The 42608-nt window shown below is 70.5% G+C and carries 40 protein-coding genes and 2 tRNA genes (1 of these 42 only partly in view); 25 read left to right on the top strand and 17 right to left on the bottom strand.

What is annotated here, in order from left to right; translation table 11 throughout:
- Window positions 1-103 precede the first annotated feature (103 nt).
- Window positions 104-1000, bottom strand: a complete 897-nt coding sequence (locus tag ABZ806_RS05210) for a rhomboid family intramembrane serine protease (RefSeq protein WP_500215496.1) — start codon at window positions 998-1000, stop codon at window positions 104-106.
- 60 nt (window positions 1001-1060) lie between these two features.
- The gene (locus tag ABZ806_RS05205; protein WP_500215494.1) at window positions 1061-1603 is read right to left on the bottom strand and encodes a peptidylprolyl isomerase; all 543 of its coding nucleotides are present in this window, start codon (window positions 1601-1603) and stop codon (window positions 1061-1063) included.
- Between the two features lie 155 nt (window positions 1604-1758).
- Here ABZ806_RS05205 and ABZ806_RS05200 point away from each other — a divergent pair, with 155 nt between their 5' ends.
- Window positions 1759-2232 (top strand): hypothetical protein, encoded by a 474-nt coding sequence (locus tag ABZ806_RS05200; RefSeq protein WP_500215492.1) that lies wholly within the window; start codon window positions 1759-1761, stop codon window positions 2230-2232.
- A gap of 81 nt (window positions 2233-2313) precedes the next feature.
- Window positions 2314-3126: an acyltransferase gene (locus ABZ806_RS05195; protein WP_500215491.1), complete on the top strand. Its 813-nt coding sequence runs from the start codon at window positions 2314-2316 to the stop codon at window positions 3124-3126.
- A 52-nt stretch (window positions 3127-3178) separates the two neighbouring features.
- On the opposite strand, the gene ABZ806_RS05190 is transcribed toward ABZ806_RS05195, so the two are convergent.
- Both ABZ806_RS05190 and ABZ806_RS05185 read right to left on the bottom strand, forming a co-directional pair.
- A complete protein-coding gene (locus tag ABZ806_RS05190; RefSeq protein ID WP_500215489.1) occupies window positions 3179-4633 on the bottom strand; it encodes a DEAD/DEAH box helicase in 1455 nt (484 codons plus the stop codon).
- Window positions 4634-4833: 200 nt separating this feature from the next.
- Entirely contained in the window at window positions 4834-5211 is a 378-nt protein-coding gene (locus ABZ806_RS05185; RefSeq protein ID WP_500215487.1) for a rhodanese-like domain-containing protein, read from the bottom strand.
- Window positions 5212-5530: 319 nt separating this feature from the next.
- Between ABZ806_RS05185 and ABZ806_RS05180 the strand changes: the two genes are divergently transcribed.
- Window positions 5531-6514, top strand: a complete 984-nt coding sequence (locus ABZ806_RS05180; RefSeq protein WP_500215485.1) for a helix-turn-helix domain-containing protein — start codon at window positions 5531-5533, stop codon at window positions 6512-6514.
- A gap of 64 nt (window positions 6515-6578) precedes the next feature.
- Here ABZ806_RS05180 and ABZ806_RS05175 read toward each other — a convergent pair whose 3' ends face one another.
- Window positions 6579-6842 carry a hypothetical protein gene (locus ABZ806_RS05175; RefSeq protein ID WP_500215483.1) on the bottom strand — a complete coding sequence of 88 codons (264 nt, stop codon included), beginning with the start codon at window positions 6840-6842 and terminating at the stop codon, window positions 6579-6581.
- 672 nt (window positions 6843-7514) lie between these two features.
- Here ABZ806_RS05175 and ABZ806_RS05170 point away from each other — a divergent pair.
- The 9 genes from ABZ806_RS05170 (at window position 7515) to ABZ806_RS05130 (ending at window position 18263) form a co-directional block, all read left to right on the top strand.
- Window positions 7515-8762: an iron-containing redox enzyme family protein gene (locus ABZ806_RS05170; protein WP_500215482.1), complete on the top strand. Its 1248-nt coding sequence runs from the start codon at window positions 7515-7517 to the stop codon at window positions 8760-8762.
- Window positions 8763-8890: 128 nt separating this feature from the next.
- The gene (locus ABZ806_RS05165) at window positions 8891-9343 is read left to right on the top strand and encodes a Rieske 2Fe-2S domain-containing protein (protein ID WP_500215481.1); all 453 of its coding nucleotides are present in this window, start codon (window positions 8891-8893) and stop codon (window positions 9341-9343) included.
- Window positions 9344-9372: 29 nt separating this feature from the next.
- Entirely contained in the window at window positions 9373-10512 is a 1140-nt protein-coding gene (locus ABZ806_RS05160; protein WP_500215479.1) for a 50S ribosomal protein L11 methyltransferase, read from the top strand.
- Window positions 10509-11933 (top strand): iron-containing redox enzyme family protein, encoded by a 1425-nt coding sequence (locus ABZ806_RS05155; RefSeq protein ID WP_500215477.1) that lies wholly within the window; start codon window positions 10509-10511, stop codon window positions 11931-11933. Before ABZ806_RS05160 ends, ABZ806_RS05155 begins: the two co-directional genes overlap by 4 nt.
- Complete coding sequence (locus ABZ806_RS05150) at window positions 11926-13053, top strand: hypothetical protein (protein ID WP_500215476.1); 1128 nt, start codon at window positions 11926-11928, stop codon at window positions 13051-13053. The genes ABZ806_RS05155 and ABZ806_RS05150 overlap by 8 nt, the downstream gene beginning before the upstream one ends.
- Window positions 13054-13073: 20 nt before the next feature.
- A complete protein-coding gene (locus tag ABZ806_RS05145) occupies window positions 13074-14342 on the top strand; it encodes an ATP-grasp domain-containing protein (protein ID WP_500215474.1) in 1269 nt (422 codons plus the stop codon).
- Complete coding sequence (locus ABZ806_RS05140; RefSeq protein ID WP_500215472.1) at window positions 14339-15697, top strand: MFS transporter; 1359 nt, start codon at window positions 14339-14341, stop codon at window positions 15695-15697. The genes ABZ806_RS05145 and ABZ806_RS05140 overlap by 4 nt, the downstream gene beginning before the upstream one ends.
- Before the next feature lie 14 nt (window positions 15698-15711).
- A complete protein-coding gene (locus ABZ806_RS05135) occupies window positions 15712-16980 on the top strand; it encodes an ATP-grasp domain-containing protein (protein WP_500215470.1) in 1269 nt (422 codons plus the stop codon).
- Window positions 16980-18263: a hypothetical protein gene (locus ABZ806_RS05130; RefSeq protein ID WP_500215468.1), complete on the top strand. Its 1284-nt coding sequence runs from the start codon at window positions 16980-16982 to the stop codon at window positions 18261-18263. Before ABZ806_RS05135 ends, ABZ806_RS05130 begins: the two co-directional genes overlap by 1 nt.
- 45 nt (window positions 18264-18308) lie before the next feature.
- Here the strand turns inward: ABZ806_RS05130 and ABZ806_RS05125 are convergent, their stop codons facing one another.
- A complete protein-coding gene (locus ABZ806_RS05125) occupies window positions 18309-18800 on the bottom strand; it encodes a hypothetical protein (protein ID WP_500215467.1) in 492 nt (163 codons plus the stop codon).
- Window positions 18801-18940: 140 nt separating this feature from the next.
- On the opposite strand from ABZ806_RS05125, the gene ABZ806_RS05120 reads away from it, so the two are divergent.
- The 6 genes from ABZ806_RS05120 (at window position 18941) to ABZ806_RS05095 (ending at window position 26408) form a co-directional block, all read left to right on the top strand.
- Complete coding sequence (locus ABZ806_RS05120; RefSeq protein ID WP_500215465.1) at window positions 18941-20359, top strand: cytochrome ubiquinol oxidase subunit I; 1419 nt, start codon at window positions 18941-18943, stop codon at window positions 20357-20359.
- A gap of 11 nt (window positions 20360-20370) precedes the next feature.
- Window positions 20371-21387: a cytochrome d ubiquinol oxidase subunit II gene (cydB, locus tag ABZ806_RS05115; protein WP_500215463.1), complete on the top strand. Its 1017-nt coding sequence runs from the start codon at window positions 20371-20373 to the stop codon at window positions 21385-21387.
- Window positions 21384-23033, top strand: a complete 1650-nt coding sequence (cydD, locus tag ABZ806_RS05110; RefSeq protein WP_500215462.1) for a thiol reductant ABC exporter subunit CydD — start codon at window positions 21384-21386, stop codon at window positions 23031-23033. Before cydB ends, cydD begins: the two co-directional genes overlap by 4 nt.
- A gap of 140 nt (window positions 23034-23173) precedes the next feature.
- The gene (cydC, locus tag ABZ806_RS05105) at window positions 23174-24937 is read left to right on the top strand and encodes a thiol reductant ABC exporter subunit CydC (protein ID WP_500215460.1); all 1764 of its coding nucleotides are present in this window, start codon (window positions 23174-23176) and stop codon (window positions 24935-24937) included.
- A 277-nt stretch (window positions 24938-25214) separates the two neighbouring features.
- Window positions 25215-25550 carry a hypothetical protein gene (locus ABZ806_RS05100; RefSeq protein WP_500215458.1) on the top strand — a complete coding sequence of 112 codons (336 nt, stop codon included), beginning with the start codon at window positions 25215-25217 and terminating at the stop codon, window positions 25548-25550.
- Window positions 25551-25598: 48 nt separating this feature from the next.
- Window positions 25599-26408, top strand: a complete 810-nt coding sequence (locus ABZ806_RS05095; RefSeq protein ID WP_500215457.1) for a glycoside hydrolase family 16 protein — start codon at window positions 25599-25601, stop codon at window positions 26406-26408.
- A 28-nt stretch (window positions 26409-26436) separates the two neighbouring features.
- Here the strand turns inward: ABZ806_RS05095 and ABZ806_RS05090 are convergent, their stop codons facing one another.
- The 4 genes from ABZ806_RS05090 to ABZ806_RS05075 all read right to left on the bottom strand — a co-directional run bounded on the left by ABZ806_RS05090 (window position 26437) and on the right by ABZ806_RS05075 (window position 29293).
- Window positions 26437-27018, bottom strand: a complete 582-nt coding sequence (locus tag ABZ806_RS05090; RefSeq protein WP_500215455.1) for a DUF8175 domain-containg protein — start codon at window positions 27016-27018, stop codon at window positions 26437-26439.
- A 1345-nt stretch (window positions 27019-28363) separates the two neighbouring features.
- Window positions 28364-28436: transfer RNA gene (locus tag ABZ806_RS05085), tRNA-Ala, on the bottom strand.
- A gap of 19 nt (window positions 28437-28455) precedes the next feature.
- Window positions 28456-29151 (bottom strand): HAD family hydrolase, encoded by a 696-nt coding sequence (locus tag ABZ806_RS05080; RefSeq protein WP_500215453.1) that lies wholly within the window; start codon window positions 29149-29151, stop codon window positions 28456-28458.
- Between the two features lie 22 nt (window positions 29152-29173).
- The gene (locus ABZ806_RS05075) at window positions 29174-29293 is read right to left on the bottom strand and encodes a DLW-39 family protein (RefSeq protein WP_217711122.1); all 120 of its coding nucleotides are present in this window, start codon (window positions 29291-29293) and stop codon (window positions 29174-29176) included.
- Window positions 29294-29501: 208 nt separating this feature from the next.
- Between ABZ806_RS05075 and ABZ806_RS05070 the strand changes: the two genes are divergently transcribed.
- The 3 genes from ABZ806_RS05070 to ABZ806_RS05060 all read left to right on the top strand — a co-directional run bounded on the left by ABZ806_RS05070 (window position 29502) and on the right by ABZ806_RS05060 (window position 32597).
- Window positions 29502-29711 carry a hypothetical protein gene (locus ABZ806_RS05070; RefSeq protein WP_500215452.1) on the top strand — a complete coding sequence of 70 codons (210 nt, stop codon included), beginning with the start codon at window positions 29502-29504 and terminating at the stop codon, window positions 29709-29711.
- A gap of 17 nt (window positions 29712-29728) precedes the next feature.
- Window positions 29729-30520, top strand: coding sequence for an SDR family NAD(P)-dependent oxidoreductase (locus tag ABZ806_RS05065; RefSeq protein ID WP_500215450.1), 792 nt, complete (start codon window positions 29729-29731; stop codon window positions 30518-30520).
- Between the two features lie 283 nt (window positions 30521-30803).
- The gene (locus ABZ806_RS05060) at window positions 30804-32597 is read left to right on the top strand and encodes a M64 family metallopeptidase (protein WP_500215448.1); all 1794 of its coding nucleotides are present in this window, start codon (window positions 30804-30806) and stop codon (window positions 32595-32597) included.
- 78 nt (window positions 32598-32675) lie between these two features.
- Here ABZ806_RS05060 and ABZ806_RS05055 read toward each other — a convergent pair whose 3' ends face one another.
- From ABZ806_RS05055 to ABZ806_RS05040, 4 genes are all read right to left on the bottom strand, one after another.
- Window positions 32676-33602 (bottom strand): DMT family transporter, encoded by a 927-nt coding sequence (locus ABZ806_RS05055; RefSeq protein ID WP_500215446.1) that lies wholly within the window; start codon window positions 33600-33602, stop codon window positions 32676-32678.
- A gap of 181 nt (window positions 33603-33783) precedes the next feature.
- The gene (locus tag ABZ806_RS05050) at window positions 33784-34647 is read right to left on the bottom strand and encodes a helix-turn-helix transcriptional regulator (protein WP_500215444.1); all 864 of its coding nucleotides are present in this window, start codon (window positions 34645-34647) and stop codon (window positions 33784-33786) included.
- Window positions 34648-34813: 166 nt separating this feature from the next.
- Complete coding sequence (locus tag ABZ806_RS05045) at window positions 34814-35047, bottom strand: hypothetical protein (RefSeq protein WP_346040997.1); 234 nt, start codon at window positions 35045-35047, stop codon at window positions 34814-34816.
- 977 nt (window positions 35048-36024) lie between these two features.
- Window positions 36025-36735 carry a bleomycin resistance protein gene (locus tag ABZ806_RS05040; protein ID WP_500215443.1) on the bottom strand — a complete coding sequence of 237 codons (711 nt, stop codon included), beginning with the start codon at window positions 36733-36735 and terminating at the stop codon, window positions 36025-36027.
- 256 nt (window positions 36736-36991) lie between these two features.
- On the opposite strand from ABZ806_RS05040, the gene ABZ806_RS05035 reads away from it, so the two are divergent.
- The 4 genes from ABZ806_RS05035 (at window position 36992) to ABZ806_RS05020 (ending at window position 41463) form a co-directional block, all read left to right on the top strand.
- A complete protein-coding gene (locus tag ABZ806_RS05035) occupies window positions 36992-37852 on the top strand; it encodes a dioxygenase family protein (protein ID WP_500215442.1) in 861 nt (286 codons plus the stop codon).
- 316 nt (window positions 37853-38168) lie between these two features.
- A complete protein-coding gene (locus tag ABZ806_RS05030; RefSeq protein WP_500215440.1) occupies window positions 38169-38834 on the top strand; it encodes a hypothetical protein in 666 nt (221 codons plus the stop codon).
- Window positions 38835-39188: 354 nt separating this feature from the next.
- A complete protein-coding gene (locus ABZ806_RS05025; RefSeq protein ID WP_500215438.1) occupies window positions 39189-40661 on the top strand; it encodes a tyrosine-type recombinase/integrase in 1473 nt (490 codons plus the stop codon).
- A gap of 154 nt (window positions 40662-40815) precedes the next feature.
- Window positions 40816-41463 carry an NYN domain-containing protein gene (locus tag ABZ806_RS05020; RefSeq protein WP_500215437.1) on the top strand — a complete coding sequence of 216 codons (648 nt, stop codon included), beginning with the start codon at window positions 40816-40818 and terminating at the stop codon, window positions 41461-41463.
- Window positions 41464-41500: 37 nt separating this feature from the next.
- Here ABZ806_RS05020 and ABZ806_RS05015 read toward each other — a convergent pair whose 3' ends face one another.
- The 3 genes from ABZ806_RS05015 to ABZ806_RS05005 all read right to left on the bottom strand — a co-directional run.
- The gene (locus tag ABZ806_RS05015; protein WP_500215436.1) at window positions 41501-41833 is read right to left on the bottom strand and encodes a hypothetical protein; all 333 of its coding nucleotides are present in this window, start codon (window positions 41831-41833) and stop codon (window positions 41501-41503) included.
- Window positions 41834-42286: 453 nt separating this feature from the next.
- A tRNA-Ile gene (locus ABZ806_RS05010) sits at window positions 42287-42360 on the bottom strand.
- A gap of 92 nt (window positions 42361-42452) precedes the next feature.
- On the bottom strand, window positions 42453-42608 hold the final stretch of the coding sequence (locus ABZ806_RS05005; protein ID WP_500215435.1) for a DUF3566 domain-containing protein. The gene runs 948 nt beyond the window's last position; the window shows 156 of its 1104 coding nt (coding positions 949-1104); the start codon falls outside the window, past its right edge; it ends in the stop codon at window positions 42453-42455.

Raw genomic sequence — 42608 nt, 5'->3', positions numbered from 1 at the left:
GGCGCAACACCCCCCCCGGCTTGCCCCTGTTTTACCACCGCCTTTTCCCCCCGGCTCCCGCGGTGGGTTGCGCCCGCGGTGGGGGGTGGCGGGCGCCCGCACGCTACATGGACGGGTTCAGTTCGGCCGTTCTGAGCACCACCAGCGCCGCGAGCAGCGCCAGCGTGAGCACGGGCGCCCCGATGTGGAACAGCCGCCGCCGCGCGGCGGGAGCGTAGGCGTAGGCGGCGGCCAGCACCGCGCCGACCGCGAGCCCGCCGACGTGCCCCTGCCAGGAGATCCCCGGCACCGAGAACGTGATCACCAGGTTGATCACCAGCAGCACGACGATGGGCCCGACCGGCCCGCCGAGCCTGCGGCCGATCACGAAGTACGCCCCGAAGAGCCCGAAGATGGCGCCCGACGCGCCGACCGCCGAGCTGTTCGCGTCGCCGACCAGGTACAGCAGCACCGACCCGCCCAGCCCGGACAGCACGTAGAGCGCCAGGAAGCGCCAGCGTCCGAGCACCTGCTCCAGCGCGGGGCCGACCGCCCACAGCGCCCACATGTTGAACAGGATGTGGGTGATGCCGAACGTCCCGCCGCGCTGGTGCAGGAACATCGTGCTGAACAGCCGGTACCACTGGCCCTCGGCGACCCCGCCGACGCTGCCGTCCGGCAGCACGGCGCGGCCGAGCATCATGAACTCCCAGACGACCCGCCAGGACGCCAGCTCGGCGAGGTACACCGCGATGCACGCGCCGATGAGCGAGTACGTGACGATCGGCCCCCCGGACGAGGGCGCCCGCCCGCCGACCGGCGTCCGCGCGACCGCCCGGCGAGCGCCGCGGTTGCCCTCGGCGACGCACTCCACGCACTGGTGCCCGACCGCCGCGTCCCGCATGCACTCCGGGCAGATGTAGCGGTCGCACCTGGTGCAGCGCACATACGTCTCCCGCCCCGGGTGCCGGTAGCAGGTCGGTACCGAGGTCTCGGGAGCGGGGCTGGGTTCAGTGCTCATCTCTGGCTCCGTGGGGCCGGTGCGGGCGTCACCCGTCGCGGGGTCTCATGTGGGAAACGACTAACGCCGCTCGATCGTCACCGATTCCACGACGACGTCCTGCTTCGGACGGTCGTTGCGGCCGGTCTCGACCTTGCCGATGCGGTCGACCACGTCCGTGCCCTCGATGACCTTGCCGAAGATGGTGTGCCGGCCGGTCAGGTGCTGGGTGTGGCCCACGTCGAGCGTGATGAAGAACTGGGAGCCGTTGGTGCCGGGCCCGGCGTTCGCCATCGCCAGCAGGTACGGGCGGTTGAACTTCAGGTCCGGGTGGAACTCGTCCTTGAACTGGTAGCCGGGCCCGCCGGTGCCGGTGCCGAGCGGGTCGCCGCCCTGCAGCATGAACTGGTCGATGACCCGGTGGAAGATCGTCCCGTTGTAGAGCGGCGCCTCGGACTTCTGCCCGGTGCGCGGGTCGGTCCACGTCCGGGTGCCCTCCGCCAGTTCGACGAAGTTCGCCACCGTCTCGGGCGCCTGCTCGGGGTACAGCTGGAGCACGATCTTGCCGAGCGACGTGTTGAGCGTCGCGAAGATCTCGTTGGCCACGCTGGCCGCCTCCCTCATGTGGTGGATGTCTGAACTCTGCACGTTACGGTCTCGGTCATGCGCGAATCGACTACCCGGCGTGCGCGTGCGGTCACTCGCACGGGGTTTACCTCCCGATCGCTGGGAAGGCTGCATGACAGGACCTCGCAAACAGGGAGGTTAGCGTGTCCCTAATGATCAATATCCGCCGGAAGCCGCAGGACGAAGTTCTCACCCGGTTCGGCCGCGTCCAGGATGTGGCCCGGCAGAGTGCCGAGACGTGCCGGCAGAGCGCTTCGCACGCGGCGGAGCGGATCGCTCCCGTCGCGGAGGAGCGGCTCATGGTCGTCCGCGGCTGGAGCGCACCGAGGCTCCGGAAGGCGGCCCGGTATGTGGAAGCCGGGCTCGCCCCTCGGGTGAGCACGTTCCTGAGCGATGTCGCCGGACGGGTCGAGCCGCCGAGGCGGTCCGGGTTCGGACGCGGCGCGCTCATGGCGATGATGGGCGCGGTCACCGCGGTCGGCGTGGCCGGTGTCGTGGCGACACGGCGCGGCGTCATCCGCGACATGACCAAGGGTTCCGGTGAGCACGTGGACGACGCCACCTCGGCCGACTCCATGACGGTCACCGGTGCCGATGTCGACGGTCAGGTGCACACACCGCACTAGCGCGATCCCGGAGGGCCCGGCCGGTGACGGCCGGGCCCTCCGGCGTGTCCAAGGGCGGCTACTACCCGGTACCGTAACGCCATGTCGCCGAAGCGCTCCCTCCGGCAGGTGCTGGCGGCCCGCGTCCAGGACCGGGCCCGCCAGGGCGTCCACACGGCCGTGCACCGCACCTGGGAATGGGTCCAGCGGCGCGGTGAGATCACCCCGCACACCCCGGGCAGGCGCAGGTTCGCCTACCTCGGCGAGGGTGCCTGCATCGGCTTCCCGGTCGGCTCCATCTACGGCGAGCCGTGGATCTCGATCGGCGACCACACGCTGGTCGGCACGCACGTCACGATCTCCGCCGGTTTCGTCCCCGGCCTGGACCTCGGCCCGGACGTCATCGTCCGCATCGGCGCGAGCTGCTCGCTCGGCCGCGGCACCCACATCGTCGGCCACCAGTCCATCGACATCGGCGACGACGTCTTCACCGGCCCGAACGTCTACATCACCGACCAGAACCACACCTACGGCGACCTGCACACGCCGATCGGCCGCCAGTGGCCGGAGAACAACCCGGTCGTGATCGGCGACGGCTGCTGGATCGGCACGGGCGCGATCATCCTCCCCGGCACCCGCCTGGGCCGCAACGTCGCCGTCGCCGGCGGGGCCGTCGTCCGCGGCGAGTTCCCCGACCATGCGGTCATCGGCGGCGTCCCCGCGAAGGTCCTGCGCAGCCACGACAAGGAGACCGGCTGGCAGCCGCCGCTCCGCAACGACCCGCTGATGTCCCTGGACGAGCTGGCCGCCCTCTCCGTCAACGGCCTGGAGGGCCTCCAGATCCTCCAGGACAAGCTCCGCGAGGAGACCGCGGCCCGCACCGACCCCGAAGCCCTCCAAGAAGAGGCCGGCTGACCCTGGACATGAAAAAAGCCCCGCCCGGGTGGGCGGGGCTCTTTTCGTCGGGTCAGTTGTAGCGGGCCGGGCGGGCGTCGTTGTTGTCGCGGCGGTTGCCGTTGAAAGAACCGTTGCGGCGGTTGCCGTGGGACGCGGCACCGGTGCGCGGGCCGCCGCCCCGGCGGTCGCCGCCGGAGTAGGAGCGGTGCTCGCCCCGGCCGCCGCCCTCACCGCGGTCGAACGTGCGCGGGCCGCGGCGGCGTCCGCCGCCGCCCTGGCGGCCCCGGCCGCCCTCGCGGCGCGGGCGCTCGGGGATGAGCGGCTCCTCGATCGGGATGCCGGACGGCGGCCGGGCCCCGGTCAGCTTCACCAGCTCGGTGTCGCCGGCGGTCACCCGGACGCGCGGCGCGTTGATGCCGGCCCGGCGCGTCATCGCGGACGTGGAGCGCACCTGGTGCGGCAGGACGAGCGTGACGACCGTGCCGCGCTCCCCGGCGCGGGCGGTGCGTCCCGCGCGGTGCATGTAGTCCTTGCTGTCGGCGGGCGGGTCGACGTGCATGACCAAGGTCACGTCGTCCACGTGGATGCCGCGGGCCGCGACGTCGGTGGCGACGAGCACGCTGATGGTGCCCTCGCGGAACTCGGCGAGGGTGCGGGTGCGCAGCCCCTGGCTCTTGCCGCCGTGCAGGCCCGCCGCGCGGACGCCCACCTGGACGAGCTGCTTGGCGAGCCGGTCGACGCCGTGCTTGGTGCGGGCGAACAGGATCGTCCGGCCCTCGCGGTTGGCGATCTCGGCGGTGATGGCGCTCTTCTCCTTGGGCGCCACGAGCAGGAGGTGGTGGTCCATCGTGTCGACGGACTCGTCCACGGGGCCGATCGCGTGCGTCACCGGGTCGTTCAGGTACCGCCGGACGAGGACGTCGACGTCCTTGTCGAGGGTCGCGGAGAACAGCAGGCGCTGGCCGCCGGGCTTGACGGCGTCCAGGATGTCGGTGACGTCGGGCAGGAAGCCCATGTCGGCCATGTGGTCGGCCTCGTCCAGCACGGTGATCTCGATGTCGGACAGGTCGCAGGCGCCCTGCCGCATCAGGTCCTTCAGCCGGCCCGGGGTGGCGACGAGGACCTCGACGCCGCGGCGCAGCGCGTCGATCTGCTTGAACATCGAGGTCTGGCCGATGACGGTCTTGAAGCGCAGTCCGAGGCCGCGGCCGAGCGGCTCCAGGTTGGTCTGCACCTGCTGGGCGAGCTCGCGGGTCGGCACGAGGATCAGCGCCAGCGGGCGCTTCGCGGCGGCCTTGCGGCCGGACAGGCGGGTGAGGAGCGGCAGGCCGAAGGCCAGGGTCTTGCCGGAGCCGGTCTTACCGCGCCCGAGGACGTCCCGTCCCGCCATCACGTCCGGGATGGCGGCGGCCTGGATCGGGAAGGGAGCCTCGATGCCCTGGCGCTCCAGGGCGTTCACCAGCACCGGCGGCATGCCGAGCTCGGCGAAGGTGGGAACCTGCTCCTCGTCCGCGGTCGCGGGCATGGAGGGGTTCTGTGCAGCGGCAGCTGTGGTCACGCATTACCTTCCGAGAGGGGGGCACGTCTCGGGAGGCACCACGATGCACGCGGCCTGCAAGGACGAGCCTGGCGCCATGGGGGCGCCGAAGAGTGATTCCTAGAGTCTAACGTCGCCGGGGTACCTCGTTATGCCCCGTCCCCGCACGAACATGCGACCTGGGCGCCTCAGCAGGCGCACGCGATGCCCGTGCTCGGAGCCGTCAGCGGGTCGGGGGAGCGGTGCGCGACGGCGCCGTCGCCGGTCTCGACGGGGAACCCCTCGCGCGCCCAGTACTCGAACCCGCCGATCATCTCCTTGACCGGACGGCCGAGCTTCGCGAACTCCAGCGCCGCCTTCTGCGCGCCGTTGCAGCCGGGCCCCCAGCAGTAGACGACGACGGTCGCGTCCCGGGGGATCAGGGCGTCGGCGCGTCCCGCGATCTCGGCGGTAGGCAGATGGACGGCGCCCCGGACGTGGCCCTGCGCCCAGCTCTCGGCGCTGCGGGTGTCGACGACGACGACACCGGACGCCCCGGACGCCAGGTCGGCGGCGACATCGGACACATCGGTCTCAACGGCCAGCCGCGCGGCAAAATGCCGCCGCGCCACATCCGCAGCCGCCGCTGGAACCGCATTCACAACCGACCCGATGGCGGGCCCGGTCGCCCCAGGCACAGTCGGCGCGGGAACAGTCGGCGCGGGCTCGGCCATCGCGGGCTTGGTCGGCGCGGGCTCGGCCATTGCGGGCTCGGTCATTGCGGGCTTGGTCATTTCGGGCTTGGTCATTTCGGGCTCCCTGTCGGTTGTGGGTGGGATCGATCGTCGTCCGGGCGGGCGCTGGTCCGGAAGTGGCGTGAACGACCGGCATCGTTAAGATCTCGCCATGTTCGTCACTCCCCCGGCGCGCCGGCACACCGTTTCGGTGCTGGCGTTCGACGGCATGGCGCCGTTCGAGCTCGGTTCGGTCGTCGAGGTGTTCGGGCTGGCCCGGCCCGAGCTGGGCGTCCCCTGGTACGACCTGCGGGTGTGCTCGCTGGAGCGCGGCCCGATGCGCGCGGTCGGCGGCTTCACCATGACCGCCGGGTTCGGGCTGGACGCGTTCGCGGCCGCGGACACCGTGATGGTCGTCGCCGTCCCGGACGTCCGGCGGGATCCGGCGCCCGAGGTCGTCGCCGCGCTGCGGGAGGCGCACGCGCGCGGCGCCCGGGTCGTGTCCGTCTGCTCGGGCGCCTTCGCCCTCGCCGCCGCCGGCCTGCTGGACGGTCGGGAGGCCACCACCCACTGGCAGTACGCCGACCTGCTGCGCCGCCGCCACCCGGCCGTCCGCGTGACCCCGGACGTCCTCTACGTGGACGGCGACGACGTCCTCACCGGCGCGGGCAGCGCGGCCGGGCTGGACATGTGCCTGCACCTGGTCCGCAAGGACCACGGCGCCCGGATCGCCAACATGGTCGCGCGGCGGCTGGTCGTACCGCCGCACCGGGAGGGCGGGCAGGCGCAGTTCGTGGAGGCCGCCGTGCGCCTGCCCGAGGAGGACGACCCGGTCGCGCGCAGCATGGCCTGGGCGCTGGCCCACCTCGCCGAGCCGATCACGGTCGCGCGGATGGCGCGCGAGGCGTGCCTCTCGCCCCGCACGTTCATCAGGCGCTTCCACCGGCAGACGGGGACCAGCCCGCTCCGCTGGGTCATCGGCCAGCGGGTCCTGGCCGCGCTGCCGCTGCTGGAGGAGGGCACCGCACCGGTCGAGGAGATCGGAGCGGCCGTCGGCTTCGCGAGCCCGGCGACGTTCCGGCACCATTTCGTCCGGGCGATGAGGACGTCGCCGTCCCGCTACAGGCGCACCTTCCGCGCTGTCGCGCCTGCCTGAGGCCGCCGTCCTCGGAGAGGCCGTCGAGCCCGGTCGGCAGCCGCGCGACCGCCCGGAGGGCTGGTTACCGGGCGGGGACCGGGGCCTGGCGGTCGATCTCGCGGCCCAGGACGACGACCATCTGGTCGAAGGCGGCGGCGCCGTAGCGCGCGTGGAGGGCCGGGTAGACGTTCTTGCGCGCGGCCTCCCTGAGCATCCAGCTCAGGTCGGTGTGGGCGACCCGCTCGCCGCGGGCCAGGCGGTCGTGGGCGTCCCGGGTGACCCGGAGCAGGTCCGGGTGCCCTGCCGACTCGGAGAGGATCATGCGCGCCGCGTCCCTGAGTTCCATGCCGCGCAGTCTATGGGGACGCGCCGGTGGGCGGCCGGATACGGACACCGAACCGGGGAGTCCGTCCGGATAACGTTGACTCGCTGACTTGACCGTTAGTCAGACTGAAGGGGATTCTGTTGCCCCCGGTTCCGGCGCGTGCGCCGGCCGGCCGCCACGGCCCGCGAAGAGCCAGTCCAGAGGGTGGACGCGGGCGGTGGTCCGGCGGCGGAGCGGCCGGACGGCGGCCACCCGTGCTCCCAGGTTTCGGACATGACCGAAATTCACCGTCGCGCCGCCGTGCTGATCAGCGGACGCACAAACTCGTTTTCGATCATTGATCATCCCAGTGGCCTTTGTTAACGTGCCCACCGCGCACGGCAACTGCGGCTCTCACTTACCGTGAGAACGCGTTCTCACTGCGTTGACCACCCACCCCGCCAACCGCCCGCCAACGAACTACCCACCGTTCTTCATGTTTCGGGCCGACACAATCGGCCCGGCACGCCCTTCTACACCCGACCCATGAAGTAGTCAGGTGAACGGTCTAACTAAATGACAGTCCAGCCTCAGGCAGATTCTGCCGAAAAACGTGTCGACGGCACTCTGGGGGAACGGATCCGCGCGTTCGCGGGCGGTCCGCTCTTCCGTGGCGACGCCGAAGTCCTGCATGGCCCGAACCCCTACCGCCGGATGCTCTTTCCCACCGCGCTGGCCGAGGCCGACTTCGGCCGGCCGCTGCGCGCCGATGAGTGGCCGGCGCACCGCTCCCTCGCCGCGCACCGGCTGCTCGGCACCTGGTACGAGGCCGAGACGGTGCTGCTCCCCGAGCAGGGCCTGGCCGGCCTGCACGACGACTTTGACCTCTTCTACGGTCGTGACCTGCGCGAACTTCGGGAGGGCGCGGTCTCGGAGCTGGAACGCTTCGCGTTCGCCTGCCTGGACGACGCGGTGGACGTCAGCGGCGCCGCCACCCCCGAGGTGCTGGACGCCTACTTCCAGCACGTCGTGGCCGAGGCCGCGGCCGGGCCGTCGCCGGCCCTGGCCGCGATCGCGGCCGCCCGGGACCGGGAGAGCGCCGCGGACCTGTACCTCGTGCAGCTCGCGCTCGACGGGCTCACCGAGGCGTCCGCGATGTCGCGGAACCTGGCCGGCGCCTACGGCCCGGAGCAGTCCGCCCTGTTCAAGATCTTCATCGATGAATTCGGGTACGGCGTCTACGACGCCAAGCACACCACGATCTTCGCCAAAATGCTGCGCAGCCGGTCGATGGCCACGCATGTGCACGCGTACTGGAATTTCTACCTGACCGGTCCGCTGGCGACGAACAACTACTATTACTACCTGTCCCGCGACCACGCCAAGTTCTTCCGCTACGCGGGCGCGGTCACCTATGCGGAGGCCGTGTTCGCGCCCGCGTTCGTGGAGATGGTGAAGGTCTTCCGCGACATATTCGGTGACACCGTCGACCTGCATTACTGCGACGAGCACGCGCATATCGACGAGCACCACGGCCGCATCACCCGGGAGCAGGTGCTGCTCGCCCTGGCCACACGGCACGGCCCGCGCGTCGTCCCCGAGCTGATGCGTGGCGTCGCCGAGGCGCGGCTGATCGGCGGCTGGTTCGAGGACGACACCGCGGCGCAGATCCGGTGGGCCGACGACCTCCCCCGGCACCGCGACCTCGCGGGCGCCGCCCAGGTCACCGGGACGCGACGGGTCGCCCTGACGCCCGAAACCCCGTTCGGGACGCGCTGCCACGACGGCGACACCGTCCTGGAGATCGAGCGCGGCGAAGCCGACCTGGTCACGACGCCGACCGGCCCGCCCGAGCGGCTGGAACGCGGCAACACCGTGCTGATCCCCGCCGGCCGCCTCTACGGCGTGCGGGCGGTCGCGGACGGGACCGTCTGCCTGCTGCACGCCGCCGCTCCCGGCTGACCCGTCCCTCCCGCACGACGGCGAGGCCGCCCGCCGCCTCGCCATGCTCCCCTGCCCGCCGACCCGCGCATGCCCGCAACGCCGCGGCGCCTCCCGCCTCGCCGCCGGCCGACCGACACGAGGAGCCCATGGGCCGCGTCATCGTCATGGATCTGAGCCGACACAACACCCTGATGGTCGGCCACGACCGCTATTTCGTCCTCCGGTCGGAGGGCCGGTCACTGCTCGTCCACGATCACTGCCCGCACCGGGGCGGGCCGCTCAGCCTGGCCCGCCGCACCCCCGACGAGCGGCGGCTGGTCTGTCCCTGGCACGGCACGAGGGTCGGGATGGCCGCCGTGCGGCGCACCTGCCTGCCGATGGTGCGCAGCGGGGACGAGGCCGTCGTCGTGCTCCCGGACGACATGGTCCCGGACGGCGGCGGAGCACCGGTCTCGGTCATCCGCCGGGAGATCCTCGCGAACCTCCCCCCGGACGCGACCCCCGACGCGACCCCCGACGCGACCCCGGACACGCCCGCCGGTGCGGCCGCGCCGTGCACCGCGAACGCCGTCCGGCCCGAGGGGGCCGCCGGCCGATGAAGATCCATGCGAACCGAGGAGGCACCGTCGTGACCAGCCCGCACGACCACGACCCGGCCGATCCCGGCCCGGAGGCCCGCACCGGCCCGGACGGCGCCGCACTGGAGCTCGGCGCGTTCCTCGACTGGGGCCGCGACCTGCACCACCAGGGACGCTACGAGGACGCCGTCAAGGCGTTCGAGTTGATCCTCGGTGTGGACCGCGGCAACGAGGAGGCGCTGATCGGCCGTAACCGGGCCGTGCGCCGCGCCGTCCCCCGCTGGCACTGGGAGATGCTGCACGACGAGGAGCGCGCGGAGCTGTACGACCGGGCGATCCGGCAGGCGGTCGCGGCCGACCCGGACGCGCTGGTGCTGGACATCGGCGCCGGGTCCGGGCTGCTGGCGATGATGGCGGCGCGGGCCGGGGCGCGGCGGGTCGTGGCGTGCGAGGGGCAGCCGTCGGTCGCCGAGACCGCGGCGCGGGTGGTCCGCGCGGCCGGCTACGACGACGCGGTCACCGTCGTCCCGAAGATGTCGACCCGGATGGCGGTGCCGGCCGACCTGCCGCGGCGCGCCGGCCTGCTCGTCACCGAGATCGTCGACTGCGGGCTGCTCGGCGAGGGCATCCTCGGCACGATCGCGCACGCCCGCGAGCACCTGCTCACCCCGGACGCGACGATCATGCCGTCGCGGGGCCGGATCGTCGCGCAGCTGGTCGAGAGCGACGCGCTGCACCGCAAGAACCATGTGGGCAAGCTGTACGGCTTCGACCTCGCGCCGTTCAACCGGCTGGCGACGCTGGAGTACTTCGACTCGCGGCTGCACCGGCACGAGCACCGCGTCCTGTCCGAGCCGGTGACGGTGTTCGACTTCGACTTCCGCACCGCCGACGCCCGCCCGCAGCGCACCGAGCTGCGGATCCGCCCGACGGCGCCGGGCAGGCTGCACGCGGTCGTGTTCTGGTTCGAGATGGAGCTGCTGCCGGGGATCACGGTGGGCAATCCACCCGGCCGCGACTCGCACTGGAAGCAGGCGATCCAGTGCCTGCCCGCCGCCCAGCGCGTCCAGCCGGGCGAGCCCGTGGTGCTGGACGCGATGCACGACGGCGAGTGCGTGCGGTTCAAGGTCGCCACCGGCGAGCCCGCCGGGGAACCGATCGACGACCCGGTCTTCGAGGTGGTGTCGTGACCATCGCCGCCGTCCCCACGACGCAGGACGCCCTCGCGGCGTACTGCGCGCACCGCATCTTCCAGCCCGGGCCGGACGTCTACATCGACGGCAACCCGTTCCGGCGCCCGGTGGGCCCGCCGGACGCCGCCCGCCACGACTTCTCCGTCCCCGCGACCGAGGCCGGGTTCCTCGGCCGCGGCCAGCTCATCGCCGGGCGCGTGCTCTGCAACGCCTACGAGAGCGACATGATCCTGCTGCCCGCCGCCGGGCTGGCCACGGCCAAGGACGACTTCGACCTCTTCTACGGCGACGAGGTGCGGCGGCTGCGCGACCACGTCCGCCCGGACCTGGAGCGGTACGCCTTCTCGTTTCTGGACGACGCCGTGCCCGTCCCGCCTGTCCGGACCCTCGACGAGCTGCAGGAGTACTTCCTCACCCAGGTCGGGGTGGCCGGCGCGCCCGCCGACCCGTCCGGGGTGAACCCGGCGGTGGACGGGTCCGCGCCGGTGGCCGGCACCATGCGGGCCATCACCGAGTGCCGGCGTCCCGAGGACGCGGCGGCGCTGCACCTGATCCAGCTCGCGCTGGACGCGCTGACCGAGGCGTCCGCGATGGCGCGCAACCTCGGCGGGTCCTACGGCGTCGAGCAGTCCGAGCTGTTCAAGATCTTCAACGACGAGTTCGGGTACGGCGTCTACGGCGCGAAGCACAGCACGATCTTCAAGGAGATGCTGGCCAGCGTCGGGCTGCGCACCGACGTGCACGCCTACTGGAACTTCTACCTGACCAGTTCCCTGGTCGGCGTCAACTACTTCAACTGGCTCACCGAGGACCACCGCGGCATGTTCCGCTACATGGCCGCGGTGACGTACCTGGAGTGGCTGTTCGCGCAGGGGTTCGCCGACACGGGCGCCATGCTCCGCGCCGTCTACGGCGACCGGGTGGACGCCAAGTACTGCGACGAGCACGCGCACATCGACGTCCACCACGGGCGGATGACGTACGAGAACCTGCTGCTCGGGCTGGCCCGCGCGCACGGCGAGCTGGTGATCCCCGAGCTGGTGCGCGGCATCGAGGACACCAAGCTCCTGCTGCGGCTCGGCGACGCCGACTTCCGCGCCCAGATCGCCTGGGCCGACACCCTCGACGAGCACACCGAGGCCGGCGCGTCGCTGGCGTCCGCCGCCGCGGACGACGCCGTGACCACCACGCTGCGCCCGGACAGCCCGTTCTGCACCGACGTGCACGAGTCCGACCGCCTCGTCGAGGTCACGGGCGGCGACGTGGACGTGTACGCGTGGGCGACCGGCCGCCCGCACCGGCTCGGGACGGGCGACGTCCTGCTGGTGCCGCGCAGCCGGCTGCACGGCCTGAAGGCCGCCTCCCCCGAGGCGCGCGTGACCGTACGGACCATCGAAAGGACGTCCCGCGATGACTGACAGCCCCGCGACCTCCGCGAGCCCGGTCGCGAACCCGGTCGGCTCGTACAACGAGTGGGACCCGCTCGAAGAGGTGATCGTCGGCGTCATCGACGGCGCCGCCGTCCCGCCGTGGCATCCGGCGATCGAGGCGACCGTGCCGCCCGAGGCGTGGGACTTCTACCGGCGCAACGGCGGCGGCGGGTTCCCCCAGGAACAGGTCGAGGCGGCCCACGAGGAGCTCGAAGGGTTCGTGTCGATCCTGGAGGGCGAGGGGGTGACGGTCCGGCGGCCCGACCCGGTCGACCAGTCGCGGTCGTTCGGCACCGCCGACTGGTCGTCGACCGGCGGGTCGTCGCACACCTTCCCCCGCGACATCGCGCTCGTCGCCGGCGACCGGATCATCGAGGCGACGATGGGCTGGCGGTCGTACTACTTCGCCACCCACCCGTTCCGGACGATCTTCAAGGACTACTTCCGGCGCGGCGCCGGCTGGGTCGCGGCCCCGAAGCCGCAGCTCACCGACGCGTCCTACAACCCCGGCTACGCGGCGGCGAAGCCGGACACCCCGTCGGCGGACGACCCGTTCCCGGACGCGACGTCCGTCATCACCGAGTTCGAGCCGATCCTGGACGCGGGCGACTTCATGCGGTTCGGCCGCGACATCCTCGTCCAGCGCAGCCACGTCACGAACCGGTTCGGGATCGAGTGGACGCGGCGGCTGCTCGGCGACGAGTTCCGGGTGCACGAGGTCGCGTTCATCGACGACCACCCGATGCACCTCAACGCCACGTTCGTGCCGCTGCGCCCCGGCCGGGTGATGATCAACCCCGAGCGGGTGCGGGAGCTGCCGGAGATGTTCGCCGGCTGGGACACGGTGGTCTGCCCCGAGCCCGCCATCCCCGCCGACCAGACCATGTACTTCTGCAGCCGCTGGATCACGATGAACACGCTGATGCTCGACCCCGAGCGGATCTTCGTCGAGGCGCAGGAGACCGAGCTGCTGCGGCTGCTGGAGAAGGAGGGCTTCACGCCCATCCCCGTCCCGTTCCGGACGGTGAACACGTTCGGCGGCGGCTTCCACTGCGCCACCCTCGACGTCCGCCGCCGCGGCGGGCTCGACGACTACTTCGGCTCCTGAAGCCCCGGATCGAGGTCCGCATGTCGCATCACCCGCAGGCGGGCGACGACCGCCCGCTCCTCCTGCTCATCGCCAGCAGCTACTGGGTCTACCGCAGGTACATCCTGGAGTCGGTGTCGGCGCGGTACCGGCTCTGGCTGCTGAACCCCACCCCCGCCACCTGGGAGGACCCCTACATCGCCGGCCACACCGTCGTCGACTGCCTCGACCTGGAGAAGCTGACGGCGGCGGCGCGCGACGTCGCCCGCGACCACGACGTCGCCGGGGTCTTCTGCTACGACGAGGTCTACATCGAGACGTCCGCGCACCTGTCGGCCGCGCTCGGGTTCCCCGTCCTCGACCCGGACGCGGTGGCGCGGTGCCGCGACAAGTCCGCGACGCGCACGGCGCTGGCGGACGCCGATTTCCCGCAGCCCGCGTCGCGCGCCGTGTCGTCGCTGACGGAGGCCCGCGCGTTCGCCGCCGACGTCGGCTACCCGCTCATCGTCAAGCCCCGGAACCTGGGCGGCAGCCTCGGCCTCAGCAAGGTCGAGCGGCCGGACGACCTGGACGCCGCGTTCGCCCTCACCGACGGGACGCGGATGGGCGGCATCCGCCAGTTCGACGACTACGTGATCGTGGAGGAGTTCCTCGACGGCCCGGAGATCTCCGTCGAGTGCGTCCTGTTCAAGGGGGAGTGCACGCCGCTGATCGTGGCCCGCAAGGTGCTCGGCGGCGCCGGCGACCTGGCGTTCGAGGAGATCGGGCATGACGTCGACGCCAACGACCCCCTGCTGGCCGACGCCGGGTTCCGGGACACGCTGACCCGCGTCCATGCGGCGGTCGGGTTCACCGACGGCGTCACCCACATCGAGTTCAAGCTCACCCCGGACGGCGCGAAGCACGTCATCGAGATCAACGTCCGGCTGGGCGGCGGGATGATCCCCTACCTCGGCATGCTGACGTCCGGTGTCGACGCGCCGCTCGCGGCGGCGGACGTGGCGGTCGGCCGTCCCCCCGAAGTCACGTTCCCGAAGCCGCGCAAGGCCGCGTCGATCAGGTTCGCCTATCCCCCGTACGACATGGAGATCGTCTCGGCGACCGCGCACCGCGAGCTGATGCGCCCGCCGATCACGGAGATCGAGGTCGGGACGCAGCCCGGCGCGCGGGTGCGGCTGCCGCCGCACGGCCTGGCCCGCACCGGCTACGTCATCGCGATGGGGGAGACGCTCGCGCGGGCCCGGGCCGCCGTCCCGGACGCCGGGCGCTTCTTCACCTTCAAGGGCACCCCGCTGGAGCAGGCGCCATGACGGCCCGCGAGCACCCGACGATCATCGCCACGCTGCGGGAGATGAGCGGGACCGTCCGGATCCTGGTCCTCGGCAACCTGGTCATCAACCTCGCCGCGTTCCTCAACGCGTTCCTCGTGCTGTTCCTCACCGACCGCGGCTTCAGCGCGTGGGAGAGCGGCGTGGTGCTGACCGCGCTGATGGTCGGGCGGATCTCCGGGTCGGCCGCCGGCGGCGCCGCCGCCGACCGGTTCGGCTACCGGCGCGCGATCATCGGCGCGATGGCGGCCACGGCCGTGCTGACCGCGGCGCTCGTCCACGTCCCGAACGTGTGGGTGGGCGCCCTGGTCGCCGGGGGAGCGGGCCTGTCCGCGCAGGCGTACCGGCCGGCCGCGCTGGCGTGGGTCGTCGAACTGACCCCGGACGACCGGCAGGTCATCGTCTTCTCCGTGCTGCGGCTGACGTTCAACGTCGGCACGACGGTCGGCCCGATCGGCGCCGCGCTGCTGCTGGCCTACGCCTCCTACGACGCGCTGTTCTACGTGGACGCGGCGACGTCGCTGGCCTTCGGCGTCATCGCCTACGTGGCCCTGCGCTCGAACCCGGAACCGGAGGCGCGGACCGCGAAGCCCGGCCCCGGCGAGCACACCGGATACCGGCAGGTGTTCGCCGACCGGCGGTTCCTGCTCGTCGTCCTCGGCCTGTTCGTGACCGCGATCGCCTACATCCAGAGTTCGGCCGCGCTGCCGCTGTACGTCGTCGGCTCGGGCCACACCGAGAAGGTCTACGCGGCGCTGCTCACCGTCAACGGGTTCATGGTGATCGCCTTCGAGGTGCTGCTGTCGAAGTGGACGCAGCGGCTGCCGATCGGGCTGCCGATGACGCTCGGCATGGCCGTGCTCGGGATCGGCCACCTCCTCTACACCGGGCCGACCCCCGTCGCGATGCTCGTCCTCGCGACCGCGGTGTGGACGGCCGGGGAGATCATCGCGGCGCCGTCGATGATGGCCTACCCCGGGCTCGTCGCGCCGCCCGCGCTGCGGGCCCGCTACATCGCGGCGGCGACCGTCCCGCAGCACGTCGGCTACGCGATCGGCCCGATGATCGGCATCGCCGCCTGGCACGCGTGGGGATCGGGCGTCTGGGTGGTGACCGGCGCGTGCGGGCTGGTCGCCGCCGTCCTCGTCCTCGCCGGGACGGGCATGCCCCGCCGCCGCCCGTCCACCGAACCGGACGCCGGCTCGGGCGCCGAACCGGACGGCGGAGCGGAGGCAGGGCCGGACGCGATGGCCGCGAGCCGTCCGGCGACCACGGACCGGCCGGCGGACCACCCGACGGACCAACCGGCCGGCCACCCGACGGACCAACCGACATGAAGGTGATGAACACCATGAACAACCCCGTCGTCGCCGTCGTCCGGCCGTTCAGCTCGTCGGCGCTGCTCGCGCCCGCGCTGCGCGAGGCCGGGTTCAGCCCCGTCGCCGTCATGGACTACGACGGGCCGGCGCTGGCCCCGATGCAGTCGGCCTACGACCCGTCCGCCTACGACGCGGTGATCAACCACCACGGCGACACCGCGGAGACGATCGAGCGGCTCGGCGCGCTGCGGCCGGTCGCGGTCTTCCACGGCGCGGAGGCCGCGCTGGAGCTGGCGCAACGGCTGACCGACGCGCTCGCGCCCGCGCTGTCCAACGATCCCGCGCTGATGGACGCCCGGCGCCACAAGTACGCCATGCACCAGGCCGTCGCCGCCGCGGGCCTGCCCGTCCCCCGGCAGATCTGCACCGCCGACCCGGCCGAGGTCGCCGCGTGGATCGACCGCGAGGGGCTGGACGGCGTGGACCTCGTCGTCAAGCCGCCCGCCAGCGCCGGCACGGTCGGGGTGAGCCGCGCGCCCGCCGGGCGGGGCTGGCGCGAGCTGTTCGAGGCGATGCTCGGCACGCACGACAAGCTCGGCGTCCTGGCCGAGGAGGTGCTCGTCCAGGAGCAGCTGACCGGCACCGAGTACGCGATCGACACGATCAGCCACCAGGGCCGGCACTCGATCACCGACATGATCAAGTACCGGCGGGTCCCGTTCGGCGAGGGCATCGCGGTGTACGACAGCGTCGAGTGGCTCCCCTACGACCGGGACGCCTACGGCGAGCTGATCGACTACGGGCTCGCGTCGCTGGACGCGGTCGGGCTGCGCAACTGGGCCGCGCACACCGAGATCATGATGACGCCGGACGGGCCGCGGCTGCTGGAGGTCAACGCGCGGCTGTCCGGCGCGGGCAACCCGGCGGTGACGTCCATCGCGTCCGGGGAGAGCCAGGTGACCCGGACGATCGACCTGGTGCGGGGGCGCGGCCAGGAGATGCCGCCCGGCTACACGCTGCGGCGCAACGTCATGGCGGTGTTCCTGATGTCGCACTCGACGGGCATCGTGCGCAACGCCGAGATCTACGACCAGGCCCGCGATCTGCCCAGCTACCACTCGCCCGTGCACGTCGTGCGGACCGGCGACCACGTGGACGCCAGCACCGACATCTTCGCCAGCATGACGATGGGCTACATCATCCTCGCCCACGAGGACCCGGAGCAGATCCAGGCCGACCGCGAGGCCATCCGCAAGATCGAGAAGGATCTCGCCGTCGACACCTCCGAAGGGGCCGCGTGATGGTGACCCGTACGTACCTGGACGCGTGCGCGAGCGGCGGCCTCGGCGACGCCGTGCCCCGCGCCGACCTGCCGCCGGTGTTCCGCTCGGCGTGGGGGAAGTACCTGGCGTCCCGTCCCCTGTTCTCCTCCGCCGAGCGGACGCGGCAGGCCGCCGACGACCTGGCCGGGCTGTTCCGGCTGATGACGTCCCTGCCGGACCGGCTGTTCGACGGCGACCGGCACCGGTTCTGCGCCGCGATCGGCGCGGACGCCCGCCGCACCGCGCTGATGACGCGGTTCGAGGGGGAGCCCGTCCTGTACGGGCGGGCCGACCTCTACGACGACGGATCGCAGTTCCGGCTGCTGGAGTTCAACATCGGCAGCGAGCTGGGCGGCGTCGACATGAGCGAGCTCAACCGGGGCCTGCTCGCGGACGAGGAGTTCGCCGGGTTCGCCGCCGAGCACGGGCTGTCCACCGTCGACACCCCGGCCGCGATCGCGCGCCAGTTCGTCCAGGCCACCGGGAAGGAGGCGCCCGTCGTCGCGACGCTGGAGGCCATCGGCGGCATGGGGGCGTACGAGTCCCTGCACCTGTCCTTCCAGGAGACGATGAAGCGGTACGGCATCGAGCTGCTCCTCGGCGAACTGGGCCAGGTGGAGGCCAGGAACGGGCGGCTGTACCTGCGGGGCCGCGAGATCGACCTCGTCCTGCGGTACTTCTCCGCCCACCAGATCGCCCGGGACCCGCGCAACGACGAGCCCGCCGAAACCGTCATGCGCGCCTACGCCGACGGCCAGGTCGTCCTGTGGACTCCCCTGACGGCGTCGATGTTCTCCTACAAGAGCTGCCTGCCGCTGGTCTCCGATCCGGAGGCGCGCACCGAGTTCTCGGCGGACGAGAACGCGCTGATCGACCGGATCCTGCCGTGGACGCGGACCCTCACCCCGGAGCTGGCCGACCAGGTCCGGGCGGAACGCGAGCACCTCATCCTCAAGCCGTTCGCGGGGCTGTCGGGCAGCGGCATCCGCGTGGGCTGGGACGAGACCGACCGGGAATGGGCCGGCACAGTCGCCGACTGCCTGAAGGAGGACTACATCGTCCAGCGCCGCGTCGTGCCGGCGGTGGAGCCGATGCTGAACGCCGAGACCGGCGCGGTCGAGGACTGGCTGGGCGTCTGGGGCCTCTTCGTCTTCCCGGACGGCTACGGGGGCGCGTTCTGCCGGGCCGTCCCGTCCGGTGCCGCGTCCGTCGTCAACCTGGGCGCGCCGGGCGCGCGGGTGACCTCGGCCTTCCACTACTGAGGCCCGGCCCGGCCCGCCCAGCCCGCTTCGGCCGGGGCCTTGGGGTCAGGGGCAGACGACGCAGTAGAGCATCTGGTCGGCGGCGCGGGCGCGGCGGGCGATGGCGACCAGGTCGTCCATCGCCGGCCGGGCCTCGTCCGCCTCGAACCAGGTGTCGCGTCCCAGCAGGAACTCCTCGGTGTTCGCCCAGACGAAGGCGACGTCGTCCAGGACGGCCTCGGTCGCGTCCGCGAGGGTGTCGCGGACGAGCGCGTCGAGCTCGACGACGAACAGGTCGCCGTCCTCGCGCGTGACCAGTTCGGGGCCGGGGACCTGGTCGATCGGGATGCCGCCCGCCATCGCCATCTCCTCGTAGGAGGGCCCGGCGAGCAGTGTCACGAGTTTCCCCAGCGCGACGACGGGGTCGATGCCCTTGAGATCGACGACCTCGATGTCGGGGCGCGCCCGCGCCGCTTCGAGCAGGCCGGGCCCGGACAGGACGACGGCCGCGGCCGTCTCCCGGTCGGGGGCCCGGAAGTAGTCGCACAGGATGCCCATGGTCGCCGTCCTCCGTGATCCGCAACCGGCCGTTCGGCACTGTGAGAGACCTTACGGCCTCTCCATGTACTACACGTCGTAGTATGTTCCACAGGACGTAGTACTACAGCTTGTAGTAGATGCCGGAGAGGCGCAGCGCCATGGATTCGGTCGACATCGCACGGTGGCAGTTCGGGATCACCACCGTGTACCACTTCTTCTTCGTCCCGCTGACGATCGGGCTGTCCGCGCTCGTCGCCGGCCTGGAGACGGCGTGGCTGCGGACGGGCAAGACGAAGTACCTGCGCGCCACCAAGTTCTGGGGCAAGCTCTTCCTGATCAACTTCGCGATGGGGATCGTCACCGGCCTCGTGCAGGAGTTCCAGTTCGGGATGAACTGGAGTGACTACTCCCGGTTCGTCGGCGACATCTTCGGGGCGCCGCTCGCCATCGAGGGCCTGCTCGCCTTCTTCGTCGAGTCGACCTTCCTCGGCCTGTGGATCTTCGGCTGGGACCGGCTCAACGGCAAGCTGCACAACGCCTGCATCTGGATCGTCCACATCGGGACGCTGCTGTCGGCGTACTTCATCCTCGCCGCCAACTCGTGGATGCAGCACCCCGTCGGGTACCGCATCGACCACGAGTCCGGACGGGCCGTCCTCACCGACTTCTGGGCCGTCCTCACCAACTCGACGCAGCTCGTCGCGTTCCCCCACACGATCACCGCGGCGTTCGTGACCGGCGGCCTGTTCATGGCCGGCGTCAGCGCCTGGCACCTCGCCCGCCGCAAGAACATCGAGGTCTTCCGGCCGTCGCTGAAGCTCGCCCTCGCCGTCACCGCGGTCGCCTCCATCGGCGTCGCCATCAGCGGCGACTTCCAGGGCAAGGTCATGACCGAGCAGCAGCCCATGAAGATGGCCGCCGCCGAGGCCCTCTACGAGACCGAGCAGCCCGCGTCCTTCTCCCTCTTCACCATCGGCACGCTCAACGGCGACGAGGAGGTCTTCGGGATCAAGGTGCCGCGCGTCCTGTCGTTCCTCGCCACCGGCACCTTCGACGGCGAGGTCAAGGGCATCAACGACGTCCAGGCCGCCGAGGAGGCGCGCTACGGGCCCGGCGACTACCGGCCGAACATCCCGATCGCCTACTGGAACTTCCGCATCATGGTCGGGGTCGGGATGCTCACCGCGCTCGTCTCGCTCGCCGGGCTGTGGCTGCTGCGGCGCGGGCGCCTGCCGTCCAACCCCTGGGTGTACCGGATCGGCGTGCTGTCGCTCGCGCTCCCCTTCATCGGCAACTCCGCCGGCTGGATCTTCACCGAGATGGGACGGCAGCCCTGGTCGGTGTTCGGGGTGCTGAAGACGTCCGCGAGCGTCTCGCCCGGCGTGTCCCCGACGTCGATGCTCATCTCCGTCGTCTCGCTGACCGCGCTGTACGGCTTCCTCATGGTCATCGAGGCGGGACTGATGCTCAAGTACGCCAAGGCCGGGCCGCCGTCCGAGGACGAGGTGCTGCCGCCGCCGCCCTCCGACGACTCCGATGACCCCGACTCCGAGCGCTCGCTCGCGTTCGCCTACTGAGGAGCCGAGCCATGGAACTCACCACCGTCTGGTTCGTCATCATCGCCTTCCTGTGGACGAGCTACTTCTTCCTGGAGGGGTTCGACTTCGGGGTCGGCATGCTGCTCCCCGTCCTCGGCCGCGGCGACGTCGAACGCCGCGTCCTCATCAACACCATCGGCCCCGTCTGGGACGGCAACGAGGTGTGGTTCATCGTCGCCGGCGCCGCCACCTTCGCCGCGTTCCCCGAGTGGTACGCCACCCTGTTCAGCGGCTTCTACCTGCCGCTGCTGATGATCCTGATCGCACTGATCATCCGCGGCGTCGCGTTCGAGTTCCGCGGCAAGAAGGACGACCCGCGCTGGCGGTCCCGCTGGGACAAGGCGATCTTCTGGGGCAGCCTGCTGCCCGCGTTCCTGTGGGGCGTCGCGTTCGCGAACATCGTGCGCGGCGTGGCGCTGGACCCCTCGCACGAGTACGTCGGGACGTTCTTCGACCTGCTCAACCCGTACGCGCTGCTCGGCGGGCTCACCACCACGATCCTGTTCGTCCTGCACGGGGCGGTGTTCGTCGCGCTGAAGACGTCCGGCACGATCCGGTACCAGGCGCGGCGCGTCGCGGCCATCGCCGTGGTGGCCGCCATCGCCGCCGGCGGCGCGTTCCTGCTGATCACACAGCTGCAGCACGGCAAGCCGGTCACCTGGATCACCGCGCTCGGCGCCGCCGCCGGGCTGCTGCTCGCCGCCGCCGCCAACCGCGCCGGACGCGAGGGCTGGGCCTTCATCGGCACCGGCGCCGCGATCGTGCTCGCCGTCGCGACCCTGTTCACCGCGCTGTTCCCGGACGTCATGCCGTCCACGCTCGGCTCCGGCGGCCTGACCACGGTGAACGCCGCCTCCACGGCCTACACGCTGAAGATCATGACGTGGGTCGCGGCGGTGTTCACCCCGATCGTGATGATCTACCAGGGGTGGACGTACTGGGTGTTCCGGAAGCGGATCAGCACGTCCCACATCCCGGCCGCGAAGAAGCCCGAGCCGGTGCCGTGAAACCCCTCGACCCGCGGCTGCTGACCTACGCCCGGACGACACGGGTCTTCCTGCTGTCGTCCGTGGCGCTCGGCACCGCCACCGCCGGGCTGATCATCGCGCAGGCCACGCTGCTCGCCGACATGCTCGCGCGGGCGTTCCTCGGCGGCGCCTCGCTCGCCGACCTGCGCACACCGCTGCTGCTCCTGCTGGCCGTCGTCCTCGCACGGACACTCGTCGCCTGGCTGCAGGAGGTCGCGGCGCACCGCTCGTCGGCCGCGGTGAAGTCCCAGCTGCGCGGGCGACTCCTCGCCCGCGCGCTGGAGCTCGGCCCGCGCTGGCTGTCCGGCGAGCGCAGCGGCGAGCTCGCCACCCTCGCCACCCGCGGGATCGACGCGCTCGACGACTACTTCTCCCGCTACCTGCCGCAACTCGTCCTCGCGGTGATCGTCCCGGCGGCCGTCGGGTTCCGGATCCTGCTCGGCGACTGGCTGTCCGCCGTGACGATCGCGGCGACGGTGCCGCTCATCCCGATCTTCGCGATCCTCGTCGGGCTCACCACGCAGCGGAAGATGGACCGGCAGTGGCGCACGCTGTCCGTCCTCGCCGCGCACTTCCTGGACGTCGTCGCCGGGCTGCCCACGCTGAAGATCTTCGGCCGGGCGCGGGCGCAGGCCGGCAAGATCCGCGAGGTCACCGACCGGCACCGGCGCGCGACCATGTCGACACTGCGGGTCGCGTTCCTGTCGGCGCTCGCGCTCGAACTGCTGTCGACGCTGTCGGTCGCGCTGGTCGCCGTGTCGATCGGGCTCCGGCTCGTCGAGGGCGGGATCGGGCTGGAGACGGCGCTGCTCGTCCTGATCCTGGCACCGGAGGCGTACCTGCCGTTGCGGCAGGTCGGCGCGCAGTACCACGCGAGCGTCGAGGGCCTCACCGCCGCGTCGCGGATCTTCGAGGTCCTCGAAACGCCGCCGCCCGCCGCCGGGACGCGCTCGGACCTCCCCGACCTCGCCCACGCGACCCTGCGCCTGGACGGGGTGACGGTCGCCTACGACCGGGGGCCGGCGCTGTCCGACTTCTCACTGACCGTCCACCCCGGGGAGACGGTCGCCCTGGTGGGGCCGAGCGGTGCGGGGAAGTCGACCGTGCTGTCGGTGCTGCTCGGATTCGTCCAGCCCGACTCGGGACGCGTCCTGGTCGACTGGGACGACCTCGCCGGCTTCTCGCCGGACGCCTGGCGCGCCCGGATCGCCTGGGTGCCGCAGCGCCCGCACCTCTTCGCCGGGACGGTCGCCAAGAACATCCTGTTGGGCCGTCCCTCCGCGTCGCCGGAGTCGGTGCGGGCGGCCGCCGAGGCCGCGAACGCGCTGGAGTTCATCGAGGCGCTCCCCGCGGGCTTCGACACCGCGCTCGGCGACCGGGGCGCCGGACTGTCGGCCGGCCAGCGGCAGCGCATCGCACTGGCCCGCGCCTTCCTGCGCGACGCGCCGCTCCTGCTGCTGGACGAGCCGACCTCAAACCTGGACGTGGAGAGCGAGGCCGCCGTCATCGACGCCGTCGAACGCCTGAAGGCCGGCCGCACCGTCCTCCTGGTAGCGCACCGCCCGGCCCTGACGACACTTGCCGACCGCGTGATCACGCTCAAACCCGCAGGAGTACCGGCATGACCGCCAACGCTCCCCGCAGGGGTGCCCGCATGACCAGCCGTGAGCCACACGAGGGTGCCCGCATGATCGCCAATGATTCACGTGAAACCTCTCCCGCCACAGAAGCGCGGCGGGGCCTCAATCGTGGTGGGGGCGGGGGCGTGATTCTGCGGCTCATCAGGTTCGCGCGGCCGGCTCGGGGGCGGCTGCTCCTCGCCGTCCTGTTCGGGGTGCTGGCCCTCGGCAGCGGGGTCGGGCTCATGGCGACGTCCGCGTGGCTCATCTCCCGGGCGGCGCAGCACCCGCCCGTCCTGATGCTGATGGTCGCGATCGTGGCCGTCCGGGCGTTCGGGCTCGGACGGGGCGTGTTCCGCTATGTCGAGCGCCTCGTCGGGCATGACGCGACCTTCCGCATCCTGGCCGACCTGCGTGCGCGCGTGTACGAACGGCTGGAGCGGCTCGCGCCCGGCGGACTGCCCGCATTCCGTGGCGGCGACCTGCTCAACCGGCTCGTCGCCGACGTCGACGCCGTCCAGGACCTCTTCCTCCGCGTCCTGCTGCCCTGCACGGTCGCCGCCGTCGTCGGCGGTGCCTCGGTAGGCGTCGCCTGGGCGCTGCTCCCGTCGGCGGGCGCCGTCCTGCTGGTCGCCCTGCTGGTGGCCGGGGTCGTCGCCCCCTGGCTGTCGTCCGCCATGGCGCGCCGGGCCGAACGCCGGACGACCGACCTGCGCGGCGAACTGACCTCCCACGTCGTCGACACCCTCCAGGGCGCCCCGGAGCTGATCGCCTACGGCGCGGCCCCCGCCCAGCTCGCCGAAGCCGTCCGCCTGGACCGCGACTTCACCCGCGCCACCGCCCGCTCCGCCGCCACCGCCGGCCTCGGCGCGGCCATCTCCGCCCTCGCCGGCGGCCTGGCCGTGTGGGGCAGCCTCGCCGTCGGCGTCCCCGCCGTCCGCTCCGGCGCGCTCGACGGGGTGCTGCTCGCGGTGATCGTCCTGCTCCCGCTGGCCGCGTTCGAGGTCGTCGCCGGGCTGCCCCTGGCCGCCCAGTACCTGCAGCGGGTGCGGCGCTCGGCCGCGCGGATCTTCGCCGTCCTGGACGCGCCGCCGCCCGTCCGCGAGCCGGCCGACCCGGCGCCGCTGCCCGCGTCCCCGTACACGCTCGCGGTCGAGAACCTCCGCGCCCGGTGGACGCCGACCGCCCCCTACGCGCTCGACGGCGTCTCCCTTGACCTGGCGCCGGGCCGCCGCTGCGCGATCGTCGGACCGTCCGGTTCGGGCAAGACGACCCTCACGTCCGTCCTCCTGCGGTTCCTCGAACCGGCCTCCGGCACAGCGTCGCTGAACGGGATCGGCCTGGAGGCCCTGGCGGGCGACGACGTCCGCGAGGTCATCGGCCTGTGCGCGCAGGACGCGCACCTGTTCGACTCGACGATCGGCGCGAACATCCGCCTGGCCCGCCCGTCCGCGACCGACGACGAGATCCGGGACGCGCTGCGCCGCGCCCGCCTCCTCGACTGGGTCGACGCCCTGCCGAAGGGGCTCGACACGCACGTCGGCGAGCACGGCGCGCAGGTCTCCGGCGGCCAGCGCCAGCGCATCGCCCTGGCCCGCGCCCTCCTCGCGGACTTCCCGATCCTGCTGCTGGACGAGCCCGCCGAGCACTTGGACATCGCGACCGCCGACGAACTCACCGCCGACCTCCTGGCCGCCACCGAGGGCCGGACGACCCTCCTGGTCACCCACCGCCTAGCCGGCCTGGACGCCGTCGACGAGATCATCGTCCTGGACGAGGGACGCGTCACCGAACGCGGAACCCACGCCGACCTGGTCTCCCGCCCAGGCCTCTACCGCTCCCTCTGGGAACGGGAACGCACCCCGACCAAAGCGGACCGATCCCCGGTAGTCCGCCAGAACAGAACCTGACACAGCACGGTCCGCCTCACCCGGACCGGCCTCGCCGTCAGCAACCGCCGCCTCGCTCGACCGATGACGGCACTGCGGGTCGAGCGCGCCGACCTCGCTGATCGGCGCGCTCACCGGGGCACCTGACGCGAAAGCGTGAAAGGACCATGGCCGGGCGCCGGCGATCTTCTTATGCTCCGGAGTCCGGTGATGCATCCCGAAGGGCCGACTCCATGCCGCAGCCCCCGCCCCGTCTCCCCAGAACCGCACCTCCATCGGCCGCAGGCAGTTCCTCGGCGTGACCGCCGGAACGGCCGCCGCGTCCACCCTCCTGCCCTCAGCCCCGGCGCACGCCGCCGCACCTGGCCGCTCGCGACACCGCAGGGTCAGGTTCGGCGTGAACTACGTCCCGAGCAAGAACTGGTGGTTCTCCTGGTCGGACTGGGACCGCAGGTCGATCGCCGCCGACCTCGACGACATCGCGTCCCTCGGGATGGACCACATCCGCATCATGCTGATCTGGTCGGAGCTCATCGACGAGGGAACCCGCCCCGCCGTCGTCCTCCAAAGCCGCACCGCAGACCCCGCCTACCTGACGGCGCGCGGCATCAAAAACCTGCTCCCCCTGAACTGACGGTGCCCTTCTCACCCGGCCGCCCACAGTCGTCTCAAGGAGATCCCGATGACACCGCCCACCCGCCGCACGTTCCTCATAGCCGGCGGAACCGGCATCGCCACCGCCGCGTTAGGCAACCTCCGCCCAGCATCCGCCGCGACCTGGGAAACGGTGATCAACGGCTCATTCGCGAACTACGCCACTCTCGAATCGGCGTGGAACTACCGCTACCCATGGGGTTCGGACCACAACGGCAGCGCCCGCATGTACGGGAGCACGTCCGACCACAACCACGCCTACCTCGAAAGTCCCGGCGTCCTGACCCTCAAGGCCGCCCGCATCACCTGGGACGAAGGCACCAGCTCAGCGGACCCGCACCTCCCGATCCGCTACCACTCCGGCGCCGTTCACGCCAAACAGCAAGTTCTGGTCAACGACCAGTTCCCCAACTGGGAGGTGAAAGGCGAGTTCCAGGCCCCCTCCACCCGAGGAACCTGGCCGGCCTTCTGGCTGACCGGCGCCGACACCTGGCCCCCGGAAAGCGACATCCTCGAATACAAGGGGGACGCGCGCAACTGGTTCAACACCTACCGGAACGCGTCCGGCGGATGGTCCAACACCATCGTCAACATCTCCACCCCCACCTCCTGGCACGGCTACCGCGCCTGGATCACCAAGGTGAACAGCACCGACGTAGACATCCACTACTACCTGGACGGCACCTGGGTCGGCCGCCACCGCGGAGCCAACTTCGTAGGCCACCCGATGTGGCTAATAATCAACCTCCAAATGGAAGGCTCCTCAGGCACCCCAGGCCCCACAACCGACACCCACTACAGAGCCCGCAACCTCTACGTAGGCCGCACCCGTTCCTGACCACGGTCACCCACCCGGGCTCACGAAATCAGAACCCGCCCCAGAAGACATACCCGGACAGCGAATCAACGGCCCGCGGCACCGAACCGGAGGCTCCATCCGAGGTCGGCACGAGCTTCCATTCGCCGTCCCACTCCACGGTCGTGGTCCTGGCCATGCGCTTACCGCGCACGGGGTCCAGCGAGACCGTCCCGACTACCGCGCTCTGTGGCGTGTAGGAGACGATCCGAAAACCCCTGAACTGCGCGGCCTCCTTAGCCGGCACAACCTTGCTGGAGGCCCGCACCCGCGCGTAGGCGGCCTTACCCTCACCCGCCACAACTTGCCGCTCGAGGATCGTCTGCCACTTCTCCGACCGGTCGAGCCGCACACTGATCTGCACCGCAGCCAACAGCGCCCCGCGCGGCGTGTGCGCGTAGCACCGCGCAATGTCACCCTTGACGGACAGCGGCCCGACCGACGGCGAGAACGGCAACGCAACACCCTCGAAGCGTTTCCACCACATCTGCCTCGGTGCCGTATGAGGGATGGTCGGGATGTCCTCGGCAGCACACCCGCGCACCCGAACCGCCCCCGAAGCCGATAACACCGGCTTCGCCGCAGCTCCCACGCTCTCCTCGTGAGCATCTCCTCCACACCCGGCGACCGCCAGAGCAAAGAGACCAACGACAACTGGAACGCAAACTCTACTGAACAAGGTCGGAGCCCATTTCACGAGACACAAAACACAAGCAGGCCGACATGCTAGCCCCCTGATCACTGGCTGGGGTCATCACGGCGGCGGCGCGCTTCGTCCGTCCAAGACAAATCCGCTCCGCTGTTCCCTTGCGAGCCTCTATCCCACGCACGCATGTCGCGGCGATTCTCACGCATCTCCCCTGTCAGCGCCGCACCGCCCCGAAGCCGATGCCCCCGCCGGCGCAGATGCCAGTCGAAAAGCACTCCGTAAGTAGCCAGCAGGACGAAGAACCCAAGAACGAACCACCACATGCGATCATCCTCGCTTGCCCGGCCAGGCCCCACAATGGAGGACTGCACACACCGCCTCGGGCTGCGCCAGCGCAGAGGCTCCGTCCGCAGGAACGCGACCGTCCCGCAGGCGTCGGCAAGGTGCTCGTGCTCGCACTTGCAGCCCGGTTCGTGCTTCTCCGCTCGACAAAGGAGGGTTACGCTACGCGGGTCGCTGACGGGCATATCGGGCTGCGTGCCCGTCCTGGGAGGCAGGCATGCTACGGCTATGGGATGCGCTCATGCGCCTCGATGACCGCCTGCTTTACGACTCTGAAGGCCGTCTTCGCCGGAAGTCCTTCGCCCCCGCTCGCACCGCCGTGGTCTCGGCCCTCGTCCTGGCGGCGGGGCTCGTCGGCGTCACCGGTCGAGTGCTGTGGTGGACGGAACCGACAGCAGGCCCCGGCGCACTCTGTGTCGGGGCAGGACTCCTCGGCTTCCTCCGGAGGACGCTCGCACAACGACACAAACAGCACCCCCACGCATCCGGTCCCACCGTCGGTCCCCACTGATCGTTCTCCGGGGGGAACACAACGGACACGCACAAGGCCCCGGAGAGCCCTCACCTGATCAGTCCGCACGGCCGCACCGCCCCAGGCATGAACGCTCCTTCTCTCCGCATGACCATTCGCTGTCCCACACATGTTCAGCCTCATGGCTCAGTGGAAGTCCGACCTGCGCGACGCCATCCCCGGTCTGACGGTCACCCGACCGTACGGGACGCCCCTCGACGTCATCGGCCACGTGGTGGTGGAACCGCCGCAAGGGCGAGGTGTCCTGGTGGCGAGTCGACAACGTGCACCCGGTCGCAGACTCGGATGGCGCGGCCGAACGCATCACCACTACGGCTGAAGGTGTGCTGGTTTGACCTGTGGCGGGCAGTTGACTCCTGCCCGTCCAGATGCACAAACGCCCTCATCCGGCTGCGGATGAGGGCGGTGGATGGGTGGAGCCTAGGGGATTCGAACCCCTGACACCCGGCTTGCAAAGCCGGTGCTCTACCAACTGAGCTAAGGCCCCGTGCTGGGCGGGTCAAAGCTTACCTGGGGTCGGGGGTGGGCGTGGCATCGGTGTGGAGGAGGGCGGGGAGGTCGGCGACGGTCGGGAGGATGTGGGTGGCACCGGCGGCGAGGAGGCGGTCGCGGGGGTGCGGGCCGGTGAGGACGCCGGCGGTGATGGCGGCGCCGGCGCGGCGGCCGGATTCGATGGCGGGGGCGGTGGCGCCGCAGACGGTGATGTGGCGGACGTCGTCCACGCCCAGGCGCAGGGCCGCGGTGAGGACGAGGTCGGGACGCGGGCGGTCGCTGGAGACGTCCTCGGGGCTGAGCGTCAGGTCGACGCGGTCCCACCAGCCGAGGGCGTCGAGGACGCGGGCCTGCGTGCTGCGGCCGAAGCCGGTGAGCAGGCACACGCGGACGCCGGAGGAGCGGAGACGTTTCAGCGCGTCGTCGGCTCCGGGCACGGGAAACAGGCCGTGCCGGTCGATGAGCTGGCCGTAGGACCGCTCGAACGCCAGATGCGCGGCCTGGGCGCGGGGCTCGTCGAAGAGCGAACGAAAGATGGCGATCTTCGATTCGCCGCGCGTGTCATGGAAGCGGGCGACGGCACGCCGGTACGCCGCAGTGCCGGAGACGATCCCCAGGGTGGCGATCGCCTCGGCGAAAGCGGTTTCGACGATGGCGCCGTCCGCGACGGTGGTCCCGGCGAGATCGATGCAGGCGACTGCGTCGGTCACGCCGGGCCCTGTCGCCGGCGTGTCAGCTGTCGGACGACGTGGCCTCGGTCCACAGGTCCAGCTCGGCGCGGTCCTGCTGCATCCGGCGCCAGACGGCGAAGCCGCCGAGAGCGACAACGGCGAGAATAAGCAGCTTCTTCACGGTGGGACCCCTTCACCTCGACTATGAAGTCAAAACCCGGGGACCGCGAATCTGTGCCTGCTTCCCCCAGGTTCCTGGAAGCCTAGCAACCGTTGCCGGGCGGTCCGCACCCCGATCACCGTTATCGGACGGCGCGTCTGATGGACGGTCCCTCGCCGGGACGCCCGGACGGCCGCATAATCCGAAGTGACGACCTTCGGGAGTGCCGATGGCAGAGGACGACTTCCGGCGCTGGGAACGCGAGTTCGACCGCGGCGCGCCGCAGGAGGGCGCGTCCGGGGGCCGCGGGCTCGTGCTGATCGCGGGGATCACCGCCATCGGATGCGCCGCGCTGATCGTGATGGGCGACGTCCCGCTGGGCGCGGCCGGGCTGGTGCTGTCGTCGATCATCCTGCTGCTATGGCGGATCGGGATGTGATCCGCCATCATCTCGGCATGGATCTGCGCGGAGCGAACGTCCTGGTGACCGGCGCGACCGGCGGGATCGGTCAGGCGCTGGCGAAGGCGCTGGCCGGACGGGGCGGGCGGGTCGTGCTGACCGGCCGGCGGGCGGACGTCCTGGAACCGCTGGCCGAGCGGCTCGGCGGACGCGCCATCGTCGCCGACCTGGCCGACCGGGACGCGGCCGAGAAGCTGCTGGACGAGGCCGGACGCGTGGACGTGCTGGTCGCGAACGCGGCGCTGCCGGCGTCCGGGCTGCTCAGCGAGTACTCGATCACGCAGGTCGACCGGACGCTGGACGTCAACCTGCGCGCGCCGATCGTGATGGCGAAGCTCGCCGCCGCGCAGATGGCCGATCGTGGCCGCGGGCATCTGGTCTTCGTGTCGTCGCTGTCCGGGAAGGCTGCGTCCGGCCAGGCGTCGCTGTACAACGCGACGAAGTTCGGTATGCGGGGATTCGCGCTGGGGCTCCGGGAGGATCTGCGCTCGCACGGCATCGGCGTGTCGACCGTTTTCCCGGGGTTCATCCGGGATGCGGGGATGTTCGCGGAAGCCGGAGTGCAACTGCCGAAGGGGGTCGGGACCCGGTCGCCGCAGGACGTGGCCCGCGCGACCGTCCGGGCCATCGAGCGCAACATCGCGGAGGTCGACGTCGCGCCGCTCGGGCTGCGGCTCGGCGCACGGATCGGTGGGATCGCGCCGGTCCTGTCGGCGGCCGTGCAGCGGCGCGCGGGCGGTCACCGCGTCGCGGCCGGCCTCGCCGACGGCCAACGCGACAAGCGCTAGCGACCGTGCCCTGAAGCGGTCGAGCGCGAGGCCGGAGCGCGGGACCGTAGGGCGGGACCGTAGGGCGGGACCGTAGGGCGGGGCCGTAGCGCGGGACCGTAGGGCGGGGACGTAGCGCGGGACCGTAGGGCGGGGACGTAGGGCGCCAAGTGGTGGGCGACAAATCTGGATACTGCGGCGATAATCCGGGCGTGTCCTGCTTGATCAGCGGGACGAGCCAGGCGCTGCGTCCGGGCCGCACACCCTCGCCTGCCGCGTGCGCCGCCGCCGAGGAGGTCTGCGCATGTGGACGACCAGGAAGACCGTGATCGGGGCGGCGGCGGTGACCGTCCTGCCGCTCATGGCCGCACCCGCCTGGGCGGCGGAGCCCGCGGACGCGACCGTGGTGCCGATCCAGGTGACCGGTGACCCCACCAAGCGTTTCAACCTGGTGGTGCTCGGCGACGGCTACACGCCGACGGACATGCCGAAGTTCCGGACCGATCTCGCCAAGCACCTGAACGACCTGTGGACGATCGAGCCGTTCAAGTCGTACCGCAGCTACATCAACGTCTACGCGGTGGAGATCCCGTCCGGCGAGTCCGGGGTCAGCTGTGACCCGGCGCTGTCGTCGCCGCGTCGCACGACACCACTGCGCATGGCGTTCTGGAGCGGATGCCGTTCGGACGGCATTCAACGCCTTCTCGTCATGGACTCTGCGGCGGCCAAGACGTACGCGGACCTCGTCCAAGGTGCGACACAGGGAAACCGTCAGATCCTTGCGCTCGCCAACAGCGACACCTATGGAGGTGCAGGCGGGACGTACGCGACGGCCTCCGGAGGGAACGCGATGTCCGCTCTCATAGCCCCGCATGAACTCGGGCACTCGCTGGGTGGGTTGGACGACGAGTACGACTACTACCAGCGGGGCGTTCCGGGCGGGACGTACACCGGTCCTGAGCCCGACTCCGTCCACCACACGCTGCTGACCGAGCATGAGATGACCGCGCAGAAGAAGAAGTGGTGGCGGTGGCTCGGTGAACGAAGCGAAGCCGGAGGCACCATCGGACGCTACGAGGGTGGGCTGTACTTCAGTAAGGGCGTGTGGAGGCCGAGTCGGCATTCGATGATGAAGACGCTCGGCTACTACTACGACCAGGTCGCGCGTGAGCGGATGACAGAGCGGATCTCAGCCAAGGTCAACCTCGTCCAAGCGCACACACCCACGGACACCCCGGTGGGCGACGACCGTGTCCTGTGGGTGGAGACGATGCATCCGGCCGGTCATCGGTTGTCCGTCGCCTGGTCGGTTGACGGGAAGACCGTGCGGAGGGGTTCCGACCTCGACCTGTCCAGGCTGCACCTCAAGAAGGGCACGCACACGGTCAAGGTGACGGTCACCGACCCCACCAAGTTCGTTCGGGACCCGGTCATACGGTCGTCGGCCGCCCTCGCTCAGGTCCGCACTTGGACGGTGGACACCAGCGTCCGAACGCCATCGACGCCCGTGCCGGTCGACTTCAGTTCGTCTACGCCGACCGACAAGCCGGTGGGCGCCGAATCGGTCGTGTACGTGGAGACGACCCACCCTGCACGGTTCGCGCCCCGGGTGCGTTGGGAACTCGACGGACGTCCCGTACACGCCGGCGACCGGGACATCGACCTCGGACGGTTCCGCCTGTCCACAGGCACGCACACGCTGGTCGCACGGGTCGGTGCCAACAGCCGTACATGGACGATCGACGCGGGACGTCCGACGGTGACGTACACCCTGTCCAAGGCTGCGCAGAGCCGGGTGCGCGCCGGGCACACGTCCGAATACGTCTTCAACGGCCCGTTCACCATGCGGCTGACCGGAACCGACGACCGTCCAGGCGTGGTCGTCTCGGAGTTCCGCGTGGACGGCGACGGGTGGTTCAACTACTTCGGCTGGCCGACCGACTCGTCCGCCCCCTGGCTGTTCACCGCGGACGGCACCGTCATCGACAGCCTCACCTACGGCAAGCTCGGCAAGGGCCGCCACACCATCGAGTACCGCGCCACCGACCCGTCCGGCAACACCAGCAAGCCCCAACGCTTCACAGTCACCTTGCGCTGACCGCGGTCGAGTGGTCGTCCGGGTGGCGGGAGTTCGAGTGGTCATCCGGGTGGCGGGAGTTCGTGTCCGCAGTGCTTCTCAGCCGGAGGCCGGTTCGGGGGTCGTCTCCGTGCCGGCGGCCTCGGCGTCGCCGGCGGGTGGCTCGGGAGACGGGGAGCGGTGCGCCGTCGCGAGCACGGAGCCGCCCAGGATGAGCGCGAACGAGGCGATGATCGTCCCGGTGAGGGGCTCGCCGAGCAGCATGACCCCGGCGGCGACCGCGACGGCCGGGTTGACGTACGTGAACACCATCCCGCGGGACGTGCCGACCTCGCGGATCAGTTCGAAGAACACGATGAACGCCAGCGCCGTGCAGATGAGGCCCAGGCCGACGAGCGCGGCGAGTACGCGTCCGCTCGGCATCGCGTCCGGCCAGGTGGCGATCGCCGGGCCGGTGTAGACGAGCGCGGCGATGGCCAGGGCGAACGCGGACATGTGCAGGCTCGGCAGGTCCTGGAGGCGCCGGGTGGCGATCATCGGAGCGATCGCATAGCCGAGCACGACCAGCATGACCTCGCCGATCGACCACGCGCTGCCGCCGCCGAGGTGCGGCCCGGCGAGGACGGCGACGCCGGCCAGCCCGACCAGCAGTCCCGCCCACCGCACCGGGCCGAGCCGCTCCGCGTCGCCGGTGAGCCTCGCCAGCACCACCCCGACGATCGGCACGGCGGCGATCAGCAGACCCGTCATGGAGCTGGTCAGCCGGTTCTCGGCGTCCGACAGCAGCGCCCACGGGCCGAGGATCTCCACCGCGGTGAACAGCAGCAGCGGACGCCAGTGCCGGCGGACCGCGTCCAGCTGCCCGGACCGCAGCGCCAGCGGCAGCAGGACGAGCGCGCCGAGCGCGGTCCGCGAGAACACGACCATCGGCACCGAGACGCTCTCGACCGCCACCTTGATCATCAGGTAGGGGATGCCCCACAGCACGCTCATCAGCGCGAACAGAACCCAGCCACGGCGACTCACAACGACCTCCGTTCCAGCCCGCCCCATCCTGTTGCCGCGGCCGCGCGCCGCGGCCACCCTCGATCTCCCGGCATGGGACGGCGAGCCGCCGGCAGCGGCCTCGGCGCCCGGCCATGCTGAGCGCAGGAAGGACGCCACCGTGTTCAGTGCGCTCGGCCGGCCTCATCGGGGCGGACGACGATCAGGATGCGGGACGGAGGTTTGCGGTGTCTTGAACGCTATTGCGGTAGGCACCCGGCGTCACGCCGAGGACGCGGCGGAACCAGCGGGTGAGATGCGCCTGGTCGGCGAACCCGACGAGCGTCGCCGCCTCGGCCGGACGGTGCCCGACGTCCAACAGGGCGCGGGCCCGCGCCACCCGGTGCTGGGCGAGCCACGCGTACGGCGGCATGCCCACCGCGTCACGGAAGGCGCGCAGCAGCTGATAGCGAGAAAGCTCCAGGTCGGCGGCCATCTCGGCGAGTGTCGGCGGGGCGGTCAGCTCGTCCGAGAGGCGGGACGCAACCTGGTGTGCGATGTGCGCCGACTCGGTTCTGCCGCGCGGCGGCGCCGCCTTCGGTCCGTGCACGGCATGCCGCCGGACGAGGGCTCCGAGCACTCCGAGCAGCCGTGACTCCCCCTCCAGGGGATCTTCGCCGAGCCGGAGGGCGCGGTGCGCCAGCCGCAGCTCCTCGCCGAGCCGGACATCGTCGATGATCGGCTCCCGGAAGTGGGGTTCGGTCAGGACGAGTCCGGGTTCCGCGGTCGTCGCGGCGCCCAGCAGCTCGGCACCCGGGTAAAGGCACAGGTAGGCGAAGCCTTCCGGACGTGCCGGGCCTCCCGTGTGCGCCTCACCCGGCTCGACCACGACGACGCTGCCCGCCGCCGAGTAGATCTTCTCGCCCCGGTAGCGCATCGTCTCCAGGCCGTCGACCGTCACCCCGATGGCGTACTCGTCGTGGGTGTGCGGCGCGTAGTGCCGGCTGCCGATCCTGGCCGTCAGCAGATCGAGCGGCGCCCCCTGGATCCCACCGACCCGCGTCCAGAGAGTCTGATCACCAGCCATCACACCACCCCCACAACCACACCCGCCTCACCCCGCACAATGCGGCTTGCGCTGTCGAAGCCGTCGCCGATAGGGCCACCAGGGTTGGACCGGGAGCCGGCAGCAAAGCCTGGGGGCGCCGCTATACGCCGACATGCTGTCGGGGTTGGGGCGGTCGGGGTGTCGGTCAGGCGGAGAAGATGTGCCGGAGCCGCCAGCGGTCTTCGTCGCGGCCGAGTTCCGCGACGGCCACGCCCTCGGCGCCGGTGATCCGCACCCGGTAGACCCTGCCCTCGCGAGCCGTCCCATAGGTCTTCAGCACTTCGTCCACCGCATAGCGCGACCCCCGCCACTCGTACGCGGTGAGCCGTCCCGCGGGGTCGTGCTCCGTGCGGACCGGCTCGTTCAGCAGCTGCCCCATGCCGGGAGCGTAGCACGCGTTCGAACTGGTGTTCGCAGGTCGGACGGCCTTTCTCGGCCTCGCGCCCAGGCCATCGTAGAGGTGCCGGCACCCGCCGCGCCGGGCGTGGCGCGACAGTCGATTCCAGTCGGAACCGGCGAATCACGGACATGACACCCGAGAAGATCCCGGCTCTCATCCCCCGTGCGGCGGCCCGGAGACGCGGGACGTCCGCACGCCGCGCGGCGAAGGCACGACGGCGAAGGCGTCCGAGCACGCGAGCGACGGCGTATCCCATCGGCCAGCCCCCGACCGGACGGCGGGGAGATCTTCGCCGGTGGATGGCCGGCGGTGGACGATCCGCTGCGGCGCGCCCCCGCGAATGGACCTCGAAGGCGCTAATCCACAGGCTGTGGACAACCTTCACGCACATCTCTTCTTCCCTGACAGCAGGCGGTCTGGAGGCCGTGTCCACAGGAGGATCCCCAGAACAGCCGGGCTTTCCACCGCCTCCACGACGCATCGGGCGCCGTTCTCCCCATCATCCACACCGCTGCGGCCTCACACACAGAATCCACAACCTGTGGATAACTTTCGTGCACAACCTGGGTACGACCGGCCGACGCTCTGTCCACCATTCTTCCCCAGGTCACCCCCAACCGGCATGCTCGGTTGTCCACGTGGTGGAAAAGCCGCTGACCAGGGATGACATCCGTTCTCGATCATCACTGCCCACACCCCGTTCACAGCCTGTGGGTAAACGCCCTCCACAACCCCGGCGCACCGGTGGACAACACTGCCCACCGGTAATCCCCAGCTACGTCCCCAGGTCGGCCACCGCCGCAACGCGGCATGCAGTCACCGCACGACGCACCCGGCACCTGCCCGGTAGAAGCCCAGCTACCGACCATGGGCCCCGGCTCGAACCACCCGGCCCTGCCCGCAGTGCGCAGGCCGACCCACATGAAGGCGGCGGCCCGATGCTCGTTCATTCGGCTTCATTCGGCGGGAAGGAACTCTTCCAGGTCGGCTACGCGCCGGAGGTCGTCCGCCCCAGCGGACGCGTCCGCAGCGGAGACGCTGCGCGCTTCAGCGAGAAGGGCGCGAGCGCGGGCCCACTCGCCCATCTGGACGGCGCCATCGGCCCGCAGCACAAGAGCCTTGAAACGTTCGGACGGAGTGAGGGGCTCATCGGACGCCAGCAGGCGGTCGAGGATCCGAGCGGCGGCCGGGTGGTCCCCCTTCGAGTCACCGCCCAGAAGCGCGGCCATGTGGAGCGCCTTGGCCACCCTCTCCGTCGGGATCGGCGCGTGCCCCAGGTCGTCCGAGATGGGTTGGCCGATGCGGAGCTGGAGGCCGTCCGGGTCGCTGAGGAGGAACTGCCGGACGCCGTAGGACATGTCACGCAGAGCGCTGATCCTCGGGAGCCCCCGCGTGGGGACGCGGCCGAGCGCCTGCTTGAGGGCTCCGCGAAAGGACTCGTACATGTCGTCCACAGCAGTGGTGGCGATGTAGCACATGTTCATGGACGCGGCCGGGTCGTGCTTCTTCAACCCGAAGAATTGAACATCGACGTCGCCGCGCCGGACGGCGAGATAGGGGTTCGGGCGTGTTTGCCAGCCGGTCTGCTCGAAGCCCAGCACCCGGTAGAAGTCCCAGGTCGCCTCGATCGAACGGCACGGATAGATCGGGATCGCCTTCTCACTCATGTCCGGAGAGTAGGAGCGGCGTACAGCGTTAGTCAAGTTTGATTACCTCCTGGACGGCTCCGGCCGGCCGCCGACACGGAAGAGCCGTCGAAGTGTCTTCGCCTCGCAGCGCCATCACCGTGGAGGATGATGAAGGTCGTCCCAGACACGGCCGCATGGCGGTCCCACCACAAGAAACGGCCGGCGCCCGGTTCGGTGCGGGCCACGCAACCGCAGCACTTTTCCACAGACTGTGGACAATGACGTCGGAGGCATCGTGGACTTCACCGAGCACACCGCCGCGGAAGCCGTCCAGAACAGTTTCAGCGAGACCCCGGATGCTCGCCTCCGGGACGTGCTGACGACGCTGACCCGCCACTTGCACGCGTTCGTCCGTGAGGCGAGGCCGTCCGTCCGGGAGTGGGAGCAGGCGATCGAGTTTCTCACCGCGGTGGGCCAAACCTGCACGGACACACGGCAGGAGTTCGTCCTGCTGTCGGACGTTCTGGGCGTCTCAATGCTCGTGGAAACCATCAACGAACAGGAAGGCGGGACGGAGAGCACCGTCCTCGGCCCGTTCCACATGGTCGAATCGCCACCGCGCGCGCTCGGCGACAGCATCGATCTTGTCGGTGAGGCCGAACCCTGCATCGTGTCAGGACGCGTCCTCAACACCGCAGGAACGCCGCTGCCCCACGCGGAGGTCGATGTGTGGCAGTGCGACGAGAAGGGTTTCTACGACGTCCAGCAGCCGGATGCACAGCCGTCCGGCAACGGCCGCGGACTCTTTCGAACCGATGCCGAGGGACGTTTCCGCTTCCGCACTGTCGTCCCCAGCCATTACCCGATCCCCACGGACGGTCCGGTCGGCCGGCTCCTCAACGCCACCCGGCGGCACCCCTACCGTCCCGCGCACATTCACTTCATCGTGCGGGCACCTGGGCATACCCCGCTGACCACGCACATCTTTGTGGCGGGCAGCCCCTATCTGGACTCGGACGCCGTCTTCGCGGTCAAGCACGGCCTCATCGTCGACTTCGCCGAGTCGCACGACGCCGAGGCCGCCGCGCGCAATGACGTCCAGGCCCCTTTCCGTCACGCCGAGTTCGACCTCGTCCTGACCAGCGAGCAGGCTTAGCCAGGACGAATGCCCATCCTGGCGGCTCTGGCACCCGGTCGGCCCGCAGAACTGACGCGCCTCACACCCCTACACATTCAAGAACGATCGCGGCGACTTCAGTTATCCACAGCCTGTGGAGAAATTGCCGGTTCTCTGGATAACCGCAGCCGCCAAGCACTCGAGCCGAGCACAGCAGACACAGCCCATCCGCGCAGGAAGCCGCCCGGCGGCCCAAGCCCCGTAGCCCCCAGAGCACAGCGATCGACTTTTCTCGCTTTTCGAGTGAACCGTCCATCCCCGATGTACGTCGAAGTCCTGACGGAAAGGGAGCACGATGTCGTTGGACGAACTTGTTATTGAGCGAGAACGCCTCTTCGAGGCGTGGGACGAGGCCGTCGGGGGCTTCCTCCGCGACCTCGAGGGCTTTGTCCGGCTCACGCAGCAGCGCGCGCTCATCCAAGCGGAGATGCACGCGCTGAACGACGTCTACGGCGCCATAGGGGCCGCCGGCTCGTCGGTCGAAGGGGACCGGCGGCACGCGGAGACGACCTCGGCGCTGGTGACCCTGCGGATCCGCTACGCCTTCGAACTGGAGATCGTCGAGGCGACCGCGCTGCTGCGCCAGGTCGACGCGCTGCAACCCCTCGCCGCACAGCGGCAGGCCGTCTTGTCGGAGCTGAAGCGGTGGCTCCCGGCCGAGTACAGCGACGAACTGGAGACCTTCCAGAAGGCGGCCGACCTGGGGATCGAGTTCCTGCAGATGCAGCTCACCGACTCGCACGACCGGTGGCAGGGGTCCTGGCGCGCCGCCATCGAGACCCAGCGGCTCGGCGCCGGGCAGCTGGAGCAGATCGCGCCCGGCTCGGCCGCGTCCTGGCGGTTCAACGCACCGCCGGGCTGGCCGCAGCCTCAGCCCGGCTGGTCGCCGGGGCCCGACTGGCTGCCCGACCCGTCCTGGGACGTCCCAGAAAAGGACTGGCACTTCTGGACGAGGGACTGACCCCCACCGCCCCGCCCCGCCATTCGCAGCAACCTCAACCGGGAGGGGGCGTGGGGGCGGAGCCCCCACATCGGGGGTCCGGGGGTCGCCCCCCGGGCAAACGACAAAGGAGTGGCGGTCGGCGCTCTCCGCCGACACACCACTCCCAACTCGTTTGTGGGCCTAGGTGGACTTGAACCACCGGCCTCATCCTTATCAGCGCTCATCGGTATGCATTCAAATGATTACCTAGAGTCAAAGATTTCCGCTAAGCTGCTGGTCAGAGCGTTGATCGAGTGTCAGATGATCCCTCCTCATGGCACTCGATATCGCAAGATCCAGTGCCATGAGAGTGCCAAACGATCAACTGCCGGAGTGATCGACTTGGGTCAGGTGCAGGTCCGGTTCACCAAGACCGGTGTCCCCCGCTACCGCGCGATGTACGACGATGCGCGCGGCAGGCGCCAGACGGCCGGAACGTTCACCACCGAGAAGGAGGCCATCGCCGCATGGCACGCCGCCGAGGCGGAGATCGCCAAGGGCGGGCTGGGCGACCGGCGCCGCGGGCGCCAGACCTTCCAGACGTACGTCGAGAAGAAGTGGCTGCCGCACCAGGTCCTTGAGGCGACTACCCGGCAGGACTACACCTACAAGATCAACAAGCACCTCATGGGCTTCTTCGGCCCCATGCGCATGTGCGACATCCTCCCCGAGCACGTCCGCGAGTGGATCACCGAGATGCAGCGCAAGGGGGCATCCGCGGCCACGATCCAGAAGTGCAAGCGGGGGATCCTCAACTCGATCTTCACCACGGCCCTCAACGACCAGGTGATCAGTCATCATCCCAGCCGTGGGGTGCGGATCCCGCCGGTCCCCAAGAGGCCGAAGAAGGTCATCACGGCCAAGCAATTCGACAGCCTCTACCGGGCGCTGCCCGACGCCGACAGCCGCCTGCTCGTCGAGACGGTCATCGAGAGCGGGCTGCGCTGGGGCGAAACGGCCGAACTTCGTGTGAAAGACCTGGACTTCACCACGCGCGTCCTCACAGTCAGCAGGACGGTCGTCGAACTCAACCCGAAGTTCCATCCGACCCAAGGCCGCTTTCTCGTCAAGCCCTATCCCAAGGGCAAGGAGTACCGCCGCTTCAAACTCAGCCCCCAGATCGTCCGCAAGCTCCAGGCACACGTTGGGGACCGAGGCCTCGGGGAGGACGACCTCTTCTTCCAGTACCTACCCGTTGATCAGCCGAAGCCCAGGAAGCTACGTCCCATTCCGGTGCCTGGTGCCCACGGCAAGACAGCCCCCAACGAACAGGGGAAGAGCTACGACCACGGCTCGCTCACCGCCTACACCACTGGAAAGTGCCGCTGCGAGTACTGCAGGGAGGCCTACCGCCTCTACCGCGCCCGGCGTCGAGCCACGGGCAAGGACAGCCCGCGCTCGCCGCGCGTACGCCAGTCCGACGGTCACATCCCCGCCGACTGGTTCCGCAAGCAGATCTGGAACCCGGCCTGCAAGACCGCCGGGCTGGACCATGTCACCCCGCACCACCTGCGCCACGCTCATGCTTCCTGGCTCCTGGCCGGCGGCGCAGACCTCCAGGTCGTCAAGGAACGCCTGGGCCATGCCTCGATCGCTACCACCGAGCAGTACCTACACACCCTGCCCAACGCCGATGAGACCGCGCTCGCCGCCCTCGGCAAGATCCGCGGACCCCAGGTCAACGAAGCCCCGGAAACTTCCGAGCTGGACACTCTCAAGGCCGAGAACGAACGTCTCCGAGCCGCCATCGCCGACGTGGCTCTGGCTCTCCGCCCCGACTCCCGCCCCCACCTGAGCACGGCCTGACGGCAGGTCCCGCCTCGGGGGCGTATTCGCCCCACAAAAAAATGCGGCCCCTGAACGGGGCCGCCCTGTCGGCCGTAACCGACTTCGTCTGCCACCCAGGATAGTTACTACTTCCGGCACGCGCCACCTCCACCGACGTCTAACGTTCTGTCACGTGCCGGATGCGATCGCGTACGTCGACGGGTTCAACCTCTACCACGGGTTGAAGTCCAAGTACGGCCGTGCCTACCTGTGGCTCGACATCGTCCAGTTGGTGCAACGGATGCGGCGCGATGACACGGTGCGAGCCGTGAAGTACTTCACTGCCATCGTCAAAGGGGAGCCGGACGCAGCCCGTCGCCAGGAGACCTACCTGGCCGCACTGGCGGCGTACCGACCCCAGGTGCAGGTCATCCGAGGCCACTTCAAGGTGAAGAGCATGCGGATCAGCTGCCGGGCCTGCGGCGCACAGTGGCAGTGCCAGTGCCAACCGCCTCAGCAGCGTTACCGCACCTACGAGGAGAAGCTGACCGACGTCGCACTGGCCACCGAGATGGTCCGGGACGCCGCACTGGGGAACGGCGACTTGTCGTTGCTGATCTCAACGGACACCGACTTCCTACCCGCCATCCAGGCCTCGCTGGAGTTGGCACCCACTCGCCCGATACTGGTCGCCTGCCCTCCAGGCAGAGGCAGCCCCAGCCGGTTCGACGGCATGGTGACCTCCTTCCCGATCAGGGAGGAGCATCTGAAGGCCTCGCTACTGCCCGACTCCGTCCCGGACAAGGGGCTGGTTCGCCGACGTCCCGACAAGTGGGCGTGACCGTCCTCACCGGACACACGACCACCTGAGTTCGGCGTCAGGGCAGGTGCCGACGGATCTCTTCGGCGAGGTCATCGAGATGCCGCACGGTACGCGCCGCCGTATCCATGTACCGGCGCAGTTCAGGCGGCAGTTCCCCCGAGTGCACGGCGGCGACCGCCTGATTGAGGTTCACGCCGATACGCCTGGCCTGCCCGGCCGCATGCATCACCGTCTTCAGGGCCTCCCGCAGCAGGCCATATTGCGGCTGGACGCTCCCGCGCGCGGCCGTAAGGACCGTCTGTGCCGCGTACGCGCCCAGCGCGAGTCGCTCTTCCGCCGCAGCCGAAGCCACAAGCGCGTGCTCTTCGTCCGACAGGGATAACCTCACCGATCGTTCTCGCCGTGGAGTCCGATGTGCTCGCCGGTTCACCCTCGGTGCGCTCGTCGGCCTCGCTTCACCATGTCCGGCTACTGCTGCCACCCCCCGGATCGCGCTCGATCCTCGTCCACCACCTGGACCGCGCCCGGTCCAGGTCGCCTTATGTGCACGATTTCCATTTCTTGCCCTGCACCAGCAGAGGCCCTTGGAACGGCGTCCAGTCGTGGCCCCTACACCGCCGGCTCTGAGAGTCCGGGACGAGCCTCCGAGCCTCGGCTTGAAGCCGCCTGGTCAGAAGCCCTCGCACGCATCACGACGGGGGGACAGGCCAACACACGGGGGACACGAACTGTCGGCTGGTGGGTCCTGATGGTACGAGGTCCCAGTGCCATCGGAGTGCCAAAAGATCTTGAGGCCGGGTCCGCTGGACGCGGAACCGGCCTCTGACCTGCGCTTTTGTTGTGGGCCTAGGTGGACTTGAACCACCGGCCTCATCCTTATCAGGGATGCGCTCTAACCGACTGAGCTATAGGCCCGGAGTGTGCCGCCGCCCCTGGCGGCGCAACGAGAGGTTACCCCATCTGGGCGGACAACCGGAAATCGATTGCCGGGCGGCGGCGGGAGGGGGCTACTCGGCCTCCTTCAGGGTGACCTCGACGCCGCCCACCAGGTCGGCGGCGAGGTTGTAGATGACGGAGCCGACCGTGGACAGGGCGGTGATGAGCATGACGTTCAGGGCGCCCACGAGGACGGTGTAGCCGAAGACGCGGAAGAAGGAGAACCA

It is taken from the genome of Spirillospora sp. NPDC047418 (genome assembly GCF_040643275.1).
GTDB lineage: Bacteria > Actinomycetota > Actinomycetes > Streptosporangiales > Streptosporangiaceae > Spirillospora.
The sequence above is the reverse complement of the archived record's forward strand: the minus strand, read 5'-3'. Positions and strand labels throughout refer to the sequence as shown.

Coding starts and splice junctions, on each gene's coding strand:
- ABZ806_RS05210 (WP_500215496.1), bottom strand. CDS start 1,000: ATGAGCACTGAACCCAGCCCCGCTCCCGAGACCTCGGTACCGACCTGC.
- ABZ806_RS05205 (WP_500215494.1), bottom strand. CDS start 1,603: ATGAGGGAGGCGGCCAGCGTGGCCAACGAGATCTTCGCGACGCTCAAC.
- ABZ806_RS05200 (WP_500215492.1), top strand. CDS start 1,759: ATGATCAATATCCGCCGGAAGCCGCAGGACGAAGTTCTCACCCGGTTC.
- ABZ806_RS05195 (WP_500215491.1), top strand. CDS start 2,314: ATGTCGCCGAAGCGCTCCCTCCGGCAGGTGCTGGCGGCCCGCGTCCAG.
- ABZ806_RS05190 (WP_500215489.1), bottom strand. CDS start 4,633: ATGCCCGCGACCGCGGACGAGGAGCAGGTTCCCACCTTCGCCGAGCTC.
- ABZ806_RS05180 (WP_500215485.1), top strand. CDS start 5,531: ATGTTCGTCACTCCCCCGGCGCGCCGGCACACCGTTTCGGTGCTGGCG.
- ABZ806_RS05175 (WP_500215483.1), bottom strand. CDS start 6,842: ATGGAACTCAGGGACGCGGCGCGCATGATCCTCTCCGAGTCGGCAGGG.
- ABZ806_RS05170 (WP_500215482.1), top strand. CDS start 7,515: ATGCTCTTTCCCACCGCGCTGGCCGAGGCCGACTTCGGCCGGCCGCTG.
- ABZ806_RS05165 (WP_500215481.1), top strand. CDS start 8,891: ATGGGCCGCGTCATCGTCATGGATCTGAGCCGACACAACACCCTGATG.
- ABZ806_RS05150 (WP_500215476.1), top strand. CDS start 11,926: ATGACTGACAGCCCCGCGACCTCCGCGAGCCCGGTCGCGAACCCGGTC.
- ABZ806_RS05145 (WP_500215474.1), top strand. CDS start 13,074: ATGTCGCATCACCCGCAGGCGGGCGACGACCGCCCGCTCCTCCTGCTC.
- ABZ806_RS05140 (WP_500215472.1), top strand. CDS start 14,339: ATGACGGCCCGCGAGCACCCGACGATCATCGCCACGCTGCGGGAGATG.
- ABZ806_RS05135 (WP_500215470.1), top strand. CDS start 15,712: ATGAACAACCCCGTCGTCGCCGTCGTCCGGCCGTTCAGCTCGTCGGCG.
- ABZ806_RS05130 (WP_500215468.1), top strand. CDS start 16,980: ATGGTGACCCGTACGTACCTGGACGCGTGCGCGAGCGGCGGCCTCGGC.
- ABZ806_RS05125 (WP_500215467.1), bottom strand. CDS start 18,800: ATGGGCATCCTGTGCGACTACTTCCGGGCCCCCGACCGGGAGACGGCC.
- ABZ806_RS05120 (WP_500215465.1), top strand. CDS start 18,941: ATGGATTCGGTCGACATCGCACGGTGGCAGTTCGGGATCACCACCGTG.
- cydB (WP_500215463.1), top strand. CDS start 20,371: ATGGAACTCACCACCGTCTGGTTCGTCATCATCGCCTTCCTGTGGACG.
- ABZ806_RS05095 (WP_500215457.1), top strand. CDS start 25,599: ATGACACCGCCCACCCGCCGCACGTTCCTCATAGCCGGCGGAACCGGC.
- ABZ806_RS05070 (WP_500215452.1), top strand. CDS start 29,502: ATGGCAGAGGACGACTTCCGGCGCTGGGAACGCGAGTTCGACCGCGGC.
- ABZ806_RS05065 (WP_500215450.1), top strand. CDS start 29,729: ATGGATCTGCGCGGAGCGAACGTCCTGGTGACCGGCGCGACCGGCGGG.
- ABZ806_RS05060 (WP_500215448.1), top strand. CDS start 30,804: ATGTGGACGACCAGGAAGACCGTGATCGGGGCGGCGGCGGTGACCGTC.
- ABZ806_RS05050 (WP_500215444.1), bottom strand. CDS start 34,647: ATGGCTGGTGATCAGACTCTCTGGACGCGGGTCGGTGGGATCCAGGGG.
- ABZ806_RS05045 (WP_346040997.1), bottom strand. CDS start 35,047: ATGGGGCAGCTGCTGAACGAGCCGGTCCGCACGGAGCACGACCCCGCG.
- ABZ806_RS05040 (WP_500215443.1), bottom strand. CDS start 36,735: ATGAGTGAGAAGGCGATCCCGATCTATCCGTGCCGTTCGATCGAGGCG.
- ABZ806_RS05030 (WP_500215440.1), top strand. CDS start 38,169: ATGTCGTTGGACGAACTTGTTATTGAGCGAGAACGCCTCTTCGAGGCG.